Source organism: Variovorax sp. CF313, from assembly GCF_000282635.1.
Taxonomy (GTDB): Bacteria; Pseudomonadota; Gammaproteobacteria; order Burkholderiales; family Burkholderiaceae_C; genus Variovorax.
Window position 1 is genome coordinate 1 of sequence record NZ_AKIW01000079.1, and the last position, 55,007, is coordinate 55,007.

The window sequence follows — 55,007 nt, forward strand, 5'->3', positions numbered from 1 at the left end:
GACAGCGGCTCGTCGAACAGGAACACCCGGGGCTCGCGCACGATCGCGCGGCCGATGGCCACGCGCTGGCGCTGGCCGCCCGACAGCTCCTTGGGCTTGCGCTTGAGCAGGTGCTCGATGTTGAGCACCTTGGCGGCGGCGGCCACCTTGGCATTCACCTCCGACGCAGGACGGCCGGCGAGGCTCAAGGCGAAGCTCATGTTCTGCGCCACGTCCATGTGCGGATAGAGCGCGTAGTTCTGGAACACCATCGCGATGTCGCGCGCCATCGGCGGCAGCGCAGTCACGTCGCGCCCGCCGATGCGGATCTGCCCTTCGCTCACTGTCTCCAGCCCCGCCACCATGCGCAGCGTGGTGCTCTTGCCGCAGCCCGACTCGCCCAGCAGCACGACGAACTCGCCCTCGTGCACCGAGAGATCGAGCTGCTGCACCACGGTGACATTGCCGAAGCGCTTGGCGACGTTGTTCAACTCCAGACCAGCCATGAACGCACTCCCTTTGTTTTCTTGTCTTGCGTGATGTCAGCCGAAGGGGCGCCGTACGCCCCAACCGACAGGTGGTATTCGATTTCCCGGATGCATCGGGTCGGGGCCCCAGATCGCCTGGTAGGTGTCGATGCAGCGCCCGCGCCTTTGCAACGCGGCGAAAGCACCGGCCAGCGCCAGCCACCAGGCGCCCAATGCCAGCGGCATCCAGCGCGGTGCATCCGCCACCACGAAACCCAGCGCGATGACACCGATGGACGCGATCACCGCGAGCCAGCCGATGCCCTTGTGCGCGCGTTCGAAAAACAAGCGCCAGCGCGTCATGTCGTAGTGGTCACCGCGCATCTGCCGATCGGTCGGTCCACCCTTGCTGCCGCGCAGCAGCGCACCGGCCACCTGCGCCCAGCCCGCAAGGCACAACGCCCAGCCGGCCACCGCGTGGAGGCGCGCCAGCCCGGCGGCGCCCTGCGCGCCGCGCCATGCCAGCACCACGCCCACCGTCATCGCCAGCACCCCGCTCCACTGCAGCACGCGGTGCGCGTGCCACCAGAGGGGGTTGTCGAGCCGGCGCGGCCAGCCCTGCGACGGCATGACCTTGCAGAAGCGGGCCATCAATGCGCCCAACGGCAGCAACAGGCCCCAGCCCAGCACCATGAGCCGCGCATGCCAAGAGGCCCAGGGCGTGATCTCGTGGGTGGGCGCGCCGCTCAACGGCGCGAGGAGCCAATCAAGCAGCGGCATGCGTCACTTGCCCCACACGGCCTTGTACTTGTCGCGATACCCGTTGTCCGGATCGAACACATTCTTCGGCCCGCCGTCCTTGCCCACGTTGCCCACGGTCACGAGGTGCACCCTGGGCACGTAGCCCGACCACTTCTCCTTGGCGAAGGCGCGGTTGAGTTCGTCGACAATCTGCCAGCCCTGCATGTTCAGCGGCTCGGGCACGGTGCCGGCCTGGAAGCGCTGCGTGCGGATGCGCTGGTACGCGGCCTCGGAGCCGTCGCCGGCCGACACCGCCTTTGGGTTGCCGTCGCCCTTCTTGCCGGCCGCCGTGAGCGACGGGCCCATGAAGTCGAAATACAGGTCGTTGATGGCCAGTGAGTGCGTCCACTTGTCGCCGAAGCGCTGCAACAGCGAGGTGGTGAGCTGCGGCATGCGAGTGGAGCTTTCGGCGATCGGGCTGTCCTCGAAGCTCAGCACGGTGCAGCCGCCGCACTTCTTGATGACGGCCTCCATGGCGCGCGCCTTGTAGAGCGCAATCGCGTACTGCGAGTCGGTGAAGATCACCACGCCGGCCTTGCCGTTCGAATCGGCCACCACCCACGAGGCGGCGACGTCGGCCACGTCGTCGGTCACCGTGGTCACGTTGGCGAAGAGGCCCGCCTTCTCGTTGGGGCCAGGCTGCTCGCCCGAGTGCCAGCCGACCAGCGGAATGCCCGACTTGGCCGCGCCCGAGAACGCGGCCTTCTGCTCGGTGGTGTCGAAGCCGCCGACCACGATGCCGGCCGGCTTGACGGCCAACGCCTGGTTGAGCGCGGCGGTGCGGCCGCTCACAGTGCCCTGCCCGTCGATGACGCGCACCGTCCAGCCGATGGCGCGTGCCGCTTCTTCCACACCCTTGCTGACACCGACGATGCCGCCGTTCTTCATGTCGCCCGCGACGAAGACGATGGTCTTGCCGGCGGCGGCCTTCGGGCCGGCCGTGGGGCCGTCCCATTTCTCCTTGGTCATGGTCGCGACCTCGACCTTCTGTTTCGCCGCTGCGAGAAAGTCATCGGCCATCGCCTTGTGCGCCAGCGTGGCGGCGCACAGGGCCAGCACGGCGGCGGCCGCGCGTGCGTGAACACTCTTCTTCATGCTTTGTCTCCGGTGGTTGTGATGGGAACGGGCTGCGCGTGGTCGAGCTGGCGCTCGGCGATGCGCCGCTTGATCGAGCGGTTGCGCCGCTGCTGCGCCCAGCCCGCGATGCCGATGGACACCAGCAGCGTCAGGCCGTTGAACAGCGGCTCCACATAGAAGGCGCCGCCGAACTGCTGGATGCCCGAGATGCCGATGGCAAGAATGGCCACGCCGACCAGCGTGCCCCACACGTTCACGCGGCCGGGCCGGATGGTGGTGGAGCCGAGGAAGGCGCCGACCAGCGCCGGCAGCAGGAATTCGAGCCCCACGCTCGCCTGCCCGATCTGCAACCGCGATGCGAGCAGCACGCCCGCGAAGCCCGACAGCAGCCCCGACGCGACGAACGCGCCCATCACATGCCTGCGCACCGAAATGCCGTTGAGCTGCGCCGCCTTCGGGTTCGCGCCGATCACGTACAGCGCGCGGCCCAGCGGCGTGAATTCGGTGACCACCCACAGCGTGAGGCTCACCGCGAGCACGTAGAACGCGCCCACCGGCAGCCCCAGCAGGTTGCCACCCGCGATGCCGACGAAACCATCGGGCAGTTCGCCCACCACCTGCCGACCGCCGCTGTGCCACATGGCCACCGCGTAGATCACGGTGCCGGTGCCCAGCGTGGCGATGAACGAATCGATCTGCGCGAGCTCGACCAAGAGCCCGTTGAGCACGCCGAACAGCGCAGCGCACAGCAGCACGACGAGCACCGCCGCCGGCCACGGCAGGCCGAGCTGCGTCTGCAGGCTGATCGCGAGGATGTGCCACAGCACGATGCCGTAGCCCACCGTGAGATCGATCTTGCCGGTGATCATCGGGATGGTCGCGGCCAGCGCCAGCAGCGCGATCACCGACTTGTCGGCCAGGATCGCGCGCAGGTTGAACAGCGTCGGGAAGGTGTCGGGCAGCAGCAGCGAGAACAGCAGCGCCAGCGCCACCATCAGCACCACCAGCCCGTAGACCGGCATCGCGCGGCCGATGCCCTGCGCGAGGGAGATGGCCTCGCCGTCGAGGGACTTGTCGGGCTCCAGCGCCGTGGACTTGATCGAACTGCTCATGCTGATATTTCCTCGCGCGTTGCCGCGCCTGCTGCCAATGCCAGGAGTCTTTCAACCGTGATCGCCTCGCCCGTGAGTTCGGCGGCGATCAGGCCGTCGCGGAACACGAGCACGCGCGTGCACACGGTCGCGATTTCCTCGAAGTCGGTGGAGACGACGACCAGCGCCGTGCCGGCCTCGGCGCGCTCGCGCAGCACGCCGTAGATCTGCCGCTTGGCGCCGACGTCCACGCCGGCGGTGGGCTCCTCGAGCACCACCAGCGGCTTGTCGAGATGGAACCAGCGCGCCAGCACCACCTTCTGCTGGTTGCCGCCGGAGAGCTGCTGCACTTCGGCCGAAGGCGCGGGTGGGTTGATGTCGAAGCGCTGGATGAGCGAGAGCGCGTGGCCGTTCTCGCGGCGCGGGCGGTCGAAGGCCAGGCCGCGGTCGCCGTGCAGCGCCGCGTTGGGGAAGAGATTCTCGAGCACAGTCATCGAGCCGGCGAGGTTTTCCTCGAGACGTTCACCCGCGACGTAGGCCACGCCCGCTCGAATGGCGTCGGCCGGGCAAGTGAAATCGCATGCATTGCCGAGCAGCTGCATGCGGCCGGCCGACAACGGCTCGCGGCCGAAGATCGCGCGGCTGATCGCCTCGTGGCCCGCACCGCGCAGGCCGACGAGGCCCAGCACCTCGCCGCGGTGCACCGCCAAGCTCAGCGGGCCGGCGTTGCCGCTGGCCGCACCGTCGAGCTGCAGCACGGGCTCGCGCCGCGCCGGGGCCTTCGCCTTCTGCACCGAAGCCGACAGCGCCTTGCCCACGATGAGCCCGACGAGCTCGCCTTCGTTCGTCTGCGTCGTGGTCTTCACGGCCACCAGCTTGCCGTCGCGCATCACGGCCGCGCGGTCTGAAATCGCCATCACCTCGTCGAGCCGGTGCGACACGTACAGCATCGCCATGCCCTGGCGGCGCAGTTCGCGCAGCACGCCGAACATGCGCTCCACGTCGCTCATCGGCAGGCTGGCCGAGGGCTCGTCGAGCACCAGCAGCCGCGCCTTTACTTCGAGCGCGCGCCCGATGGCGAGCAGCGATTTCTCGGCGCGCGTGAGCGAGAACACGCGGCGGCCGGGGTCGATGTCGCAACCCACGCGCGCCATCACGCGGCGCGCGGTGTCGTTCGCGGCCGACCAGTCGATGAGCCCGAAGCGGCGCGGGTAGCCTGTGCCCAGGCCCACGTTCTCGGCGACCGTCATCCATTCAACGAGGCCGAGGTCCTGGTGGATGAAGGCCACGGGCTGCTCGCGCCGGTCGCTGCGCCGCCAGTCGGCCTGCGGCTTGCCGTCGAAAAGAATCTCGCCCTGGTCGGCGGGATGGATGCCGGCGAGCAGCTTGATGAGCGTCGACTTGCCCGCGCCGTTCTCGCCGAGCAGCGCGAGGATTTCTCCGGCGCGCACGTCGAGCGTGACGCTGTCGACGGCCTGCGTGCCGCCGAAGCGCTTGCTGATCGACTGGAACTGCAGCAGTGGAGAAGCGGTGCTCATGCGCCGGCCGCCCCGCGAGTGTTCAGGCGGATGCGGTAGAGCGAGGTCGAGGCGCACACGTAGAGCTCGTTGCCGTCGCTGCCGCCAAAGGTCAGGTTGCCCACCTTCTCCGGCAACGCGATGCGCGCCATGCGCGTGCCGTCGGGGTGGTAGACCTGCACGCTGTCGGCGCTGCTCGTGTAGACGAAGCCGTGCACGTCGACGCGAAAGCCGTCCGCGAGCCCCGGATCCACGACCGCGAACACGCGGGGGTTCGCAAGGTCCTGCCCGCCGATCACGTCGAAGGCGACGATGTGGTGGTGCCCCGAACCGTCGGTGCGCAACGCGGCCGACGTGTCGCTCACGTAGAGCAGGCTTTCGTCGGGCGAGAAGGCCAGGCCATTGGGCTCCTCGATGAAGTCGCTCACCGAGCGCAGCGCGCCGCTCGCGGGATCGAAGCGGAACACGTGGTTGCGGCCCAACTCGCTTTGTGCCTTGTGCCCTTCATGGTCGGACACGATGCCGTACGGCGGATCGGTGAACCAGATGCTGCCGTCGCGCTTCACGACGATGTCGTTGGGCGAGTTGAGGCGGCGGCCCTGGTAGCGGTCGACCACGACCTCGTCGTCCAGAGGCAGCAGCCCCGAGCCGAAGCGCGTGCGCACGATGGCACGCCGGCCGTGCGAGCAGTGCAGCAGGGAGCCATCGGCTTCGCGCGTGTGGCCGTTGGTGAACTCCACGCCCTCGCGCCACACGCTCATGCCGGCCTCGGCATGCCAGCGCAGCATGCGGTTGTTGGGGATGTCGCTCCACAGCACCGCACTGTCTTCGCGCATCCACACCGGGCCTTCGCTCCAGGCAGCGCCGGTGCACAGGCATTCGAGCGGGCCGGCATCGCGGGCGACGGAGGCAAAACGGGAGTCGAAGACTTCGATGGTCATGGCCACAGCGCTGGTCCCTGAAGTTGGGGTTCGCAGTGTGCACTCGAAAAGATACCGGTAACCTAGGTCTTTCCCGTACACCTATTGCGCCATCTTTCATTCTTATGGAATCGCAATTCGCTGTATTCTTTATGCATCGAACTCGGCGAATCAAAGGTTATCGGTATCAGATACCGTGTCGCATATCCTCGAACCCGCATTTCCGAGAGAGAGAAAGAAGAAGCCCTTGCCCTCAAACAAAGCCGCCACCGCCCCCCTCGCCCGTCCTGCGACGATGGCCGACGTGGCCGCGCGCGTCGGCGTATCGAAGATGACGGTGTCGCGCGCGCTCAACCGGGGCGCGAGCAGCGACCGCGTGACCTCCGAGGCGCTGCGCCAGCGCATCCTGCAGGCCTGCGAGGAAATGGGCTACGTCATCGACCAGACGGCGCGCACCTTCTCCAGCAAGCGCTCGGGCTTCATCGCGGTGCTGATCCCCTCGCTCAACAACTCCAACTTTTCGGAAACCGCGCAGGGCATCACCGCGGCCGTCGAAGCGCGCGGCATCCAGGTGCTGCTGGGCTACACCGACTACCGCGTGGAAACCGAAGAGCGCCTGCTGCGCGCCATGCTCGCGCGCCGGCCAGAGGGCGTGATCCTCACGGGCGGCTCGCACACGCCCGCCGCACGCGCGATGCTGCAGGCCGCCGGTGTGCCAGTGGTCGAGACCTGGGACCTGCCCGCCACGCCCATCGAGCACACGGTCGGCTTCTCGAACGCAGAGGCCGCGGCCTCGATGGTGCGGCATCTGCACGGCAAAGGCTACCGGCGCATCGCCTTCATCGGCGGCACCTCGAACCGCGACACGCGCGGCGCCGACCGCCAGCGCGGCTATGCGCAGGCGATCCGCGAACTGGGTCTGCCCGACGGCCACGTCATCAGCTTCGGCCAGCCGCCCATTTCGATGGCGCAAGGCGGCGAGGCGGTGGCGCAGCTGATCCGGCAATGGCCCGACGTGGATGCGGTGATCTGCGTGTCCGACCTCTCGGCCTTCGGCGCACTCATGGAATGCCAGCGCCGCGGCTGGGACGTGCCGGGCCGCATCGCGATCGCGGGCTTCGGCGACTTCGAGGTGGCACGCGCCTGCCACCCGCGCATCACCACCGTGGCAGTGGATTGCGTGGGTATCGGCAAGGCGGCCGGAGAGCTGCTGCTGCGCGTGATCGACGGCACGCGCGAAGGGCATCGGCCGCCTGCGGAGACGGTGCTGATTCCGTTCCACATCGAGCAGCGGGAGAGTTCGTAGGTCCATGCCGGATTGGCTTTCGCTTCAACATGCCTACGGCGATGCGGCCGATGTGCCGGCCCTGCTCACGCCACGGCTTCCACTTGCGCCCGCCCGCGTAGCGTTGAGTTTGGAAGAATGAGCGCCTGATCGGGGCAGCTCGGGCGCGGGCTGGCTGCCCCCGCTTTCCTGCGGGCGCACGGCGGAGCACGGTGAGGCAGCTACCATCGCCGAAAAATCAGGAGACGCTGCTGATCTGCATCGACCTGCTGGCCGCCATGGATGCCTGGGTCGAGAGGGGCACGGCGCCCGACCAGCTGGTCGCCACCCAGTCGGCGGCAGACGGCACCACCGCCATCGCCAGGCGCCCGGTCTGCGAGTTTCCGAAGTTCCCGCGCTACAACGGCACGGGCGACCCGAACAAGGCCGAGAGCTTTACCTGCTCTGCAACCTGAGGCCGGTCTTCTAGCCGTTCAGTACGAGAGACCCCTCCGGATACTGCCCGCACATGAATTCGACAAACGCGCGAACCTTCGGCGCGGGAAGTCGTCGCGATGTATGCAGGACCCAGAGCGCGACCTCCACGCCCGAAATCGAGAGCCTCGACATTCCGGCGACCATCCTTCGCCCCGCCTACTTCATGCAGAACGAGCGCATGGTCCAGCAGGTGATCCAGGGTTACGGCGTCTACCCGGTGCCGATCGGCTCGGCGGGCGTCGCGATGATCGATGCGCGAGACATCGCGGACGTCGCTGTCGCCGAACTGCTGCGCCGCGACCGCGCACCCGTGCCGCTGCCACGTGCGACGCTGGAGCTGGTCGGGCCCGAGCGGCTGACCGGAGCGTCGGTGGTCAGGATCTGGAGTGCCGCGCTCGGTCGCGAGGTGACTTACGGCGGAGACGACGTGGCGGCCTTCGAAGGACAGATGGCCTCGATGGCGCCGTCCTGGCTTGCCTACGACATGCGCTTGATGATGGCGGGGATTCAGAAGTTCGGCATGCATGGCGCGGACGGCGCAGCGGATCGCCTGCAGGCCATGCTCGGTCGTCCTCTGCGCAAATACACCGACTTCGTCAAGCAGGCCATTGCCGCGTCGTAGCCCGGCTTCGACCCGGTCGGAAACCTGTGGGGCATCGAAGAAGGCCAGACGAAAAGAACAGGAAGGTGGCGAACATGTTTCATGGTGGATGAGGCTCCGCAAGCGACTCTCAAGAAACGATCAAGCCTTGCATCATGGTCCGGCCATGAGGCGACGTTCGATGCCTCCCGTCAGTTCGCCAGGAAGCGGACCTTACAGATCACACTCAGCTGGGCTTTGACCGACTCTTTCCGCCTGACGCGCCGAGCAATGCGTGCTCCGTCCCTGCAGCGATCTGGTCCGCGAAGGCGCCGTTCCCAACGGCACGCGCGAGCGTGACAGCGCCCGCCAGCGAAGAGAGCGCGGCGCATGCGGCTCCAATATCCCGTGGCGCACTGGGTGAGGCGGGGCCATCGACGATCGCCTGTGCAACGTCGCGCAAAGCCTTCTCAAACGTCGTACGGGAGGCTTCGTCCGATCGTGCCACTTCCGCCGGCATCGTCTGCAGCGTGCAGCTCTCTGACAGGTCACAGGTGCGCTTCGCGCTGAGGTAGAAGCGCACAAACTCCGCCCACCAAGCGCGTCCGTGCTTTTCTTGAAAGTACAGCACGCCACCTCGCAATTCGGCCATGCCTTGTGCGACCGACTCTCGGAATGCGTCAGCCTTTGAGTCGAAATGAACGTAGAAGGCACCCGATGTCAGGCCTGCTTCCTTCGCCAGGCCGTCCACCCCGATCCCGCCGAATCCAGCTTTGCGAAACCCGCGACCTGCGCCCTCCAGGATGCGCTGCCGCGTCTGCACCTTCTGTTCGGACCTTGACACGAGGAGCTCCTTCGACATGTGAAGTCGACGATTGTAGTTGTTCAAAACACGATCGTTATGTATTATCGAATAACGGTCGTTACTTGAAATGCCCTGCAGATCGCAGCGTGTGAGTCGACACCGTTCCTTCCACTTGGAGTACCCATGCCACTTACGCTCACCCTCACCGAAGGCGTTCTCCCCAAAGGCCAGGAGAAAGTCGCGTTCAGCCGCCTGTCCGATGCCATGCTCAAGTGGCACGGCCTGACAGGAAACAAGGCGTTGACGCCCAACATCGTTGGCTCGATTCACGTCTTGCCGAAGGAGCACACGTACTCCGGATCAAAGGAGGCCTCCGTGGCCTTCGTCGAATGGAAGGTTCCATCCTTCGCGTTCGCCAGTCGGGATGTGCAAGTCGGCTACATCGAAGAAGCCACGAGCATCATTCATGAGCTGTCTGGCGCACACCACCCGAAGGAGCGCATATGGGTCAACGTGGTGCACGCCGTGGACGGGGCCTGGGGCATTGCCGGGACGGCCCTCACCAATGCGCAGCTCGGCGAAGGGGCCGCTTCGGCCTGACACATCCGCGGGGCAGCAACACGGTCTCCCGGAGCGGTGCGGACCTTGTCGTAGCCCCGTGCACATCCAACTACGCCATCATGCAACTCTCGAACTATCTGTTCTTCACCACAACCTGCGATCAGGCTCTGTCTTTCTACACGCAATGCGGTCTTGGCTGTGTCGTCGAGGTACTTCGCTACGGAGTCGATGGCATGCCCGTGAAGAACGAAGCCATGCGCGGCAAGGTCATGCACGCGAAGTTTGAGGGGCCAGGCCTGCTCTTCTATGCCTCAGACAACGAAGACGCTGAGCCGATGCGGGGCTCCGCGCACTTGCTCGCGATGGACGACCGAGATTCCACGGACAAGCTCTTCCTGGCTCTGGGTGCCGGCGGGACAATCACGACCCCCTTGGGCATCCAGTCCTGGGGCGACTACTACGGCAAATTGACCGATCGTTTCGGTGTTCAGTGGATGTTGAATTGCGCTGAGTGAGATCGTTGGCAGCGCACCTGTCGAGCACGGCCTTCTTGGTCAAGGTCTCCTTCGGAGCAAGCCGACGGTCGGCAACGGCCCCAGTCGCCGGCAACCCTTCGGCTGCAGCCGGCGCAATGTGATCCGAACCCGTCACTCACTGTGGGAGGACTGGCGGCACATTTCGCTCCAAAGTAATTGCCGCGTTCGGCCAGGAGCGGGCGTTCGGCAGATGACGTGACAAGATCCTGTCGACATTTAAGCCGCGGCTCCCACATCAAGGCGCGCTGCGGCGCAGGAACACATGCGTGGCTCGCTCGCCTGCCACCTGCCGTTCGCAGCGGTAGCCCAGCGCCGGCAGGTCCAGGCCTGCGAACAGCGCCTCGCCCTTACCCAGCAGCACTGGCCGTACGGCCAGGTGCAGTTCGTCGATCAGCCCGGCCTTCAAGTATTCGCGCACGGTGGCCACGCCGCCGCCCACGCGCACGTCGCGCGCACCCGCGGCGGCTTGCGCCAGCGCCAGCGCCTCATGGATGCCGCCAGTGACGAAGTGGAAGATGGTTCCGCCCTGCAGCGTCAATGGTGCGCGGGCATGGTGGGTCAGCACGAAGACCGGCACGTGGTATGGGGGCTCGTCGCCCCACCAGCCTTTCCAGCTCTCGTCGGGCCAAGGACCGCGCACCGGCCCGAACATGTTGCGCCCGAGGATCCATGCACCTATTTCGGCGAAGCCTTGTTCGGCGATCTCGTTGTCGATGCCGATCTCGCCGTTGGCCTCGCCCGTCTTGTGCATCTGCTGCCAGACGCGCGTAGGAAAGAACCAGTCCATGAGTTCGGGACCGCGAACGCCAAGCGGGTTCTCCAGGCTCTGGTCCGGGCCGGCCGCGAAGCCGTCGAGCGAAACGCCGAAGCTGCGCACGAGCAATCGGGTCATGGAGCGTCTCCCAAAAAAACAGCCGCAGTTTAGCGCCGGCGGCGCCCAACGGGGGCAACAAGGCTGGCGGCAAAGTTCGCGAAGGAGAACGCGGCAGTGGAGATGACTGCAACGCTCGCTCCTCATCTTCGGCTGAGTCGCAGGAACGTTCTACCGGAACAGCCGCCCTTGAGCGCGCGCCCCGCAGAACTCCCTCAGCGCCCCACCGCTCCGCGCGCCAGAGTCTCCGACGGCCGCTCCCCAAAGCGTGCACGGTACTGCGCAGCGAAATGGCCCAGGTGCAGAAAGCCGTATTTCTCCGCGGCTTCACGTACGCCGCCGCCATTGCTTGCCGCCGACACGAGCAGCTCGGCCCGCACCCTGTCGAGCCTGAGCTCCCGCAGGAATTCCATCGGCCCCTGGTCCGCGTGCTGGCGAAACGCCAGCTGCAGCGCACGCGCGCTGCAACCGACTTCGCTGCATATGTCGGCCAGCGACAAGGGCTGATCGGCATGCGCCGCCATGAAATCCTGCGCCCTTCGCACGGCGCGCGGCAGCAGGCTGCGTTGCGCATCGCTGGCCAGGGCACGCGAGTGATTGTGGCCGGCCGACATCAGCAGGCTGGACATCAGGTATTCCTCGGCGTTCTCTGCAAGGCGGCTGCCGGCCTGTAGCGCATTGCCGCTGGCTTCGAGCGTGAGCCGCAGGTAGTCGATAAAGTGCACCAGCGGCGCGAGCGCCGGGTTGTCGAGCGGCACGCCGAGGTCGAACACCAGCGCCTGCCGCACGGGCGCCTGCAGCATCGACTCGAGCCGCGACAGCAGCGCCGCCCGGGCCAGCCGCACGATCAGGTGCGGGCTGTCGTCGGCCCAGCGCATGGAGAGCGGCTCGGTCGGCGACGGCAGCGAGGCAAGGCTGGGCGTGGCGTCGATCCGCTGCGCACCGCAGCGGATTTCGGCGCCGCCGCGCAACGGAATCTGCAACAGGAAGAAATCCTGCAGATAGCCCGGCTCGATCTGCACGCCCGGGCCGTACTGCACGTAGTTGAGGCTCACGTCACGGTGCAGGCGCGCGCTGTGGTGGCAGGCGTCGAGCTCGGTGCGGGGCCGCAGCATGGTCAGGCCGTGCGGGCAGAACACGCGGGCCACGCTTTCGCGCGCCTCGTCCATGTCGTGGCTCTCGAACAATCGATAACGCTGCAGCGGCAGCCGGGGGGTCATGGCAGCGGTTTCCATGGGGCCAGGCCACCCTAGCAAAAAGCATCCCAGCCCACAATTCGGATCGCCCCTCGGCAAAAACATGCGCGCCAGGGACAGGGCCTGCGCTTGCGGGATGCGCCGGCGCCCCCTCGCCTCCTAAGGTACGACCCACGGGCCAACCCGGCCCGGTCGATCCACCAAGGAGAGCAAGCGTCATGTTCAAGGGACTCGAAGGCAGGAGCGCCATCGTTACCGGCGGCGCCACATTGATAGGGGCCGGCGTGGTGCGTGCACTGCACGCGGCCGGCGTGAAGGTCGTGATCGCGGACATCGACGCCGGTAACGGGCAGGCGCTGGCCGATTCGCTCGGCACCGGCGCGCGCTTCGTGCACACCGACATCACCGACGACACCCAGGTGGCGGCGTGCGTGGCACAGGCGGCGGAGCGGCACGGCGGCGTGCACTTCCTGATCAATCTCGCGTGCTCGTACTTGGACGACGGCTTCAAGTCGCCGCGCGCCGACTGGCTCACATCGTTCAACGTGAATGTGGCGAGCGCGGTGGCGATGCTGCAGGCGGTGCATCCGCACATGGCCGCGGCAGGCGGCGGCGCGGTGGTCAATTTCACGAGCATCTCGTCGCGCGTGGCGCAGACGGGGCGATGGCTCTACCCGGTCAGCAAGGCCGCGATGGCGCAGCTCACGCGCAACATGGCGATGGACCTTGCGCCCGACCGCATTCGCGTGAACAGCGTGTCGCCGGGCTGGACGTGGTCGGCCGTGATGGACCGGCTCAGCGGTGGCGACCGGGCCAAGACCGATCGCGTGGCCGCGCCCTATCACCTGCTGGGGCGCGTCGGCGATCCGGACGAGGTGGCGCAGGTGGTGCTGTTCCTGTGCTCGGACCACGCGAGCTTCGTGACCGGCGCCGACTACGCGGTGGACGGCGGCTACGCCGCCATGGGCCCGGAGCAGGCCGTGCCCGCCATTCCCAGGTTGATGGACTGACCGGCAAGCAAGCAAACAGACAAGGAGCAAGGCAATGAAGCGAATCGCAATCGTCGGCGCGGGCCAGTCGGGCCTGCAACTGGGGCTCGGCCTGCTGGGCGCGGGCTACGAGGTCACGATGTTCAGCAACCGCACGGGCGACGACATACGCAGCGGCAAGGTGATGTCGAGCCAGTGCATGTTCCACACCTCGCTGCAGATCGAGCGCGACCTGGGGCTGGACCATTGGGCGAAGGAATGCCCCACGGTGGACGGCATCGGCCTGGCCGTGCCGCATCCGGAGCAGAAGGGAGCCAAGGCCATTGACTGGGCGGCCCGGCTGAATTCGAGCGCGCAGTCGGTCGACCAGCGCGTGAAGATCCCGGCGTGGATGGCAGAGTTCCAGCGCAAGGGCGGCGAACTGGTCTTCAAGGACGCGGGCATCGACGAGCTCGAGACCTGCGCGCAAAGCCACGACCTCACGCTGGTGGCGAGCGGCAAGGGCGACATCTCGAAGCTGTTCGAGCGCGACGCCCACAAGTCGCCCTACGACAAGCCGCAGCGCGCGCTGGCGCTGACCTACGTGAAGGGCATGGCGCCGCGCGAGCCATTCTCGGCCGTCTGCTTCAACCTGATTCCCGGCGTCGGCGAGTACTTCGTGTTCCCTGCGCTGACCACCACGGGGCCCTGCGAGATCATGGTGTTCGAGGGCGTGCCCGGCGGGCCGATGGACTGCTGGGCGGACGTGAAGACGCCGCAGGAGCACCTCGCGCGCAGCAAGTGGATCGTCGACACCTTCACGCCGTGGGAGGCCGCGCGCTGCAGTGACATCGAGCTGACCGACGACAACGGCATCCTCGCAGGCCGCTTCGCGCCCACCGTGCGCAAGCCGGTGGCCACCCTGCCGTCGGGGCGCAAGGTACTGGGCCTGGCCGACGTGGTGGTGCTCAACGACCCGATCACCGGCCAGGGCTCGAACAACGCGGCCAAGTGCGCCGACTCTTACCTGAAGAGCATCCTCGCGCGCGGCGACGGTCCCGGCGATGCGGCGTGGATGCAGCAGACCTTCGACCGCTACTGGTTCGGCTACTCGCAATGGGTCACGCAGTGGACCAACATGCTGCTTGCGCCGCCACCGCCCCACGTGCTCAAGCTGCTCGGCAGCGCCGGTGCGATGCCGCCGCTGGCCAGCGCGATCGCCAACGGCTTCGACGATCCACGCACCTTCTTCCCGTGGTTCGCGGACCCGGTGGAGGCGGACCGCTACATCGAGACCTGGGCGGCCGCCGCCTGACGCGGGTACAGCGTATGACAAGACGCGTGGCCATCGTCGGCGCCGGGCAGTCCGGCATGCAACTCGCGCTGGGCCTGCAACGGGCCGGGCACGAGGTGACGGTTTTCTCGAACCGCACGGCGCGGGAGATCTTCGAAGGGCCGGTCATGTCCAGCCAGTGCATGTTCGAGACCGCGCTGCAGACCGAGCGCGAGCTCGGTCTGGACTTCTGGGCCGGTGAATGCCCGTGCGTGGAAGGCATCGGCATGACGGTGCGCAACCCGCAGGGTGGCAAGGCCATCGAATGGAGCGCAAGGCTCGACGGACCGGCGCAGTCGGTCGACCAGCGCATCAAGATCCCCGGATGGATGAATGCGTTCGAGCAGCGAGGCGGCCGCCTCGTGCTGCAGGACGTGGGGCTCGGCGAGCTGGATGCATGTGCGCAAACGCACGACCTCGTGGTCGTGGCCAGCGGCAAGGGCGAGATCTCGAAGCTGTTCGAGCGCGATGCCGAGCGCTCCCCGTTCGACGCACCGCAGCGCGTGCTGGCCCTCACCTACGTGAAGGGCATGCTGCCGGCGCAGCCGTATGCGCGGGTGTGCTTCAACCTGATTCCCGGCGTCGGCGAGTACTTCGTGTTCCCTGCACTGACCACCACCGGCCCGTGCGAGATCATGGTGTTCGAGGGCGTGCCCGGCGGGCCGATGGACTGCTGGGCGGACGTGAAGACACCGAAGGAGCACCTCGCGCGCAGCAAGTGGATCCTCGACACCTTCCTGCCCTGGGAAGCCGAGCGCTGCCGGCACATGGAACTGGCCGACGACAACGGCGTGCTCGTCGGCAGCTTCGCACCGACGGTGCGCAAGCCGGTGGCCACGCTGCCTTCCGGGCGCAAGGTGCTGGGCCTGGCCGACGTGGTGGTGCTCAACGACCCGATCACCGGGCAGGGCTCGAACAACGCGGCCAAGAGCGCCGACATCTGTCTCAAGCGCATCCTCGAGCACGGCGACGCGCCATTCGATGCCGAGTGGATGCAGCAGACCTTCGACCGCTACTGGGAAGGCTATGCACGCTGGGCCACCGCATGGACCCACAGCCTGCTCGCGCCGCCCCTGCCCCACGTGCACAAGCTGCTGCAGAGCGCCACGCACATGCCCCCGGTGGCGAGCACGCTGGTCAACGGCTTCGACGATCCGCGCACCTTCGCGCCCTGGTGGTTCGATGCCGCGGAGGCCGACCGCTTCCTGGAAGCCAGGGCCCGCGAGGCGGCAGTCGACCGGTTCGACCGCCGCGACTTCCGCAAGGCGCTGGGCCAGTTCTCGACCGGCGTGACCGTCATCACCACGCGCGCCATCGACGGGCGCCGCGTGGGCATGACGGCCAATTCGTTCTCATCGGTGTCGCTCGACCCGCCGCTCGTGCTGTGGAGCCTGGCCCGCAATGCACCGAGCGTGGCGGATTTCACCGGCGCCAGCCATTTCGCGATCAACGTGCTGGCGGCGCACCAGCATCACCTGTCGCGCCAGTTCTCGACGCCGCAGGCCGACAAGTTCGGCGGCGTGGATTGCTGCGAGGGCACGGCAGGCGTGCCGCTGCTCAACGACGTCATCGCACGATTCGTCTGCCGCAACGTGCGGCAGTACGATGGGGGCGACCACCTCATCTTCATCGGCGAAGTGGAGCGGTACGACCGCTTCGATGGCGAGCCGCTGGTCTTTCACTCAGGCTACTACCAGGTGACGACGCGGCACCCGGAATGTTTGCAATAGAACGCACACGGAGAACCACATGCAAGAGAAAGCTCAGGCTTCAGGCCACTACATCGAAATGAAAGCCGCCGACGGCAGCGGCACCTTCCGCGGCTACCTCGCGCTGCCTGCGGCGGGCACGGGCCCCGGCCTGGTGATCGCCCAGGAAATCTTCGGCATCAACCACACCATGCGCGAGGTGGCCGATTACTATGCCGAAGAAGGCTACGTGGCGCTGGTGCCCGACCTGTTCTGGCGGCAGGAGCCGGACGTGGAGCTCGGCTACAGCGAGGCCGACTGGCAGCGCGCCTTCGCGCTCTACGGCGGCTTCGACGAAGCCAAGGGCATGGAAGACATGCAGACCGCCATCGATGCGCTGCGCGCGCGCGCCGAGGTGCCCGGCAGGAAGGTCGGCGTGCTCGGCTTCTGCCTCGGCGGCAAGCTCGCATACCTGGCCGCATGCCGCACCGACGCGGACGCGGCGGTCGGCTACTACGGCGTGGGCATCGACGCCGCGCTCGGCGAGGCCGACCGGATCAAGCGGCCGCTCACGCTGCACATCGCCGAGCTCGACAAGTTCTGTCCGCCCGAGGCGCGCGACCGCATCGTCGCCACGCTCAAGGGCCGCCCCGGCGTTTCCCTGTACGTGTATCCGGGCATGGACCACGCCTTCGCGCGCGCCGGCGGCGAGCACTTCCACAAGCCTTCGGCGCTGATGGCGCACGAGCGCAGCATCGCCACGCTGAAGGACGCCATCGGCCCGCACTACGACCTCTCGGCGCTGTGGGACAAGCACTGCGAATACGAGTTCGCCACGCGCAACGTCGACGACACGATGAGCACCATGGTGGCCGAGCCGTACGTCAACCACATTCCCACGATGACCGGCGGCGTGGGCTACAAGGCGCTGCATGCGTTCTATACGAACCACTTCGTCAACAGCAATCCGCCCGACACCTCCCTGGTGCCCATCTCGCGCACAGTGGGCGCTACGCAGGTGGTCGACGAGATGCTGTTCTGCTTCACGCACACCACCGAGATCCCGTGGATGCTGCCGGGGGTTAAACCGACCGGAAAGCGCGTGGAGATACCGCTGCTCGCGGTCATCAAGTTCCGCGGCAACAAGCTCTATCACGAGCACATCTATTGGGACCAGGCCAGTGTGCTGGTGCAGGTCGGCCTGCTCGACGCCAAGCTGCTGCCGATGGCGGGCATCGAGACGGCGCGCAAGCTGCTGGACGAGACGCTGCCGTCGAATACGTTGATGACGCGTCAGGGGGCGACCGGGGCTTGAAGGGACGCCGCGGCACTTCACGCCTCACTGTGCAATGTCGGCCGCGATTTTCTCCAGCACCTCGCGCGGCCGTTCGGTGATCACGTCGCCATGACTCACCACGATACGCGCCAGCGCCGGTTCGGCGGCCCAGGCACGCAGTGCAGCCGCCAGCGCCGCATGGTCCTTGACGAACATCTTTTCGCCCACCCAGGGCATCTGCGGTTCCTTGACGCCAAAGCCCATGAGACGCGCCATCACCTTGGCGCCCAGGCCGTCTGGATGGTGCACGTTGGCAATGATGTCGTTGACGACCAGCGAGGTGCCGTCCGCGCGCCGGATGACCAGGGCGGCCTCCTTGTCGCCGACGCCCGGCACGGTCTGGAACGCCACGGTCGGGTCGTCGAGCACGTCCTTGGTCGCATCCACCGGCGCGGCCTCGGCCACGGCTTCGCGCGCGCCGGGCGGGCAGACAACCTTCGCGGTCGGATAGCGCCGCTTCCAGGCCTTGAGATCGAGGCGGTGCGATGCGCCGGGCACGATCAGAAAGTCGATCGACCCCAGCGCTTCGAGCTGCGCCATCTGCGGCTCGCTCAGCGCAATGGCACTCCACACGGCGAGTCGCCGGCCCCGCAATGTGAGCACGGTCATCCGGCGTGGAAAATGGCCGAGCGGCATGACGATTTCGCCCGCCACGGTGCGCAAGCCTTCGCCGAGCATTTCAAGCGGGCCGTGCTTCTCGACCTTCCATTCCTCGTTGAGTCTGGACATCTGGATACCTCCGTTTTGTTGAACGTCGATATGCAGCAACCTGAGCCTGTGGCTCGCGCCGCGCCGCCGGCTTCTTGCGCCAGTTCACGTAGGAATAGCGATGCCCGAAACAACTTCCTCCAGGATTTCAGCGGAAGACCCCGTCAGGCCGCGGCAGCCTCGGCGCCCGCATCCGCGAAATCGATCAGCACCTTCATCGCCTTCTGCCGGTCGCTCGCCAGCTCGAAGGCCTGGCGCGCCTGCAGCATCGGGAAGGTGTGCGTCACCACCGGCGACAGGTCGACGCGCCCTTCGTTGATGAGCCGCACCGCGAGCGCGAATTCCGCATGGAAGCGGAACGAGCCGCAGATGCTGAGTTCCTTGGCCACCACCATGTTCTGCGGAATGCTCACGTCGCCGCCCAGCCCCAGCTGCACGACCACGCCGCGCGGGCGCATCACCTCGAGCCCGTCGCGCAGCGCGCGCTCGTTGCCCGAGCATTCGAGCATCACGTCGAAGGTGCCTTTGTCGGCCGAATGGCGTGAAACCCAGGCCTTGTCCTGCGCGACGTTGATGACGTTGTCGGCGCCCATGGCGCGAGCGATGACCAGCGGCTCGTCGACCACGTCGGTAGCGGTGATCTCGGCCGCCCCGTGTGCGCGCGCTGCCGCGATGGCCAGCACGCCGATGGGCCCGCAACCCGACACCAACACCCGCTTGCCCAGCAGCGGGCCGGCGCGCGACACGCCGTGCAGCCCCACCGAGAACGGCTCGGCCAGCGCGGCCAGGCGCAGCGGCACGTGCTCGGCCACCTTCACGCACTGCGTGGCCTCGCACAGCAGCATGTTGCGGAACGCGCCCTGCACGTGCGGCGTGCGCATCGCGCTGCCATAGAAGCGCATGTCGAGGCACTGGTTGGGCAGGCCCTCGAGGCAGAACTTGCAGGCGCCACACGGACGGCTCGGGTTGACGGCCACCTTGTCGCCGATGCGCACGCTCTCCACGCCGGGCGCCACCGCCACCACGGTGCCGGCCACTTCATGGCCCAGCACCATCGGCTCCTTGATGCGCACGGTGCCAAAGCCGCCGTTGTGAAAGTAGTGCAGGTCGGAGCCGCAGATGCCGCCCATGCCGACCTTCACCAGCACCTGGCCCGGGCCGATCTCGCCGGCGTCCTGTTCGTCCAGGCGCAGATCGTCGGGGGCGTGGATCACGAGGCACATACAACGCAAACGCATGATGTTTCTTCCTTCAGGCAACGGGAGTGACCAGGGGCTGGCCCGCGAAGTGGGCCTCGATGTTGCGGCGCACGAGTTCGCCCATGGCGCGGCGCGTCTCTTCGGTGCCGCTGCCATGGTGCGGGTGCAACACCACGTTGTCGAGCGCGGCAAAGCGCGGGTCGATGCGCGGTTCGTTGAGGAACACGTCGAGCGCGGCGCCTGCAATGGCGCGCGCCTCCAGCGCCTGCAGCAGCGCGCCTTCGTCGACGGTGGTGCCGCGCGACACGTTCACCAGCCAGCCCTTCGGGCCCAGCGCCTGCAGCACTTCGGCATTGACGATGCCGCGCGTTGCTTCGCCGCCGGGCAGGATGACGATGAGCACGTCGCACCAGTCGGCCATGGCGGACAAGCTTGCGAAGTGACGGTGCGGACTGTCTTGCTTCGGCGTGCGGCTGAAGTAGCCCAGCTCCACGTCGAAGCCCGAGAGCCGGCGCGCGATGGTGCTGCCGATGCGGCCGAAGCCCGCGATGCCGATGCGCTGGCCGAAGACGCGCGTGGTCAGCGGCATGCCGCCGTTGGCCCATGCGCCGCTGCGCACGAACCGGTCGCCCGCCGGAATGCGGCGCTGCAGCGCGAGCGTGAGCCCCACGGCGAGATCGGCCACGTCGCCGTTGAGCACGTCGGGCGTGTTGCTCACGCGGATGCCGCGCGCACGGCAGGCGGCGAGGTCGATGCCGTCGGTGCCCACGCCGTAGCAGGCGATCAGCTCCAGCTTCGGCAGCGCGGCGATCAGCTCGGCATTCGCGCCCAGTTCGCCACGCGTGGCGACCGCGCGGATGTGCGGCGCGTGCTCCGCAATGAAGGCCTGCCGGTCGGGCGCTTCCCACAGGCGGTGCAGCGTGTAGGCGGCCTGCATCGGCGCCATGTCCCATTCCGGGTAGGCGCCGGGCATCAGCACGTGCGGGGATGTAGCGGTAGCGGTCAAGCGGGTCTCTCCTGCGGATGTCGATTCAATCAGATACCGGTAACTTTAATCGCCAACATGAAATAACGCCAGCGCAGGTTTTACCCATTGACGACTACAAAAGATACCGGTAACTTATCCGGCTGTCATGGACCAGGAGCCTCCCTTGAAACTGTTCGACCTTTCCGGGCGCACCGCCCTCATCACCGGCTCCAGCAAGGGCATCGGCTTCGCGCTGGCCGCGGCGCTGGGCAACGCCGGGGCGCGCGTGGTGCTCAATGCACGCGACGCCGCGGCGCTCACCGCCGCCCGTGACGCCCTGCGCGCCAAGGGCATCGCGGCCGAGGCCATGGCCTTCGACGTGACCGACGCCGCCGCGGTGGAAGCGGGCGTGGCCGCCATCGAAGCCGACATCGGCGCCATCGACATCCTCGTCAACAACGCCGGCATGCAGCACCGCGGCGCGTTCGCCGAATTCCCGGTCGATGCCTGGCACAAGATAGTCACCACGAACATCGACAGCGTGTTCCTGGTCGGCCGCTTCGTGGCCCAGCGCATGATCGAGCGCAAGCGCGGCAAGATCATCAACGTGTGCTCGGTGCAGAGCGAGCTGGGCCGCCCGGGCATTGCGCCCTACGCCGCCACCAAGGGCGCGGTGAAGATGCTCACCAAGGGCATGGCGATCGACCTCGGCAAGCACGGCATCCAGGTCAATGGCCTCGGGCCGGGCTACTTCAAGACCGAACTCACGCAGGCGCTGGTGGCCGACGAGGCCTTCACGGCGTGGCTCTCGGGCCGCACACCCGCCGGCCGCTGGGGCGACGTGGAAGAGCTGGGCGGTGCGGCCATCTTCCTGGCCTCGGACGCGTCGAGCTTCGTCAACGGCCACATCCTGTATGTGGATGGCGGCATCACCGCGAGCCTGTAGCACCGTGCACTGCATGCTGAAAGCCCCCGCATGACGACCGCAACCGTCCCCAGCCAGCGCGTGGCCGTGATCGGCGTGGGCATCATGGGCACGGCCATCGCTCGCCGGCTGCTCGAATGCGGCCACCGGGTGAGCGTGTTCGATCCCGACACGGCCAAGGTCGCGGCGCTGCAGGCGCATGGCGCGCAGGCCGCCGGCACCGCGCAGGCGGCAGCGGCGGCCTGCGACTTCGTGATCACCAGCCTCAACTCGGCAGCGGTGGTGGAGCGCGCGATCTTCGGCGAGGCCGGCATCGCCGCCGCGCCGGCCGATGCGAAGCGGCTGCTGATCGACATGTCGTCCATCGACCCGCCGTCCACGCGCCGGCTCGCGCAATCGCTGCGCGAGCGCACGGGCATGGGCTTCGTCGACGCGCCGCTCTCGGGCGGCGCGCCCAAGGCCCTGCTCGGGCAGCTCACGGTGATGGCCGGCGGCAGCGCCGAAGACGTGCAGCGCGCACGCGCCGTGATGGACAGCCTGTGCGCCAACTACACCCGCATGGGCGACAGCGGCGCGGGCCAGACCACCAAGCTCGTCAACCAGCTGCTCTGCGCCATCGGCTTCCAGGCCGTGGCCGAGGCCGTGCGGCTGGCCGAGGCCGGCGGCGTCGATGCCTCGAAGCTGCCCGCCGCGCTGGCCGGCGGCCGCGCCGACAGCCAGATCCTGCGCGAGTTCGGCCCCAAGATGGCCGCGCGCGACTACACGCCCACGGGGCGCATCGACAACATGCTGAAGGACCTCGAGGCGGTGCAGGCCTTCTCGCAGGGCCAACGCCTGCCGATGCCGCTGGCGGGCGCCGTCTCGGAGCTGCACCGCAGCTTCGTCGCGGCCGGGCTCGGTGCCGAAGACACGGCGGCCATGATGCGGCAGTTCGACGGCTACGCTCGCGGCTGAAGCGGCCGCGCCCACGGATTTCAACCAGGAAAGAAGAACACCCATGTTCATCCGCTGCGCGTTTTTCAGGGGCCGGGTCAAGGCCGGCATGGAAGAAGCATTCGACCGCCACGTGCACGAAAAGCTCGTGCCGCTGTGGACCCGCTTCCCCGGTGCGCTCGAGGTGCGCGTGCTGCGCCAGCTCGAAAGCGACGTGAGCGATCCCGAACTGGCAATGGTGCTGTCGATCCGCTATGCGAGCCGCGAGGACATCGCCATCGCGCTCGATTCGCCCGTGCGCTACGAAAGCCGCGAGGTCTCGAAGACGCTCTTCGAGATGTTCGACGGCACGGTCTTCCACACCGTGTTCAGCGCCGAGGAGTTCGCGCTCGCGGCCGCCTGAGCGGCGTCCTCTTCCTTGCCGTCTTGTTTGCCTTCTGCGGCTGCGCCTTGCCGTCGAGGTCCGCCAGTTCCCACACGCCGCCGGCCGCCGACACCAGCGCATGCGCGCTGTTGATCAGCCCGATGTGCGAGAACGCCTGCGGAAAATTGCCGAGCTGCCGCTGCGCGACCGGGTCGTACTCCTCGGCGAACAGGCCCAGGTCGTTGCCCAGTGCCAGCAGGCGCTTGAACAGCGCCCGCGCCTTGCGCAGCCTGCCCATGGCCACGTACACGTTCGACAGCCAGAAGCTGCACGCGAGGAATGCGCCCTCCCCGCCTTCGAGGCCGTCCACGCCTTTCTCGGTGCGGTAGCGGTACACCAGCCCGTTGAAGATCAGCTCCTTCTCGATGCGCGCGATGGTGCCCTGCACGCGTGCGTCGTGAATGGGCAGGAAGCCGATCAGCGGCATCCACAGCAGCGCCGCGTCCACCGTGTCGGCGCCGTAGAACTGAACGAAGGAATTGCGCCCGGCGTCGTAGCCGCGTGCGCAGACTTCGGCATGGATCTCGTCGCGCACCTCGCGCCAGCGCTCCACGGGCCCTTCGAGTCCGTATTCCGTCGCGCTCGCGATCATCCGGTCGAAGGCCAGCCAGCACATGATCTTGGAGTGCACGAAGTGGCGCGGCTCGCCGCGCACTTCCCAGAGGCCGCAGTCGGGTTCCTTCCACAGCGCCGTCAGTTGCTTCGCGATGGCGCGCTCCAGTGGCCACACCTTGTCCATGTCCGCCAGCCCGGCCTTGCGCGCCGCATGGAAGGCTGCGATGACCGAGCCGTACACATCGAGTTGCCGCTGCCCGTGCGCGCCGTTGCCGATGCGCACCGGCCGGCTGTTCTCGTAGCCCGGCAGCCAATCGAGCTCGAGTTCGGTGAGCGAGCGTTCGCCGTGCAGGCCGTACATCACCTGCAGCTCCTCGGGCGAGCCGCCCACCGCGCGCATCAGCCACCAGCGCCAGGCGCTGGCCTCCTCCACGTAGCCCGAGCCGATCAGCGCGTAGAGCGTGAGCGCCGCGTCGCGCAGCCAGCAGAAGCGGTAGTCCCAGTTGCGCTCGCCGCCGGGCCGCTCGGGCAGCGAAGTGCTCGGCGCGGCAACGATGCCGCCGGTGGGCTCGTAGGTGAGCGCCTTGAGCGTGAGCAGCGAGCGCATCACCGGCTCGTGGAACTCGCCGCCGTAGCCGCAGCGCCCGGTCCATGCGCTCCACTCGATCACGGTGCGCGCCAGCAGCGCGCTGGCGTCGCGCGTCACCGGCGGCTTCAGGTGCGACGGAAACCAGTCGAGGCTGAACGCGATCGACTGCCCCGCCGACACGGAGAAGTCGGCAAAGCTCGCGAAGTTCTCGTTGGTCAGCGGCACGCCGGAGCTGATGCGCACCGAGTCGGGCCCGGCCGTTGCGAACACCGCGCCGTCGCGCCGCTCCATCCACGGGCACCACTCGCCGTAGTTGAAGCGGATGCGGAACTCGGTGTGCATGGCGACGACGCCGCGCGCGCCCCGCACGATGCGCACCACCTCGTGCGTGCCGTCGATGGCGGGGCGGGGCATGAAGTCGGTGACGATGGCCACGCCCTTGGCCGTGCGGATCGTGGTCTCGAGCACCACCGTGCCGGGCAGGTAGCGCCGGGCGATGCGCGCATTGCGGTCCTTGGCACGCATCGTCCAGTGCCCGTTGCGCTCGTCGCCGAGCAGGCTGGCGAACATGGCCGCGGAATCGAAGCGCGGCAGGCACAGCCATTCGATGTCGCCGCCGCGGTGCACCAGCGCCGCGCTGTGGGTCGAGCCGATGAGCGCGTAGTCGCCGATGGGGCGGTCGGCATGGAGCCGTCCGGAGGGGTGCTTGGGGTTCTTTGACAAGAGCCCGAGTCTTTTCGCGCGCGCGGGCGAGGCACGCCAGCGGCGGGCGCGGATTGCTGACGGACAACGCCTTTTCGCGGGCGCGTCAGGCCTGAGGATCACGCCCCCCAGGCCGGGTCATCCATTCGTCCACGAAAAACCGCGCACGGAACCTGACCCGTTCGAGCGCGGCTTCGCGCGAAGGCTGCTGCGCCAGCACGAACACACAGCGCTGCACCCGCCCCTGGCGGAGTTCGGCCTTGCCGGCGTAGGTGCCTTCCGGGGCCTTCTTGAGGTCCACTTGGCAAGTCCAGCCTTCGGGGAGATCGAAGTCGGAGAATTCGTGGGTCATGGCAGATCGAAGAATAGTTCTCCGGGAGCCGCGGCTCGATCTTCCAGCCAGCGGTGCCAAGGGCCTTTTCCTGAAAATGTGACGATCGCCGGCCTCGAGGAACCACCACCAATGGGCGGGTGCCTGAGCGACCTCTACCAACGCCAGCAGACCGTCGACACCAGTATGGGCGGGCCACCTTAAGCCCAGCTGAAGAACCCGCCGGACGAGTTGAAAATTCAAGCAAGAATTGCGAATGCAACTGCAGATCGACTCGCGCCAGGTCCACCTGTGGCACCTGTACGTTCCCGACCAGGACGCCCCCGCCCACGAAGAAGCCATGGCCCTGCTGACGCCCGAGGAGCGCGAAAAGCACGGGCGCTTCCGCTTCGCCCGCGACAGGCGCCGGTACCTCATGACGCGGTGGCTGATCCGCTCGCTGCTCTCCCGCTACGCGCCCATCGCGCCGCGCGACTGGCGGTTCGAAACCAACGCCTATGGGCGCCCGCGGATCGCCAATGCGCTGCTGCAGGCGAAGCGTCTTCGCTTCAACATTTCGCACAGCGCCTCGCTCATCGTGGTGGCGCTGACGGTCGAGCGCGAGGTGGGCGTGGACGTCGAACACACGGCCAGGGCCGCCCCGCTGGAGATTGCGCAGCAGTTCTTTTCCGCCGACGAGGCGCAGGCGCTGCGGCAGCTTCCGGCCGAGCTTCAGCCCTCCCGGTTCTGGGATCTCTGGACGCTCAAGGAAAGCTACATCAAGGCGCGCGGCATGGGGTTGTCGCTTCCGCTGGACCGGTTCTCCTTCAGTTTCGAAGGCGCGCATGAGGTGGCAGTCGGCTTCGAGGACGGCCTCGACGACTCAGCTGCGCGCTGGCGGTTCTGGCAGCTCCAGCCGGACAACGCGCATGCCGTGGCCCTCTGCCTGGAGTGCGTGCAACCGGAAGGCGTGCAACTCGTGTGCTGGAAGGCATCGCCGCTGCTTGCCTCGGTCGAAGAGTTCCAGAGCGCGGTGACGCGCCGGTCACCGGGCGGTTGATTCCCGGGGCGGAACGGTCTTCCAAATTTCGCGCGAGGCTGATCGCGGGCTTTGTCAAGCGGCATGCCCGCCATGGAACATCGTTTCCATAAATATCTCGCAAGTAAATCGATGCACTAAAAAGAGCTATCGATTGCTTTCCTTCTGTGAGAAACAGATGTCCATTACCACCAAAATCTACGATTGACAAAGTAATTTTCCATGGTAAACATTCAATTCATTAGTAACTTGTTATTACTATTAATAAATAATCCGCGTTTGAAAATTTAAATCAATTCGACAAACTGCCTCCTAAAAGCGACAAGGCAGATTGCAATCGCCCACCCCCAAATTAACATTTGTTTGCAACAACTAACAAATAGTGCGCAGGGACAAGGTCCTAGGACCGATCACTGATTTTTTAATTGGATGGATGGGGTCATGAATAAAACTTATCGCTCACTCTGGAATGAGTCCCTTGGCGCCTGGGTCGCCGCGTCGGAAAACACACGGGCCTGCGGCAAGCGCGGCGGGAGTTCCGTGGCGGCCGCCGGCGCGACCGACGCGCTGACATTGCCCGCATCGGGACACTTGAGGGCCGGGATCGTGAGCGCGCTGCTGGCGCTAGGCGGGATCGGATGGTCTTCGCTGGCGCAGGCGCAGGCAGTGAACTGCGGTGCGGCGCCTTACAACGCATACAACGGCACGGCTTCGTGCATGGGCCTTAGCTCCGCAGCGTCGGGAATCGGGGCCACCGCGCTGGGCTCTCTCGCGCAAGCCCAACTGCTCGGCGGACTCGCCGTGGGATATGCCTCCCTCAGCGCCGGGCAGAATTCCATTTCGCTGGGCTTCCAGGCTTATTCCTCCGCCATCAATTCCATCTATCTGGGTGCTCGTACTGGGCCGACGACAGGGGCACTTGCCGGCGGCGCCATCGGAATTGGTACGGACGTGACCGCCAGCGGCGGCAATGCCTTTGCAGCGGGCTCGTTCGCCAGCGCCAGCGGGGACAACGCCGTCTCCCTGGGCGCAGGCTCAAGTGCGGCCGGATTGCGCAGCGTCGCCCTGGGGTACCAGGTGAACGCGGCCGCATTGGATACCGTCGCCCAAGGCACTTCTGCCACCGCGACAGCCCAGAATGCCATTGCCATCGGCTTCCAGTCGATCGCGACCCAGCTGAATTCGCTCTACCTCGGATCGCGCACGGCTCCGGGCACGGGGGCCACAGGGGTCGGTGCCGTTGCCATCGGCACCGACGTGACAGCATCCCAGACCAACACTACCGCCCTCGGCTTCCAGAGCAAAGCAACCGCGGCGAATTCGGCAGCTCTCGGCCCGAACGCCGCGGCTTCGGGCACTGCAGCAGTGGCGCTGGGCTCCGGCGCAGTCGCGAGCAACACCAACGCGGTCGCACTTGGCGCCGCCGCCCAGGCTACTGCTGCCGGCGCCAGCGCCCTGGGCACCTTCGCCAATGCCGCGGGCGGGAACTCCACCGCGGTCGGCGTCAGTTCGACGGCCACCGGTGCGCGTGCGTTCGCCGGCGGCTGGGGAGTTCAGGCGGGAGGTACCGATTCCGCGGCCATCGGCACACGGGCCAACGCGGCAGGCATCAGTTCAGCAGCGCTCGGCAACCTTGCCAATGCCTCGGCCGACTTCTCGCTGGCCATGGGCAATCAGGCTGTCTCGAGCGGCGTCGGCTCGGTCGCGTCGGGGTCGGGGGCCAACGCCGCGGCCGACGGCACCGTGGCGATGGGCAACAACGCCACGGCGACTATCGCACGCGCAACCGCGTTGGGGTTCGGCACACTGGCGTCCGACCAGAACGCCACCGCACTGGGCGCGCTCGCCAGTGCGACCGCAGCGCAGGCGATCGCGATCGGCAGCAGCGCCAAGGCCTCGGCGCTCAATGCGATCGCCATGGGCAACGGCGCCGTCGCCAATTCCGGCGATGCAGTCTCGATCGGCACCGGCTCCACGGCCACCGGCGGCAGAGCAGTGGCCATCGGCGCCGGAAACGTCGCCAACGGCAATGGTGCCGTGGCGATCGGCGACCCGAACACCGCCACCGGCAACGGTGCGATCGCGAATGGCCTGGACAACACAGCCACGGGCGACGGCTCCGTGGCCATGGGCAACACCAACATGGTCGGCGGTGGCGGCCAGGCGGTCAGCACCGCCGGCACGGCGGCGCGTGGCGCGGTGGGTATCGGCTTCCAGAACACCGTGGTCGGCCAGGGCAGCGTCGCGCTCGGCAGCACCAGCAAGGCACTGGCGGCGGGCGCCGTCGCCCTCGGCGATACGGCCATTGCCAACAATGCAAGGGACGTGGCGCTGGGTTCCGGCAGCGTGACGGACACGGCCGTCGGCACGGCCAGCGCGGTGATCGGCGGTACCACCTACAACTTCGCCGGCACCACGCCAACCAGCACGATCAGCGTGGGCAGCGGGGGCAACGAGCGGACCATCACCAACGTGGCGGCGGGGCGGATCTCTTCGAGTTCGACCGATGCCATCAACGGTTCGCAGCTCTACGCCACCAACCAGGCGGTGCAGGCCATCGCGGCCAGCACGCCCACCCACTACTACAGCGTAAACGACGGCGGTACGCAGCAGGCGAACTACACGAACAACGGCGCGACCGGCGCGAATTCGTTGGCGGCCGGCGTCGCCGCGTCGGCTTCGGGCGATCAGTCCGTGGCGCAGGGCTTCCAGTCGAGCGCATCGGCCGGCGACGCCATTGCGATCGGCACCGGCACCAAGGCGTCGGCGGTCAGCAGCACCGCGATCGGCGTCAACGCCGTGGCATCGGGCGTCAGCGGCTCCACGGCGGTGGGCGCCTTCTCCAACGCCAGTGCCACCAACAGCCTGGCGGTCGGCGAATTTGCCAGCGCATCCGGCGTGAACGCCTCGGCCGTCGGCCCCGGCGCGAACGCCGCGGCAGCGCGTGCCACGGCGCTCGGCAATGCCTCGTCCGTCGCGGCTGCGGGCGGCGTCGCCGTGGGCGACACGGCCAGCGCCAAGGCGGCGGACAGCGTGGCGGTGGGCGCGAATTCGGTTGCCAACAACGCCGGTGACGTGGCACTTGGTTCTGGCTCGACCACCGCCACGGCCGTCGGCACGGCCAGCGCCGTGATCAACGGCAAGACGTACAACTTCCAGGGCACCACGCCGGCTTCGACGGTGAGCGTGGGCACGGTGGGTGCCGAGCGCACGATCACCAACGTTGCAGCCGGCCGGATCTCCGGCACCAGCACCGACGCGATCAACGGCAGCCAGCTGTTCGCCACCAACGCCGCGATCGATGATGTAGCCACCACGGCCAACAAAGGTTGGAACGTGACCACAGGCCAGACAGGCACCGGCACGGTCACAGGCACCAGCGTGCAGAACATCGCCCCGGGCGGCACCGCCACCTACACGGCGGGCAACAACATCGCCATCACGCAGAACGGTGCAGAGGTGCAGATCGCCACCAGCGCCACGCCCAACTTCACCAGCGTGACCACGGGCGGCACAGTGCTGAACAACAACGGCCTGACGATCACGGGCGGACCGAGCGTGACCAACACCGGCATCAACGCCGGCAACACGGTCATCACCAACGTGGCACCCGGCGTGGCGCCCACCGATGCGGTGAACGTGACCCAGCTGGGCGACACGGTGGCGGCCAACAAGACCAAGTACTACAGCGTGAACGACAACGGGGTGGCGGGAGCCAACGTCAACAACGACGGCGCGCAGGGCATCAACTCCATCGCCGCGGGCGTGGGTGCGAGCACCACCAAGGCGGCCACCGGCAGCGTGGCCATGGGCAACAACGCCGCGGCCAGCGTCGTCAACGGGCTGGCGCTGGGCTCCGGCGCGGCGGCGGGTACCAACGCGGGCGACGTGGCACTGGGCTCCGGCTCGGTCACGGCGGCCGTGGTCAACACCCCCGGCGTGACCATCAACGGCACGCCCCACACCTTCCAGGGCACCACTGCGACGAGCACCGTGAGCGTGGGCGCGGTGGGCGCCGAGCGCACGATCACCAACGTCGCAGCCGGCCGGATTTCCAACACCTCGACCGACGCGATCAACGGCTCGCAGCTGTTCGCCACCAATGCCGAGCTGGCCAACATCGGCTCCACGGCCAGCAAGGGCTGGAACATGACCACGGCCCGGACAGGCACGGGCACGGCGACGGGCACCAGCGTGCAGAACATCGCCCCGGGCGGCACCGCCACCTACACGGCGGGCGACAACATCGCCATCACGCAGAACGGTGCAGAAGTGCAGATCGCCACCAGCGCCACGCCCAACTTCACCAGCGTGACCACGGGCGGCACCGTGCTGAACAACAACGGCCTCACGATCACGGGCGGACCGAGCGTGACGAACACCGGGATCAATGCCGGCAACACGGTCATCACCAACGTGGCGCCCGGCGTGGCGCCCACCGATGCGGTGAACGTGAGCCAGCTGACCACGCAGGTGAATGCGTCCAAGATCCACTACTACAGCGTGAACGACAACGGCACGCAGCAGGGGAACTATGCGAACGATGGGGCCACGGGCATCAATGCCCTGGCTGCCGGCGTGAACGCCCTGGCCGCGGGTGCAAGCGGCATTGCCATGGGCAACGGCGCGCGCGCCAGCGCCGCTGACACCATCGCCATCGGCAGCACTGCGACGGCCGATTCGGCGGAGGCGGTGGCCATCGGCAAGAACGCGAAGGCCACAGGCGGCAAGGCGATCTCGATCGGCTCGGGCAACACGGCCTACGGCGACGGGGCTGTTGCCATCGGCGATCCGAGCTATGCCAGCGGTACCGGTGCCTTTACCGGCGGTGCCAACAACATCGCCAACAGCGACGGCACGGCCTCGGCCACTGCGGCCAACCAGGCCAATGGTGCAGTCGCCATCGGCAATGGCAACAAGGCGATCGGCCAGGGCTCGGTGGCACTGGGCAACGGCTCCACGGCCGGTGCGGCCGGCAAGGCCGGCAGCGTGGCCATCGGCGATGCAGCGACGGCGACTGCCAATGCGGGCGATGTGGCGCTGGGCTCCGGCTCGATCACCACGGCGGCCGTCGGCACGGCCAGCGCGACCATCAACGGCAAGACCTACAACTTCCAGGGCACCACGCCGGCGAGCACGGTGAGCGTCGGCGCGCCGGGGGCGGAGCGCACGATCACCAACGTGGCCGCCGGCCGGATCTCCAACACCAGCACCGATGCGATCAACGGCTCGCAGCTGTTCGCCACCAACCAGTCGATCGAGGACCTCAGCACGACGGTCACGACCAACAAGACCAAGTACTACAGCGTCAACTCCACCGGCGGCACCAACGAAGACAACCTCGGCGCCACCGGCGCCAACGCCATCGCGTCGGGCAAGAACGCGGCGGCGGCCGGCGCTTCGGCGGTGGCCATCGGCCTGGGGGCCACGGCCGCGGACGCCAACAGCGTGGCGCTGGGCGCAGGTTCGGCCACGGCCGCTGCAGTGGGGACTGCGAGCACGACGATCAACGGCACGACCTACAACTTCCAGGGCACCACCCCGGTGGGCACGGTCAGCGTGGGCACGGTCGGAGCCGAACGCACCATCACCAACGTGGCCGCCGGCCGGATCTCCAACACCAGCACCGATGCGATCAACGGCTCGCAGCTGTTCGCCACCAACCAGTCGATCGAGAATCTCAGCACCACGGTCACGGCCAACAAGATCAGGTACTACAGCGTCAACTCCACCGGCGGCGGCAACGAAGACAACCTCGGTGCGACGGGTGCCGATGCCATCGCGTCGGGCAAGGATGCGAGCGCAACGGTTGCCGGTGCGGTGGCCATCGGTTCGGGTGCCGTCTCCGACCGGGCGGTCGCGCCTTCCACCGGCAGCATTCCGGCCGGCAGTTCGCTGATCTCCTACAACACCACCGACCGCACCCTGCTGGGCGCACTGTCGGTCGGCAGTGCGACCACCTACCGCCAGATCACCAACGTGGCCGACGGCACGCAAGCGCAGGACGCGGTCACGGTGCGGCAGCTGTCTGGCGCGTTGACGTCCTTCGCGGTGACGCCGACGCTGTACTTCCATGCCAACTCCGCCGCGGCGGACTCGCTGGCCATTGGCGCGGAGTCGGTGGCCGTGGGGCCGCAGACCGTGGTCAACGGCAACAACGGCGTGGGCATCGGCAACGGCGCGGTGGTGCAGCAAAGCGCGCCGGGCGGCATTGCGATCGGCCAGGGCGCGACCTCGCACATGGCCGACTCCATCGCGCTGGGCACGCAGTCGTCGGCCGCCGCCGTGCAAGGCGTGGCGCTGGGCGCGGGCACCAGCGTGACGCAGGCCGGCGGCGTGGCGCTGGGCGCGGGCTCGGTGGCCTCCACCGCCGCGGGCGTGGCCGGCTACATCCCGCCCACCGCCACTGCCGCGCAGCGCATTGCCATCGGCGCGACCACCAGCACGCTGGCGGCGGTATCGGTGGGCAATGCAGCCAGCGGCCAGTTCCGGCAGATCACCGGCGTGGCCGCGGGCACGGCCGACAGCGATGCGGTCAACGTTTCACAGCTGCGGGGTGTACAGGGCACGGTCGCTGCGATCGACCAGTCGGCGGTCAAGTACGACAGCAATGCGGACGGCACGATCAACCACAACAGCGTGACGATGGGCGGCAGCAACGCCACCGGCCCGGTCACGGTGCACAACGTGGCGCCGGGCGTGGCGGGCACCGACGCCGTCAACGTGAACCAGTTGAACGCGGTCAGCGGCGGCCTGAACAACCGCATCGATGCGACCAACAGCCGCATCGACAACGTCGAGAAGAACGCGTATGCCGGCGTTGCCGCGGCCATGGCCCTGCAGATGCCTGCGAGCTACGTTCCGGGCAAGACGGTCATGCGCATCGGCGCGGGCTCCTTCAAGGGCCAGGGCGCGGTGGGCATCAGTTTCCGGCGCACCTCCGAGAACAACGCCTGGAGCATCACCGGCGGCGTGGCCACCAGCCGTGCCGGGGTGGGCGCCACCGTTGGCGCGGAATGGGTCTTCAACTGATCGCCATACGGATGAACTGGACGAACTCCATCATGAACAAGCCTCTTCAAACCAAGACTTTCTTCACGGTCCGTACCGCACCGCTCGCCGCGCTCTGCCTCGCGGCACTCGTGGCCGGCGGCTGCGCCAACCCGAGCTACACCATCACGCCGGAGATGCAGGCCAGGGCCGCTTCGGAGAACCCGGCACCGCCGAAGGACGAGGACTTCCCCGCGCTCGACTCGGCCAAATGGCAGCAAGGCGCCTTTCCGAGCCTCGAGGCCCTGCGCGCCATGCGTGCCGGCATGGGCAAGGACCAGGTGCGCGAGCTGCTGGGCTTTCCGCACTTTCGCGAAGGCCTGGGCGGCGTGCGCGAGTGGAACTACATCTTCCACTTTCGCACCAGCGCCGGTCCGGAATACATCACCTGCCAGTACATGGTCCGCTTCAATGCAGACGTGCTGACCAACGGCATGTACTGGAAGGGACCGGGCTGCGCGGACCTGCTCAAGCCGATGGCCGCGACGAAGCCCGCCGCTACCGTCCAGCCGGTGGTTCTGCCTGCAAAGACGACGCTCGGCGCCGACGGCCTGTTCCGCTTCGACGGCCGCTCGCTGGCCGACCTGCTGCCCGAAGGCCGGCGCAAACTGGACGCACTGGCAAGCGACCTCGGGAGCAGCGCCAGACCGGTGGACTCGATCAGGGTGACCGGGCATACCGACCGGCTCGGCAGCAACAGCTACAACCAGGCGCTCTCGCTGGCGCGCGCCAGCACCGTGCGCGACTACCTGGTGCAGGCCGGCGTGCCGGCGCAGGCTGTGCAGGTGCAGGGCAAGGGCGAATCGGAGCCGAAGGTGCAGTGCACACAGACGAGGCGCGCGGACCTGATCGACTGCCTCGCCCCGAACCGCCGCGTGGAGATCGAGGTGTCTGCGCAGCGGTGAACTCCGCGGCGGGCCATGCCGAACGCACGGTCCGCCGGCGGTTTCGACCGTAAGATGGCGCCGCGCCGCCGCAGAGCGGTGTCTGGAGACACGATGCCCCGTTTCGCCCTCCGTGCCTTCGCTCAAGCCGCCCTCACCGCGGCCGGGCTCTCGCTGACGGCTTGCGGCACCGTGCCACCGACCGCCGAGCAGCCAGCAACTTCCTGTGCGTCTCTGGCACGCCATGTCATCGAACCGGGAGCCATCGGCTTGCCCAGCGGAAGGGCCTCGGTCACCTCCGCCGTGCTGACGCCCGCCGCGGCAGGAACGGCCAACGCCGGTGCATTTGTGCCGGCCCTTCCCCGGTTCTGCAAGGTCACGGGCACGATCGCATCGCGTGACCCTGCCGCGCAAGTCATCAACTTCCAGCTGAACCTTCCGACCGAATGGAACGGAAAGGCCCTGCAGTACGGTGGCGGCGGCTTCAACGGCGTGTTGATCACCGGCCTCGCGCCCTTGCGCGACGCCGCGCCGGGCGACCCGCTGCCCATCGCGCGGGGCTATGCGACCTTTGGCCAGGACTCGGGCCACCAGGCGAGCGCCTTCCCTCCCGGCGAGCCAGGCGCCTTCGCGCTGAACGACGAGATGCTCGAGAACTTCGCGTTCGCTTCATACAAGAAGGTGAAGGACGCGGCCGTGGACCTCATGCGCGCCTACTACGCACGACCGCCGCAGCGCACGTACTACTTCGGCGGCTCGGAAGGCGGGCGCGAGGGAATGATGATGGCGCAGCGCTTCCCGGCCGACTACGACGGCATCGTCAGCGTGGTGCCCGTCATCAACTGGACCGGCCTGTTCCATGCATTCGTACGCAACCAGGTGCCACAGCACGACGACTGGCTCCAGGCCGGCAAGATCCCGCTGATCGCGAAAGCCACCTCCGATGCCTGCGACGCGCTCGACGGGCTGGCCGACGGCGTCGTCAACAACTACATGGCTTGCCAGGCCCGCGTCGACCTGCAGCCGCTGCGCTGCCCCGGTGGCGGCGATGCAGGCTTGCAATGCCTGTCGGACGCGCAGCTGCGACTGGTGCGCGGCATCCACTCGCCGTATGTTTTTCCCTTTCCCATCGCCAACGGGCTCACCACCTACCCGCAGTGGCTGTACGGCCATGAGGACAGCCTCGACGGTCCCTCCGCCCTGAACATGGTGCGCTGGGTCTCCGGCACGGCGGCGCCCGTTGCCCCTCTGGATGCGGCGCGCCATTCGACGCAGTGGATCTACGGCAGCAACTGGATCCGCTACGCCGTCGCCCGCGACAAGGACTACGACGTGCGCCGCTATCGTCCCCAGGAGTTCCGGGCGCAGGTCCAGAAGACCTCCGCGATGATCGACGCCACCGACCCGGACCTTTCGGCGTTCTTCGCTCGCGGCGGCAAGCTGATCGTGCGCGAGAACGCCGCCGACCGCGCACAGAGCCCCCTCATGGGAATCCAGTACCACGGTGCGCTCGTGGCGCGCATGGGAGCACCGGCCGTGGAAAGATCCGTGCGGCTGTATGTTTCACCGGGCTCGACACACAGTGGCAATTCCCGGGCGGTCGGAGGCGGCGCGCCGGTGCCGACGATGGTGGACCTCCTGGATCCGCTGGACCGATGGGTGAGCACGGGCGCTGCGCCCGCAGACGCGCTGGTGCAAACGGTCAACGCGCCGCTGCCGCCGTTTGTCGTCCAGGCGTCCCGACCGATGTGCCGCTACCCCGCGTACCCGCACTACACAGGCGGCGACCGCATGCAGGCGTCCAGCTACCAGTGCCGCGCTGCGACACCTTGAGCAGGCTCCATCAAAGGAACCCGATGGAGAGCCACGGCACCGCGGCGACCAGGACGGTGCCGACCAGCAGCGCGAGCATGTAGCCGACGATGGGCCGGATGCCCTTGTCCGGATGCACCCGCCCGATCGCGCACGCCGCGTAGTAGCCCACGCCCAGCGGCGGCGCGAACAGCCCCAGTCCCATCGACAGCACGACGACCATGGCGTAGTGCACCTCGTGGATGCCGAGCTGGCGGGCGATCGGGAACAGCAGCGGGCCGAACAGCACGATGGCCGGGATGCCCTCGAGCACCGAGCCGAGCACCACGAAGGTGACCAGCGAAACGGCCAGGAACATCGGCGCGCCGCCCGGCAGCCCGGTCATGGCCTGCGCCAGCGAATTGGAGAAGCCCGACTGCGTCAGCCCCCAGGCCATTCCCGTCGCGGTGCCGATGATCAGCAGGATCGCGCCCGACAGCGACGCCGTCGCCACCAGCATCGGCCCGACGCGCTTCCAGTCGAACTGGCGGTACACCAGCAGGCCCGACAGCACGGCATAGACGATGCCGATGGTCGAGACCTCGGTGGCCGTGGCCACGCCTTCGACGACAGCCGCGCGGATGATGAAAGGCAACGCCAGCGCCGGCACTGCAATCGCCGCCAGCTTGGCCACCTGCCGCCGCGAGGGGCGCTCGACATGGCTGAGATCCTCGCCCCGCGCCCGCAGCCAGACGACGACGCACAGCGTGAGACCCAGCACCACGGCCGGCAGGAGGCCGCCGGTGAACAGCGCCGCAATCGAGACGCCCGTGACCGATCCGATGGTGATCAGCACCAGGCTCGGCGGCACGGTCTCGGTCTGCGCGCCGGTTGCCGAGAGCAGCGCCACCAAGTCGCCCTCGCTGGCGCCGCGCTTCTTCATTTCCGGAAAGAGCGCGGGCGCCACCGCGGCCATGTCGGCGGCCTTCGACCCCGAGATGCCGGAGACGAGGTACATCGCCCCGACCAGCACGAACTGCAGGCCGCCGCGCACGTGGCCCAGCAGGCCCGCGAGGAAGGCGATCATGGCCTTGGCCATGCCGGTCATTTCGATGAGCAGCCCCAGGAACACGAACAGGGGCACGGCCAGCAGGATCAGGTGCGACATGCCCTCGTCCATGCGGCCGATGATCACCGGCAGCGCGGTGTCCGTTCCCAGCGCCAGGTAGCCGATGGTCCCCAGGCCGAACGCAAAGGCGATGGGAATGCCGCTGAACACGCCCGCCCCGACCACACCTACGAAGAAGATCAGCAGGTTGTAGCGCCCCAGGTCTTCGAAGACGCCGCGGCCCAGCGCGAAGGCGCCGATCACGACGGCCACTGCGGCGAAGGCCTTGGTGCCCGTGCGCCAGTCGGCATCCTTGAACAGCCGCAGCACCGAGAACAGCATCATCAAGGCGATGCCGCAAGGCAGCGCCGCAGCGCGCCATGCGTTCGAGATCTCGAGGGCCGGCGTGGTGATGAAGCGCTCCTCCGAGGCGTATTCCCACGCTGGCCAGGCCACCATCGCGAGGAAGGCCAGCGACGCGCACACGCTGATGGCCTCCAGCAACTGCTGGCGCGCGGGCGCCTGGCGCGAGACCAGCGCCGTCATGCGCATGTGCTCGCCGCGCCGCAGGGCGACCACGGCACCGAGCATCGCCAGCCAGATGAAGAGCATCGAGGCGAGTTCGTCGGACCAGACCAGCGGCCTGTGGAACGCGAAGCGCGCCACGACGCCGGCCAGCAGCACGGCGATGTCCGCCAGCACGAGCGCACCAGCGGCCGCTTCGACGATGAACCCGAGAACGCGGTCGATGCGCGCCGCCCGCGAAGCGGGGCCCACCGCCGGAGACGCCTGCACGCTGTGGCCGGCGGGGCTCATCGCGCTCATGCCAGCTTGCCGACGGAGCGTTCCAGGAGGGCCCATGCCTCGTCGCCGTACTTGCTCTTCCATTCGCCATAGAAGCCGGCCTTGCGAAGCTGGTCGCGGAAGGCGGCGGCGTCCGGCTGGTTGAAGGCCAGGCCCTTGCCGGCCAGTTCCGTCTGCAGCCCGGCGTTGAGCTGCGCCACGTCGTCGCGCTCCTTCAGGCCGGCCGCGTCGATGTGCTTGGCAACGATGGCGCGCAGATCGGCCGGCAGCTTCTCCCAGGCGCGGCGGTTGGCCAGGAACCAGAAGCCGTCCCACATGTGGTTGGACAGCGAGCAGTACTTCTGCACCTCGAAGAGCTTGGCCGTCGAGATGATGGCCAGCGGGTTCTCCTGGCCGTCGACGATCTTCGTCTGCAGCGCGGAATAGACCTCGGCGAAGTTGATCGACGCCGGCGCGGCATCGAGGGCCTTGAACATCGAAGTCCACAGCGGCGACACCGGCACGCGGATCTTGAAGCCCTTCAGGTCGGCGGGCGTCGCGATGGGCCTGGACGATGAAGTGATCTGGCGAAAGCCGTTGTCCCAGATCTTTTCCATCGGCACGATGCCGGCCTTGGCGATCTGCGCGCGGATGTAGGCACCCAGTTCGCCATCCATCGCCTTCCACACGCTCGGGTAGTCCTTGAACGCAAAGCCGACGCCGCTGATCGATGCCGCCGGCACCAGCGTCGAGAGGATCAGGCCCGAGAGGGTGAAGAACTCGACGCCGCCCGAGCGCAGCTGGCTGAGCACATCCGTGTCGGAGCCGAGCTGGTTGTTCGGGAAGATCTGGATGAGGACGCGGCCGTTGGTCTCGGTGCGGATCGCATCGGCCATCTCCTTGGCGCGCAGGTTCATCGGATGCGTCACCGGCAGGTTGTTCGCGTACTTGTAGGTGAACTCGGCCTTGGTTTGCGCGAAGGCGCTGCCCGCGGGGGCGGCGACAACGGCGGCCGCGGCGGCGCTGCGAAGAATGGTGCGACGGGAAATGTTCATGGTTTGTCTCCTTGGTGGTTCGTCATTGTGATCGGTGGCTCAGCCGTGCATGGCCGGCTGCGATTCTCCACGCTCGACGAGGCGCGTTCGGATGTCGTTCTTGGTGAACTTGCCGTAACCCGGCTTCGGCAGCGAATCCCAGAAGAAGAAGCGGCGCGGCCAGCGGTACCTGGCGCAGCGCCTCGGCCGTAAGGCCCGGCCGGCTCGCGACGACGATCTCGCCCCATCGAGCTTGCCGAAGCGCGTGTGGCCTCAGCCGATGAGTTACGGCAGTTTCGTCATGCCTTGGCTCCTTGCAGTTCGGCCCCGGCTTCGGCCTTGCGGCGGCGAAGGGTTGGCAGGCCGACACCTGCCGCATCGAAGCCGCCGTCGACGGCCACGACCTGGCCGTTGATGAAGCTCGCTTCGGGGCTGCACAGGAAGCCGATGACATTCGCCATCTCCTCGGTGGTGCCGTAGCGGTTCAGCGGAATCGCGTCGTAGTAGTCGGAGCGGATCGCCACGCTGTGCACGAGCTTGGCCATTTCGGTTTCTACCGGGCCGGGGGCAATGACGTTCACGCGCACGCCTGCATCGCCGAGCTCGACCGCATGCTGCTTCGTCATGTGGATGAGCGCGGCCTTGCTGGTGCCATAGGCCACGCGCAGCGTGCTGGCCCGCAGCCCGGAGATCGAGGCGACGTTGACGATGGCGCCGCCGCCGTTGCCGGCCATCACCGCGCCGAAGGCCTGCGTGCAGAGGAAGGCGCCATCGAGGTTGGTGGCCATCACCGTGCGCCATTCCTTGAAGGAGGTTTCCAGCACCGGCTTGAAGATGGCCACGCCGGCATTGTTGACCAGCGCGTCCACGCGGCCGAACTTTGCAACGACGGCCGCCACGGCGCGGTCGACCTGCGCCGGATCGGACACGTCGCAATGGACGCCGAGCAGATCGCCGGGGCGCGCGATCTCCGATATCGTGCTGTCGAGCGTTGCGCTGTCGCAGTCGAGCAAGACGACCTTGCAGCCATGACCAAGAAACCATTCGCCGACGGCGCGGCCGATGCCGCGGGCGCCTCCGGTGACGACTGCGATGCGGGCTGGTGATGTGGTGCTCATGATGTGGTGGGTTGGGTTGAAGGGAAAAAGGAACTCGGGATCCGGAAGCCGGCGGCCATTACTCGGGCGTGACAGGCAGGAGCCCAGGGCATTGGGGCCGCCGTCGATCAGCGTCATCGCATCGACGACGCGATCGAACATCGGTGTTGTGTCTCCTGCTGCCACTTGTGGGAGCGCCCCCCGTTCACGTGCTTGGCGCGCGGGATGCGATGCAGTCTAGGGATGCGCTTCGATCCAGAGAAATTTAAAATCTGGATCAGTCGATACAGAAGGCAAATCAATGGACATGCGCCACCTGCGCTGCTTCGTCGCTGTTTCCGAGGAGCTGCACTTCGGCCGCGCCGCCGAACGGCTGCACCTCACCCAGCCGCCCGTGAGCCTGGCGATCAAGGAGCTGGAAGAAGAACTGGGCGTCACCCTGCTCGAGCGAACCTCGCGCCGCATCGCGCTCACACGGGCCGGCGAGGACGCATTGCGCGACGCACGCGCCGTGCTGGCCGCGGCCGACACCCTGCGCAAGCGCGCCCTGGAGGCCGCTCAGGGCTTGATGGGCTCGCTGTCGCTCGGCTTCATCAGCCTGCCGGCCTATTCATTCCTGCCGCCGATGCTGCGCGCCTTCACGGAGGACTACCAGCGCGTGAACGTGTCGCTGCTGGAAGGCACCACCGACCAGATCATTCACGACGTAGAGAGTGGCAGGCTCGATGTCGGCCTGGTGTTCCGGACGCCCGACCCGCCCGCGGCACTGAACTCGAGGCTGGTCCATACGGAACCGCTGCTCGTGGCGCTGCCCGTGTCGCACCCCCTGGCCGGCGCCACGCGCATCGCGCTCGAAAAGTTGTCGAACGAACGCTTCCTCGGATTCGAGCGCCATCAGGGTCCGATGATGTTCGACGCCATCGTCGCCACCTGCATGCGGCATGGCTTCAGCCCCAAGCTGTTTCCGGCGCGGCAAATGCACACCATCGTGAGCCTCGTGTCCGGCGGCATCGGCGTGGCGCTGGTGCCCGGCAGCGTGCAGGCATTGCATCGCGAGGGGGTCGTCTATCGAAGCATGAAGGGCGAGAAGACCATCGTCGAGACCGTCGCCATCTGGCGCAAGTCCGACGATTCGCCGCAGGTGAAGGCGCTGCTGTCATGCTTGCCGAAGATCCGGCAGCGGGGCGGCTGAGTGAATGCCTCGATCTACGACGCATCGAAGATGGGCCTTGCCGAAAGGCGTCAGCTGCAGGCCTCAAAATCGCATGCAGCGGCTTGTTCGTCCGCGAAGCCAGCCGCCCCCTCCTCTTTCAGCGATACATGTTCACTCTGACCCGCCTGACGATCCACCGCGCCAGGAAAGAACGCTTGCCCCAGGTCGCCGGAAGCCTGACATTCACGACCTTGCTGTCCATCGTGCCCTTGCTGGCGACGAGCTTCGCGCTGTTCACGCGATTCCCGATCTTCAAGCGATTCAAGGATGCGATTCATGAGTTCCTGCTGAGCAGGCTGCTGCCGCCAGACATCGCGCGCACGGTCCTCAAGTATCTGGACCAGTTCGCCGCGAATGCCAGCAGCCTGACCTGGGTCGGCTCGCTCTTCCTGCTGGGGACCGCAGTCGCGATGTTGCTGACCGTCGAGAACGCTTTGAACCAGATGTGGGAGGTGAGGAGGAATCGGCCTTTCTTCAGAAGGGTCGGCCTGTACTTGCTGATGTTGGCCGTGGGGCCACCCGTGATGGGTCTGAGTCTGTGGGCAACGTCGTACGTGCTGGGCGTTTCCCTGGGTCTGATCGGCGCCTTGCCACCATCGCTCGCCTTCGTGCTCGACCTCGGGCCGCTCGTGCTCGGCGTGACCGCGCTGACGAGCATGTTCTATTTCGTTCCGAACACGAAGGTGCGGCTACGCGACGCCGTCGCGGGCGCCCTGATCGCCAGCGTGGCCTTCGAGCTGGGCAAACGGGGCTTCGCCACCTACCTCGTCAAGGTGCCAACCTACAAGGCGCTGTACGGGGCGTTCGCGGCCTTTCCGATCTTCTTGCTGTGGGTGTACTTCTCGTGGCTGATCACGCTGGTCGCGGCCATGATCACGGCCAACCTGGCTCTTGCGCGACGGCGACAGCCGGGGAAGGCAGCTCGAGCCTGGCAGTTCGGCCGGGGCTGATGCAGGCGCCGCTCATTCGAAACCGGCCCTCCTCGCAGGCAGCAGCGAGAAGCCCACTCGCTTTTTGGCCCTGCCTGTGACGCTCACATTGCGCGTCATGCCGAGTGGCTTGCACGACAAGCACTGCTATGGAGCCGCCGGCAAGAGCTCGCCGGCCGACAGTACGTCAACAACTCCGGTGTACCTCATGCGTCAGGCCGGCTTGCGCAGGAAGCCCTGCTGGGCACCGTTGCGATTGGGCGCGAAGCCATTGGCCTGCAGCGTCTCCTCGATGGTTTCGTAAAACACGCCGATCTTCATGATCTCGCGCGCCTGCTGCGCGGTCGCAATGGGGCGACCGAATTCAGTCGAGATGCGCACCAGTTGCCGGATCTGTTCGACCGAGCTCATCTTGCCGGTGCGGGTCTGGTTCCACAGCACGTCCTCAATGCCGCAGCGCACGTGCAGGCCTAGGGCGATGCCGATCATGTTCACGGGCAGCACGTTGAGCACCGAGCTTTCCACCGTGACCACCGAGCCATCGGGTGCGGCGCGCAGGAAGTTGGCCAGGTTGTAGATGTTCGCCTGGTCCATGCCGCCGCTGATGGCCACCCAGTTCATCACCAGCGGGCCCTTGTAGACGCCGCGGCGGATCATCCGCTCGATGGTCTCGAAGCTGTTGATGTTGTAGCACTGGAACTCGCTCTGGATGCCCGCGGCCGTGAGGCGGCGGATGTGCTCCTCGACCCAGCTGGGGTTAGAGGGCACGATCATGTCCTTGTACGTCGAATAGAGCCTCGGGTCGCCGCGCGACAGTCCCTTGAAGTCGTCCAGGCCGGCGTGCTCGGTCACGTTCATCTGCGTGGTGTTGACGGTCACGGTCACCTGGTCGGGGCGGGGCGTGAGTTCGGCCAGCATGTGGCGCGTGTCGTCGCTCAGCCACTTGGCCGCGGCACCGTCGTCCTCAGGCGCGAAGCTGATCGAGCCGCCCACCTGGATGATCATTTCCGGCACGGCCTTGCGCACGCCGGCGATCAGTTCGTTGAACATCGACAGCCGCTTGCTGCCCCTGCCGTCGGCCTCGCGCACATGCAGGTGCAGCACGGTGGCGCCGGCTTCGTAGCAATCGACCGCCTTCTGGATCTGGTCTTCCATCGTGACCGGGATGTCTTCGGGAAAGTCGGCGGGAATCCACCCCGGCGCATAGGGCGCGGCCGTGATGATCAGGGGCTGCTGGTTCTCGGGATACAGGTGGCCGTCGAGGAAGTTCATGGGGTTTGTCTCCGGTGGGAAAGTTGCTCTGGCGCCAAAAGTGTCTGGCGCACCCCGGAAAACTTCTTGCTCATCCGGGACTGCGACTTGTCTTTGCGGGACATTGAAACGGTCCTTGCGAAGACCGGTTTCGCAGTCTCCATCTGCACCAGACACTGAACGCCATGGCCGATCACAATCGGGCCATCATCAAGACACAGCAATCCAGGATCAGCCCCCGGGCGAACACGGGGCTCCTGAAGAATCCACCATGAAGCACCTCGGCCGACTGATGCGTAGTGCGAGCCTCAGCGGCTACGTGGACCTGGTGCGCTCGCTCGGCCGGGACCCGCATGCCTTCCTGCGCACCGTGGGGCTGAAGGCCCAGTTGCTCGAGCACCCCGAGATGCTGATTCCAGGTGACGCCGTGCGCGAGCTGCTCGAGATCACCGCGCGCGCCACGCGCACCGAAGATTTCGCGCTGCGGCTCGCGGCGCAGCGCAAACTCTCGGCGCTCGGGCCGATCGGCGTCGTGCTGAGGGAAGAGCCCACGCCCCGCGACGCGCTCGACACGCTGGGCCGCTACCTGAAGCTGGTGAACGCCTCATTGAGCTTTCGCCTGGAGGATACGGGCGACATGGTCATCCTGCGCGAAGACCTGCTGCCCAGCCCCGGGCTGCCGATGCGCCAGTCGATGGAACTGGCCGTGGGCATCATGTTCCGCGTGCTCACCGAGCTGATCGATCCGCAATGGCGGCCGCAGCAGGTCTGCTTCACGCACCGCCCGCCGGCGGACGTGTCGGCGCACCGCGCCTTCTTCGGGCGCCACGTCAAGTTCAACCAGGATTTCAATGGGCTCGTGTGCCTGGCGGCCGATCTGCGCAAGCCGCGCGAATCAGGCGACCAGGGCGCGGCGCGTTTTGCGCGAGAGTACCTGGAGGCGGCCCTGAAAGACCGCGGCGAGAGCACGCGCGAAGCCTGCCGCGAACTCATCCTCGCGCTCATGCCCGGCGGCGGCTGCACGGCGCAGGAAGTGGCGCGGCACCTGCGCGTGGACCGCCGCACGCTGCACCGCCGGCTCGAGGCTGAAGGCTTCACCTTCAGCAGCCTGCTCGACCATGTGCGCTCCGACCTCGTCAAGCGCCACCTGCGCGACAGTGACCTGCCGCTGAGCGAAGTGGCCGAGCTGCTGGGCTTCTCGGGGCCAAGCAGCTTCAGCCACTGGTTCCGCCACCACTTCGGCTGCAGCGCCTCGCAGTGGAGCAAGCAGACGGCCAGCGCGGTGGCTCAGGGGACGGTGCGCGCGTTCTGAGCCAGGCCTTCAAAGCGGAGGGCATGCGAAAGGCCTTCGAGCAGGCGCCAAAAGGCGCGCGTGACAGACCTCGTCATCACCACGCTCACTCTCAAGCCGCCTTGCGCAGGAAGCCCTGATTGGCGCCATTGCGATTGGGTGCGAAGCCGTTGGCCGCCAGCGACTCTTCCGCTGTGTCGTAGAAAACGCCGATCTTCGAGATCTCGCGCGCCTGCCGCGCCGTGGCAATCGGACGGCCGAACTGGCGCGAGATTTCCACCAGTTGTTCGATCTGCGCCACCGTACCGATCTTGGCCGAGCGCGTCTGGTTCCACAGCACGTCTTCGGTGCCGCATCGCACGTGCAGGCCCATGGCGATACCTATCATGTTCACGGGCAGCACGTTGCGCACCGAGCTCTCCACGGTGAGCACCGCGCCATCGGGCACCGCACGCACGAAGTTGGCCAGGTTGTAGATGTTCGGCGCGTCCATGCCGCCGCTGATCGCCACCCAGTTCATCACCAGCGGACCTTTGTAGACACCGCGGCGCATCAAGCGTTCGACCGACTCGAAGCTGTTGATGTTGTAGCACTGGAAGGCGCTCTGGATGCCGGCCTTCGTGAGGCGACGGATGTGCTCCTCGACCCAGCCCGGCTGCGCCGGCACCGTCATCTCCTTGTAGGCTTCGTAGATGGCGGGGATCTCGCGCGAGGTGCCCTTGAAGTCCGCCAGCTCGGCGTGCTCCGTGACGTTCATCTGCGAGGTGTTGACGGTCACCGTCACCTGGTCCGGCGTGGGCTCCAGCTCGGCCAGCATGTGGCGCGTGTCGTCGCTCAGCCACTTGGCCGCGGCGCCTTCGCTCTCGGGTGCGAAGCTGATCGAGCCGCCCACCTGAATGATCATTTCCGGCACGGCCTTGCGCACGCCGGCGATCAGCTCGTTGAACTTCGACAGCCGCTTGCTGCCCTTGCCGTCCAGTTCGCGCACATGCAGGTGCAGCACCGTCGCGCCGGCGTTGTAGCAATCGACCGCCTTCTGGATCTGCTCTTCCATCGTGACCGGGATCTCGCCCGGGAAGTCGGAAGGAAGCCAGCCCGGTGCGTAGGGCGCGGCGGTGATGATCAGCGGCTGCTGGTTTTCGGGAAAGAGGTGGCCGTCGAGGAAGTTCATGGCGTGGTTTCTGTCGGGTTGCGATGTAGGAAACGGAATCGATGGACAACTCAGTACGGCACGTCGCCGACGATGCCGGCGCGTTCCATCTTGCGCGGCGCGGGCCAGTAGTCGTTCAGCGCGTAGTGCTGCGTGCTGCGGTTGTCCCAGACGACCACGTCGCCGGCCTGCCACGACCAGCGCACCTGGTACTCGGGAATGGTGGCGCGGCTGAGCAGGTAGTTCAGCAGCAGCGCCGCGCCGGGCGTCTTGTCGATGCCGTGCCGCACGTTCTCGGGGGTGCTGTAGTTCACGAAGTGCGTGGTGAAGCTGCCCACGTAGAGCACCTTCTCGCCGGTCTCGGGGTGCGTGCGCACCACGGGGTGCTCCACGGGCGGATGGTCCTGGCCCAGCTTGAGGCGGGCTTCCATCGGCATGACGGCACCGAACGAATGCTCGATAGCAGCCTTGGCGCGCAGCTTGCCGATCTTCTGCTTGATCTCTTCGGGCAGCTCGTCGTGCGCCTGCACCATGTTCACCCAGATGGTGTCGCCGCCGATCTCGGGACACTCGATGCAGCGCAGCACTGCCCCCATCGCCGGCGCTTGGCGCCACAGGCCGTCGCAGTGATAGGTGTTCTCGTAGCTGTGCTTGTTGTCGCTGCGGTAGATGCGCACGAGGCCCGGGTGCTCTGGGTCGCTGCCGACCACGGGGTGGTCTTCGAGCGCGCCGAAGCAGCGTGCAAAGGCCGCATGCTCGGCGCGCGTGATGTCCTGTCCGCGGAAGAACAGCACCTTGTGCTGGAGCAGTGCGGCGCGGATCGGCGCAAAGCGCCCGGGGTCGCGCGAGGCCTCGCCCAGGTGGACGTCCGAGATTTCCGCGCCGATGGAGGGCGTGATGGGTCTGATCTTCATGAAGGGTCTCCGATGAAATGGCGAGCGAAGCTCAGTTCGCCTGGATGCGGTACTTCCTGACGATGGCGGCGTTGCGCTCCGACAGCGCCTTCGTCTCGACGATGAGCGCGGGCGTGTCGACGCTGAGTTCGGGCTCCAGGCCCACGTCGAGCAGCTTCTGCTGCACGGCGGGCGACTGGCCGGCCTTGCCGATCACGGCGTGCAGCTTCGCCAGCACGTCGGCCGGCAGCTTGGCGGAGCCAATGAAGCCGACCCAGCCGCGGAACTGCAGGTCGGGATAGCCGAGCTCGGTGGTGGTGGGCAGGTCGGGCAGGAAGCGCGAGCGGGTCTTGCCGGTGAACGCGTAAGGGCGCAGCTTGCCGGCCTTGATGAGCGGCATCGAGGTGAGCATGCCGTCGAACATCAGGTCAACCTGGCCGCCCAGCAGGTCCTGCAGCGCGGGCGGCGAGCCGGGGTAACCGATGTGCTGCAGGTCGAGCCCCGCGCGGTCGCTGAGGATCAGGCCCGCGTACTGCGACACGGTGCCGGGGCTGTAGCTGGCGAAGCTGGCCTTGCCCTTGCGCGTCTTCAGCTCGGCGACCAGGCCCTGGAAGTCCTTGGCCGGAAAGTTCGCGGCCGTGACGAGCACCACGCCCGAGCGCGCCACCGAGGCAATGGGCACCACGTCCTTCAGCGGATCGAAGGGCATCTTCACGATCTGCGGCGTTTCAGCCAACACGTTGCTCGCCGCCATCACGATCGTGTTGCCGTCGGCCGGCGCCTGCAGCATGGCCTGAAGGCCGATCGAGCCGCCGGCACCGGGACGGTTCTCGACGATCACGGGACGGCCGATGTCCAGCGCCATCTGCTGCCCGACGACGCGGGCGACGATGTCCATCGTGCCGCCCGGCGGCGCGGGGACGATGAGCTTGACGGGCTTGTCGCCCAGCGCCCAGGCCCCGAGGGCCATCGAGCATCCGACCAGCGCCACGGCGGCGCGTGCAAAGTGCAGCAGTTTCATGGGTTGTCTCCGGTTTTTTCATGCGGGCCTCGGTGGGCCAACGCCGCCAGTATCCGGCGCACTCCACTCGCAGTTCTTGCTTTATTGGGGCATCAATTTGCCGATTTGGGACATCGCCGAGACCACACTTCCCGACGTTGAAACGCGCCGCAAGAATCCGTTCCATCCCAGCCCCCACACGCATCAGGAGACGCACCATGAACCAGGCCATCCGCTTCCACGAGACCGGCGGCGCCGACGTGCTCAAGCTCGAACACGTCGAGGTCGGCGAACCCGGCCCGGGCCAGGCGCGCGTGCGCCACAGCCTCATCGCCGTCAACTTCATCGACATCTATTTCCGCACGGGGCGCTATCCGCTCGCACTGCCCAACGGCCTGGGCTCCGACGCCGTGGGCGTGGTCGAGGCCGTGGGCCCCGGCGTGACCGACATCCGCGTGGGTGATCGCGTGGGCTACCTCATCGGGCCGCAAGGGGCGTACTCGCAAGTGCGTGTGATGCCCGCTGACGTTCTGATTCCGCTGCCCGATGGCATCTCGGACAGCACCGCCGCCACGCTGATGATGAAGGGCATGACGGCGCAATACCTGTTCCGCCAGGTCTATCCATTGAAGGGTGGCGAGACGATCCTGTACCACGCAGCGGCCGGCGGCGTCGGTCTCATCGCTTGCCAGTGGGCGCGGGCGATGGGCGTGACGATGATCGGCACCGTGAGCACCGACGAGAAGGCCGCCGTCGCCAAGGCCAACGGCTGCACCCACACCATCGTGACCTCGCGCGAGAACATCGCCCAACGCGTGCGCGAGATCACCGACGGCAAGGGCGTGCCGGTGGTCTACGACTCGGTGGGCAAGGACACGCTGGAAGCCTCGCTCGACTGCCTGCAGCCGCGCGGCACGCTGGTAAGCAACGGCACCTCTTCTGGCGCCGTGGTCCTCGACACCAAGCTGCTGGCGGCGAAGGGCTCGATCTGGCTCACGCGGCCGGCGATGGTGCACTACATCCATCCGCGCCCGCACATGCTCAGCATGGCCGACGAACTGTTCGGCCACGTGCTGGCCGGCCGCATCGTGAGCGAGCCGCAGCAGAGCTTCGCGCTGGCCGACGCGGCCGAGGCGCACCGCGCACTCGAAGGCCGAAAGACCACCGGCGCCACCGTGCTCGTACCCTGAGGTTTTCATGATCGCCTTGTCTGTCGCCGCATGGCCGGCGCGCGGCCGCCTGCTCTTTCCGGGCGTGCTCGCCTGCGCGGTGGTCGCCGCCGCGTCCACCTTTTTGTCGCAGCACTACGGTGCGCCGGTGATGCTGTTTGCGCTCATCCTCGGCATGGCGATGAACTTCCTTTCCGCCGAGGGCCCGTGCAAGCCCGGTATCGAGTTCACCGCGCGCCACGTGCTGCGCTGGGGCGTGGCGCTGCTCGGGCTGCGCATCACGGCCGCGCAGGTAGTGGCGCTGGGCTGGCACCCGGTGCTGCTGGTGGCGGTGTCGCTGGTGCTGACCATCGGCGTGTCGATGGTCGTGGCGCGGCTGATGGGCTTCAACGTGCTGTTCGGCCTGCTCAGCGGCGGCGCCACCGCGATCTGCGGCGCTTCGGCCGCGCTGGCGCTGGCCGCGGCGCTGCCGCCGCATCCGCTGAAGGAACGCGCCACGCTGTTCACGGTGGTGAGCGTGTCGGCGCTGTCGACGCTCACGATGATCGCCTACCCCCTGATCGCACGCGCCCTGGGCATGGACACGCACACGGCCGGCGTGTTCCTGGGCGCCACCATCCACGACGTGGCGCAGGTGGTGGGCGCGGGCTACGGCATGTCGCAGGCCACGGGCGACACGGCCACGCTGGTCAAGCTGATGCGCGTGGCGGCGCTGCTGCCGGTCATCCTGTTCGCCGTGATGTTCACGCGTGCCACCGGCAAGGCCGTGGGCGGCCAGCGCCCGCCGCTGCTGCCGTGGTTCGCGGTGGCGTTCGCTGCGCTGGTGGCGCTCAACAGCACGGGCTGGCTGGCGCCGGCCCTCGCCACCGCGGGCAGCGACCTGTCGCGCTGGTTCCTGGTGGCGGCCATGGCCGGCATCGGCATGAAGACGCAGCTGCGCGAGCTGGTCGACGTGGGCCTCAAGCCGGTGGTGCTGATGGTCGGCGAGACCGTCTTCATCGCCGCGCTGGTGCTCGCGCTGCTGCGCTGGGCGCCCTGACGCACGACGACAGAGACGACAACACACACAACAACCAGGAGACAAGACCATGAAGAAGAAGAAGACCCTCGTCGCCGCCGCAGCCGCGACCCTCGCTGCCGGCGCTTCCCTCGCCCAGTCCTCGCTCACGCTGTTCGGCGTGATGGACGCAGGCGTGAGCCACTACCGCACCACCAGCAGTTCGCACAACCCGCTGCGCTCGGCCGAGCTGCGCCAGAGCCAGACCGTGCTGTCGCCCTCGGGCAATGCGTCCAGCCGCATCGGCTTTCGCGGCACCGAAGACCTCGGCGGCGGACTGGCCGCGAGCTTCTGGCTCGAGGCGCCGCTGAACAACGATACAGGCGGCGGCATCACGAACTTCGGACGCCGCTCCACGCTCAGCCTCAGCGGCCCCTTCGGCGAACTGCGCCTGGGTCGCGACTACACGGCCTCGTTCTGGAATGACGCGGTGTTCGACCCCTTCAGCGTCAACGGCGTGGGCACCAACCTGATCGCCGTGGTCAACAGCAACATCGCGGCCTCGCGCGCGCTGGCCACGGGCAGCCTGCTGAACGGCGGCCTCTCCGCAGGCACCGACAGCTACCTGCGCACCAGCAACGCCGTCAGCTACTTCCTGCCACCAAACCTGGGCGGCTTCTACGGCCAGGTGCAGTACGCGCTGCACGAGAACACCAAGATCAGCAACACGCCCGACAGCCCCTCCAAACGCGGGCGCTACGCGGGCGGGCGCATCGGCTGGGCCAGTGGCCCCGCCGACGTGGCGCTAGGCTACGGCGAGAGCACGCTGGCCAGCACCACCGTACAGAGCGAGAAGATCAAGAGCCTGAACCTCGGTGCTTCGTACGACTTCGGCGTGGTGAAGGTGTTCGGCGAATGGTCGCGCGTGCGCGACGTGCGCAACAGTGCCGCCCCGTTCGCCAACGGTTCGTTGCGCCTGACCGACCGCTACGACGGCCTCATGGCCGGCGTGAACGTGCCACTGGGTGCGGGCATGCTGCGCGCCTCGTATGCACGCGTGCGCTTCGTCAACGGGCTGCATCTGCCAGACGGCAATTCGTCGGTGAACAAGCTCGCACTCGGCTACGTGCACAACCTCTCCAAGCGCACGGCGCTGTATGCCTCGGTGGCGCGCATCCACATCGCCAACGGCCGCAACAACCCGACCGTGATGGGCGTGACGCCGCTGGTGCTGAGCCTGCCGGCGATCTTCCCTCAGCCGGGCTACGCGACCACCGACGGCATGCAGCCGCACCGTGCGCTGGGCTACGACGTGGGCATTCGGATGGCGTTCTGAGCGCCTGAAAAGCGACGGCGGCGCCCTCCGCATTCCTCCTAGCCATTGCCGCAGACGCTGGTACGGCTGGTAGGGAGCAGGTCACTCTCGGCCTACTTTGACGTAGTCCACTATTGCGGATACCGGGTAATTTTCTGCCGTCATGACGAAGGTCTGGTATTGCAGACGAGGCCAATCGCCAATTCTTGCGCCGTGACATCGGCGTTCTGCCGACGCCATGTCGAAGACTACCGTCGCCGGCGGCAGCCGCACGCCGAGCTACTTGGGTGCCATGGTGGTGAGCACGGCCACGCTCATGGCCTCCACACTCGTCTTGATCGATGGCTCGGGCACCGGCGCGAAGAAGGGCGAGTGATTGAAGGCCAAGGGCTTGCCGCCGGGCTTGAGCGACGCCATCACCTCTTCGGGAGAGAGCACGCCCACGAAGAACATCATCGATGGCACGCCCGCATTGCCGAACTCGGAAAAATCCTCGCTCGCGGTGATGGGCCGAACCTGCACCACCTTCGGGTCGCCGAACGCCGTCTTGAGTGCCGCCGCCGTCCGGTTGACCACCGCTTCGTCGTTGACCACCGCAGCCCCACCGGGCACCAGCTCGACCGTCGGCTCGGGCGCACCGCCCATCATCGCGGCCGCGTTGGCCGTGCGGCGAACGCCGGCCAGCAGCTTCTCGCGCACCTCCGGCTGGTAGCTGCGGATGGTGCCGCGCAGCACCGCCGTGTCGGGAATGATGTTCCCAACTGTGCCGGCTTGGACCGCACCGATGGTGACCACGCCGAACTCGGCCGGGTCCTTCTCACGGCTCACCACGGTCTGCACGTCAGTGATGAAACGGGCGGCAATCGCAATCGGGTCGATCGTCTTGTCCGGCGCCGATCCATGGCCGCCGCGGCCTTTGAAGGTGATCTCGAGCGAGTCAGAGTTAGAACTGATCGCACCGACCTTGTAACCGACGAAGCCATAGGGCGACGGCGAGGTGTGCAGAGCGAACGCGAAGTCGGGCTTGGGAAAGCGCTTGAACAGGCCGTCGGCAAGCATGGCCTTGGCACCTGACACGGTTTCCTCAGCGGGCTGCGCGACAAACATCAGCGTGCCCTTCCACTGATCTTTCATCGTGAGCAGCGTGCGCGCGGTGCCGACCCAGCTCGCCATGTGGATGTCGTGGCCGCAGCTGTGCGCCACGAAGGTCTCGCGGCCGTTCGATTGGGTCTTGGCCTTGCTCGCGTACGGCAAGCCGGTCTTCTCTTCCATGGGCAGCGCGTCGAGTTCGGTGCGCACGAGCACGGTCGGGCCTGCGCCGTTCTTGTAGATCGCGACGAGGCCCGTGCCGCCGACCTTCTCGGTGACATCGAAACCGAGCTTGCGCATTTCGCCGGCCAGCTTCGCAGCCGTTCGCACTTCCTGGAAGGCGATCTCCGGATTGGCGTGCAGGTCTTTGTAGAGCGTGTCGAGCGAGGGGTACATACCGTTGACGACAGGCCCGATCTGCTGATGCAGCGACGTCTGTGCGCTGGCGCCCAGCGCCAGGGTCAGCAAGGCAACGGCGGACAAGGTGCCATGACGAAATGAACGGGAAGACATGGAGGAAGAAGCCCTATGTGGAAAGAAGATAGACACCAGCCATGCCAGTGTGGCCTTCTTCACGCAAGCTTCGAGCCCGGGATTGCCCTAGACATCAAAGCCGATCCGCAGTTCCCTTTTTTGCGACAGCAGGTCGCGTTCAAAAAATTCGCCACTCACACAGGACAGCAAGGCACTTCGCGTACGTGGCGTGCATGTCAGGCATGCCATCGCGCGCCTCCCCCCAAGCGCCAGCTTCCAGTCGACCTCAACAAGGCAGGCGCCGTCCATATTTTTTGCGTGCCTCGGCCCCCCAGGGCAGCCGACTCGCGGAAGCTGGCGATCGCCGCTGCACGATGGCCTTGGCGACGTCTGCCTGATCGACTGCACCAATGGAACGCTGGACGTGGCCCTCGCCCATGGTCAGCGCAACGTAGCCGACAACATCTGCTTGGCGAGGGGAAAGCAGCAGGGACAAGACCCATCCTTGCGAAGGTCGAGGCGATGCACTTTGTACCCAAGTTCGACCGTCAATCGAATTGGTAGGAACAATGGTGTAAGAAATAAAAAAGCGCCCCGAAAGGCGCTTGTTTATTGACTTCTTGGAGGAGAGGGAGGGATTCGAACCCTCGGTACTATCGCTAGTACGCCTGATTTCGAGTCAGGTACATTCGACCACTCTGCCACCTCTCCGGTGCTGTCGAGCCTACGATTATAGCAGAGGAAATTGCACTTTTTGAAGCCCTGGGCTCAGCCGCGCAAAACTTCGAGCCCACCGAGGTACGGACGCAACGCCGCGGGCACGTTGATGGAACCGTCTTCGTTCTGGTGGTTTTCCAGCACGGCCACCAGCGCGCGGCCCACCGCCAGGCCGGAACCATTGAGGGTGTGCACGAGTTCGTTCTTGCCCTGCGCGTTCTTGAAACGGGCCTGCAAACGACGCGCCTGGAAGGCTTCGCAGTTCGAGACCGAGCTGATCTCGCGGTAGGTGTCCTGCGCCGGCAGCCACACCTCGAGGTCGTAGGTCTTGGCGGCGCCGAAGCCCATGTCGCCGGTGCACAGCAGCACCACGCGGTATGGCAGCTCCAGCGCCTGCAGCACAGCTTCGGCGTGGCCGGTCATCTGCTCGAGTGCGTCGTAGCTCTTCTCAGGATGCACGATCTGCACCATCTCGACCTTGTCGAACTGGTGCTGGCGGATCATGCCGCGCGTGTCGCGCCCGGCACTGCCAGCCTCGGAACGGAAGCACGGCGTATGGGCCGTGAGCTTGATGGGCAGCTGCACCTCGGGCACGACCTCGTCGCGCACGAAGTTGGTCAGCGGCACTTCACTGGTCGGAATGAGGTACAGCGCCGAATGATCGGGCGCAGGCTCGCCGTCCTGGCCGCCCTTCTTCGCGGCGAACAGGTCACCCTCGAACTTGGGCAGCTGGCCGGTGCCGCTGAGCGTGGCGGCGTTGACCACGTAGGGCACGTAGCACTCGGTGTAGCCGTGCTGTTCGGTCTGCAGGTCGACCATGAACTGTGCGAGCGCGCGATGCAGACGGGCGATCGGGCCCTTCATGACGGAGAAGCGCGAGCCCGAGAGCTTGGCGCCCATCTCGAAGTCGAGGCCCAGCGGCGCACCGAGGTCGACGTGGTCCTTGGGTGCGAAGGCCAGCGGCGTGGCATTTGCGCCGGCGCCGCCCTTCGGGGCCCAGCGGCGCATCTCGACGTTGCCGGCCTCGTCTTCGCCCAGCGGCACGCTGGCGTGCGGCAGGTTGGGCACGGCGAGCAGCAGCGCGTGCAGCGCGGGCTGGATCTCTTCGAGGCGCCTGGATTGCGATTCCTGCTCGGCCTTGAGCGCGTTGACCTCGGCCATGAGCGCATCGACCGATTCACCCTTGGCCTTGAGCGGGCCGATCTGCTTGTTCAGCGTGTTGCGGCGCGCCTGGATTTCCTCGGTGCGGGTTTGCAGCGTCTTGCGCTCGGCCTCGAGCGCGGTGAACGCCGACACGTCGAGGTACGGCTGGTTCTTCTTGCGTTTTTCGAGGCCGGCCACGGCGGAGGCCAGGTCTTTGCGGAGCAGGGTGATGTCAAGCATGGGGGGATTTTAGGTGGGCGTAGCATCGCGATCCCACTCACCCACCTCGAAGGGAAAAACGATGGAAGCCTATCTGACATTCAACGGCAATGCCGCCGAAGCGCTCGCCTTCTATGCCAAGGCGCTGGACGGCAAGGTCGCCTTCAGCATGACCTTCGGCGAGAGCCCGATGGGCGCTCAGACGCCGGCCAGCCACAAGGACAAGATCATGCACGCCACGCTCGAGGCCCGCGGCCACAAGCTGATGGCCTCGGACGCCCCGCCGGAGTGGCCCTTCGAGGGCTACAAGGGCTTCTCGCTCTCGGTGCAGGCGAACAGCGTGGACGAAGGCAAGAAGCTGTTCGACGCACTGGCCGAAGGCGGCAAGGTGACGATGCCCTACGGCCCGCAGTTCTGGGCCAAGGGCTTCGGCATGCTCACCGACAAGTTCGGCGTGGCGTGGATGGTGAACTGCGAGAAGTGAAGGCCCCCCGGCTTTTCACTGCGCTTCGCTCCGTGTAATTCGCCACCCCCCCGAGGGGGAGGCGCGGCTCGCCTTGGGGCGGCCCGG

General features: G+C 67.1%; 47 protein-coding genes, 1 tRNA gene and 2 pseudogenes. 24 read left to right on the top strand and 26 right to left on the bottom strand.

The window, feature by feature from the left end:
- The 6 genes from PMI12_RS19785 to PMI12_RS19810 all read right to left on the bottom strand — a co-directional run.
- On the bottom strand, positions 1-485 hold a 485-nt coding region (locus PMI12_RS19785), incomplete at its 3' end, for an ABC transporter ATP-binding protein (protein WP_007836010.1).
- 36 nt (positions 486-521) lie between these two features.
- Positions 522-1,226 carry a hypothetical protein gene (locus tag PMI12_RS19790; protein ID WP_007836013.1) on the bottom strand — a complete coding sequence of 235 codons (705 nt, stop codon included), beginning with the start codon at positions 1,224-1,226 and terminating at the stop codon, positions 522-524.
- 3 nt (positions 1,227-1,229) lie between these two features.
- Positions 1,230-2,342: an ABC transporter substrate-binding protein gene (locus tag PMI12_RS19795; protein WP_007836015.1), complete on the bottom strand. Its 1,113-nt coding sequence runs from the start codon at positions 2,340-2,342 to the stop codon at positions 1,230-1,232.
- The gene (locus tag PMI12_RS19800; RefSeq protein ID WP_007836016.1) at positions 2,339-3,436 is read right to left on the bottom strand and encodes an ABC transporter permease; all 1,098 of its coding nucleotides are present in this window, start codon (positions 3,434-3,436) and stop codon (positions 2,339-2,341) included. The genes PMI12_RS19795 and PMI12_RS19800 overlap by 4 nt, the downstream gene beginning before the upstream one ends.
- Complete coding sequence (locus PMI12_RS19805) at positions 3,433-4,953, bottom strand: sugar ABC transporter ATP-binding protein (protein WP_007836017.1); 1,521 nt, start codon at positions 4,951-4,953, stop codon at positions 3,433-3,435. Before PMI12_RS19805 ends, PMI12_RS19800 begins: the two co-directional genes overlap by 4 nt.
- Entirely contained in the window at positions 4,950-5,873 is a 924-nt protein-coding gene (locus PMI12_RS19810) for an SMP-30/gluconolactonase/LRE family protein (RefSeq protein ID WP_007836018.1), read from the bottom strand. Before PMI12_RS19810 ends, PMI12_RS19805 begins: the two co-directional genes overlap by 4 nt.
- Positions 5,874-6,147: 274 nt before the next feature.
- Between PMI12_RS19810 and PMI12_RS19815 the strand changes: the two genes are divergently transcribed.
- Both PMI12_RS19815 and PMI12_RS19820 read left to right on the top strand, forming a co-directional pair.
- Entirely contained in the window at positions 6,148-7,158 is a 1,011-nt protein-coding gene (locus PMI12_RS19815; RefSeq protein ID WP_007836019.1) for a LacI family DNA-binding transcriptional regulator, read from the top strand.
- 191 nt (positions 7,159-7,349) lie between these two features.
- Positions 7,350-7,592 carry a tannase/feruloyl esterase family alpha/beta hydrolase gene (locus PMI12_RS19820; RefSeq protein ID WP_007836020.1) on the top strand — a complete coding sequence of 81 codons (243 nt, stop codon included), beginning with the start codon at positions 7,350-7,352 and terminating at the stop codon, positions 7,590-7,592.
- 10 nt (positions 7,593-7,602) lie between these two features.
- On the opposite strand, the pseudogene PMI12_RS29485 reads toward PMI12_RS19820, so the two are convergent.
- Positions 7,603-7,731 (bottom strand): annotated as a pseudogene (locus PMI12_RS29485) (LysR family transcriptional regulator); the annotation flags it as partial.
- A gap of 46 nt (positions 7,732-7,777) precedes the next feature.
- Between PMI12_RS29485 and PMI12_RS19825 the strand changes: the two are divergent.
- Positions 7,778-8,236 (top strand): hypothetical protein, encoded by a 459-nt coding sequence (locus PMI12_RS19825; RefSeq protein ID WP_237726129.1) that lies wholly within the window; start codon positions 7,778-7,780, stop codon positions 8,234-8,236.
- A 205-nt stretch (positions 8,237-8,441) separates the two neighbouring features.
- On the opposite strand, the gene PMI12_RS19830 is transcribed toward PMI12_RS19825, so the two are convergent.
- Positions 8,442-9,083: a TetR/AcrR family transcriptional regulator gene (locus tag PMI12_RS19830; RefSeq protein WP_237726130.1), complete on the bottom strand. Its 642-nt coding sequence runs from the start codon at positions 9,081-9,083 to the stop codon at positions 8,442-8,444.
- 99 nt (positions 9,084-9,182) lie between these two features.
- Between PMI12_RS19830 and PMI12_RS19835 the strand changes: the two genes are divergently transcribed.
- The gene (locus tag PMI12_RS19835) at positions 9,183-9,599 is read left to right on the top strand and encodes a hypothetical protein (protein ID WP_007836023.1); all 417 of its coding nucleotides are present in this window, start codon (positions 9,183-9,185) and stop codon (positions 9,597-9,599) included.
- An 80-nt stretch (positions 9,600-9,679) separates the two neighbouring features.
- On the top strand, positions 9,680-10,075 hold the full coding sequence (locus PMI12_RS19840; protein ID WP_042673837.1) for a VOC family protein: 396 nt from the start codon (positions 9,680-9,682) through the stop codon (positions 10,073-10,075).
- Positions 10,076-10,331: 256 nt separating this feature from the next.
- Here PMI12_RS19840 and PMI12_RS19845 read toward each other — a convergent pair whose 3' ends face one another.
- Both PMI12_RS19845 and PMI12_RS19850 read right to left on the bottom strand, forming a co-directional pair.
- The gene (locus PMI12_RS19845; protein WP_007836027.1) at positions 10,332-10,988 is read right to left on the bottom strand and encodes a dihydrofolate reductase family protein; all 657 of its coding nucleotides are present in this window, start codon (positions 10,986-10,988) and stop codon (positions 10,332-10,334) included.
- Positions 10,989-11,182: 194 nt separating this feature from the next.
- Positions 11,183-12,187: an AraC family transcriptional regulator gene (locus tag PMI12_RS19850; RefSeq protein WP_007836030.1), complete on the bottom strand. Its 1,005-nt coding sequence runs from the start codon at positions 12,185-12,187 to the stop codon at positions 11,183-11,185.
- Between the two features lie 194 nt (positions 12,188-12,381).
- Here PMI12_RS19850 and PMI12_RS19855 point away from each other — a divergent pair, with 194 nt between their 5' ends.
- The 5 genes and pseudogenes from PMI12_RS19855 (at position 12,382) to PMI12_RS19870 (ending at position 17,467) form a co-directional block, all read left to right on the top strand.
- Positions 12,382-13,173 carry an SDR family oxidoreductase gene (locus tag PMI12_RS19855; RefSeq protein ID WP_007836032.1) on the top strand — a complete coding sequence of 264 codons (792 nt, stop codon included), beginning with the start codon at positions 12,382-12,384 and terminating at the stop codon, positions 13,171-13,173.
- Positions 13,174-13,207: 34 nt separating this feature from the next.
- Positions 13,208-14,446 carry a styrene monooxygenase/indole monooxygenase family protein gene (locus PMI12_RS19860; protein WP_007836034.1) on the top strand — a complete coding sequence of 413 codons (1,239 nt, stop codon included), beginning with the start codon at positions 13,208-13,210 and terminating at the stop codon, positions 14,444-14,446.
- A gap of 14 nt (positions 14,447-14,460) precedes the next feature.
- Positions 14,461-15,699, top strand: a pseudogene (locus tag PMI12_RS19865) (styrene monooxygenase/indole monooxygenase family protein); the annotation flags it as partial.
- A gap of 33 nt (positions 15,700-15,732) precedes the next feature.
- On the top strand, positions 15,733-16,194 hold the full coding sequence (locus PMI12_RS29490; protein WP_256220245.1) for a flavin reductase family protein: 462 nt from the start codon (positions 15,733-15,735) through the stop codon (positions 16,192-16,194).
- Positions 16,195-16,213: 19 nt separating this feature from the next.
- A complete protein-coding gene (locus PMI12_RS19870) occupies positions 16,214-17,467 on the top strand; it encodes a dienelactone hydrolase family protein (protein ID WP_007836036.1) in 1,254 nt (417 codons plus the stop codon).
- A gap of 24 nt (positions 17,468-17,491) precedes the next feature.
- On the opposite strand, the gene PMI12_RS19875 is transcribed toward PMI12_RS19870, so the two are convergent.
- The 3 genes from PMI12_RS19875 to PMI12_RS19885 all read right to left on the bottom strand — a co-directional run bounded on the left by PMI12_RS19875 (position 17,492) and on the right by PMI12_RS19885 (position 20,401).
- Positions 17,492-18,217, bottom strand: a complete 726-nt coding sequence (locus tag PMI12_RS19875) for a hypothetical protein (protein ID WP_007836037.1) — start codon at positions 18,215-18,217, stop codon at positions 17,492-17,494.
- Between the two features lie 143 nt (positions 18,218-18,360).
- A complete protein-coding gene (locus tag PMI12_RS19880) occupies positions 18,361-19,434 on the bottom strand; it encodes an L-idonate 5-dehydrogenase (protein WP_007836038.1) in 1,074 nt (357 codons plus the stop codon).
- A 13-nt stretch (positions 19,435-19,447) separates the two neighbouring features.
- The gene (locus tag PMI12_RS19885) at positions 19,448-20,401 is read right to left on the bottom strand and encodes a 2-hydroxyacid dehydrogenase (RefSeq protein WP_007836039.1); all 954 of its coding nucleotides are present in this window, start codon (positions 20,399-20,401) and stop codon (positions 19,448-19,450) included.
- 127 nt (positions 20,402-20,528) lie between these two features.
- Here PMI12_RS19885 and PMI12_RS19890 point away from each other — a divergent pair, with 127 nt between their 5' ends.
- From PMI12_RS19890 to PMI12_RS19900, 3 genes are read left to right on the top strand one after another with little or no spacing between them, the layout of a single operon-like run.
- A complete protein-coding gene (locus PMI12_RS19890) occupies positions 20,529-21,308 on the top strand; it encodes a glucose 1-dehydrogenase (protein ID WP_007836040.1) in 780 nt (259 codons plus the stop codon).
- 30 nt (positions 21,309-21,338) lie between these two features.
- Positions 21,339-22,241 carry an NAD(P)-dependent oxidoreductase gene (locus tag PMI12_RS19895; RefSeq protein WP_007836041.1) on the top strand — a complete coding sequence of 301 codons (903 nt, stop codon included), beginning with the start codon at positions 21,339-21,341 and terminating at the stop codon, positions 22,239-22,241.
- 43 nt (positions 22,242-22,284) lie between these two features.
- Positions 22,285-22,623 (top strand): hypothetical protein, encoded by a 339-nt coding sequence (locus PMI12_RS19900; RefSeq protein ID WP_007836048.1) that lies wholly within the window; start codon positions 22,285-22,287, stop codon positions 22,621-22,623.
- Here PMI12_RS19900 and PMI12_RS19905 read toward each other — a convergent pair.
- A complete protein-coding gene (locus PMI12_RS19905) occupies positions 22,589-24,511 on the bottom strand; it encodes a glycoside hydrolase family 15 protein (RefSeq protein WP_007836051.1) in 1,923 nt (640 codons plus the stop codon). The genes PMI12_RS19900 and PMI12_RS19905 overlap by 35 nt on opposite strands.
- Before the next feature lie 85 nt (positions 24,512-24,596).
- The gene (locus PMI12_RS19910) at positions 24,597-24,842 is read right to left on the bottom strand and encodes a hypothetical protein (RefSeq protein WP_007836053.1); all 246 of its coding nucleotides are present in this window, start codon (positions 24,840-24,842) and stop codon (positions 24,597-24,599) included.
- Positions 24,843-25,077: 235 nt separating this feature from the next.
- On the opposite strand from PMI12_RS19910, the gene PMI12_RS19915 reads away from it, so the two are divergent.
- The 4 genes from PMI12_RS19915 to PMI12_RS19930 all read left to right on the top strand — a co-directional run bounded on the left by PMI12_RS19915 (position 25,078) and on the right by PMI12_RS19930 (position 35,606).
- On the top strand, positions 25,078-25,860 hold the full coding sequence (locus PMI12_RS19915) for a 4'-phosphopantetheinyl transferase family protein (RefSeq protein ID WP_007836057.1): 783 nt from the start codon (positions 25,078-25,080) through the stop codon (positions 25,858-25,860).
- 420 nt (positions 25,861-26,280) lie between these two features.
- Entirely contained in the window at positions 26,281-32,871 is a 6,591-nt protein-coding gene (locus PMI12_RS19920) for an ESPR-type extended signal peptide-containing protein (RefSeq protein ID WP_007836059.1), read from the top strand.
- A 32-nt stretch (positions 32,872-32,903) separates the two neighbouring features.
- Entirely contained in the window at positions 32,904-33,794 is an 891-nt protein-coding gene (locus tag PMI12_RS19925; protein ID WP_237726132.1) for an OmpA family protein, read from the top strand.
- 93 nt (positions 33,795-33,887) lie between these two features.
- The gene (locus tag PMI12_RS19930; protein ID WP_007836062.1) at positions 33,888-35,606 is read left to right on the top strand and encodes a tannase/feruloyl esterase family alpha/beta hydrolase; all 1,719 of its coding nucleotides are present in this window, start codon (positions 33,888-33,890) and stop codon (positions 35,604-35,606) included.
- A 10-nt stretch (positions 35,607-35,616) separates the two neighbouring features.
- Here PMI12_RS19930 and PMI12_RS19935 read toward each other — a convergent pair whose 3' ends face one another.
- From PMI12_RS19935 to PMI12_RS19945, 3 genes are all read right to left on the bottom strand, one after another.
- Positions 35,617-37,497 (bottom strand): TRAP transporter large permease, encoded by a 1,881-nt coding sequence (locus tag PMI12_RS19935; protein ID WP_007836064.1) that lies wholly within the window; start codon positions 37,495-37,497, stop codon positions 35,617-35,619.
- Positions 37,494-38,510 (bottom strand): TRAP transporter substrate-binding protein, encoded by a 1,017-nt coding sequence (locus tag PMI12_RS19940; protein WP_007836067.1) that lies wholly within the window; start codon positions 38,508-38,510, stop codon positions 37,494-37,496. Before PMI12_RS19940 ends, PMI12_RS19935 begins: the two co-directional genes overlap by 4 nt.
- A gap of 278 nt (positions 38,511-38,788) precedes the next feature.
- The gene (locus PMI12_RS19945; protein WP_042673845.1) at positions 38,789-39,607 is read right to left on the bottom strand and encodes an SDR family NAD(P)-dependent oxidoreductase; all 819 of its coding nucleotides are present in this window, start codon (positions 39,605-39,607) and stop codon (positions 38,789-38,791) included.
- A gap of 280 nt (positions 39,608-39,887) precedes the next feature.
- Between PMI12_RS19945 and PMI12_RS19950 the strand changes: the two genes are divergently transcribed.
- A complete protein-coding gene (locus PMI12_RS19950) occupies positions 39,888-40,778 on the top strand; it encodes a LysR family transcriptional regulator (protein ID WP_007836069.1) in 891 nt (296 codons plus the stop codon).
- Positions 40,745-41,749, top strand: coding sequence for a YihY family inner membrane protein (locus PMI12_RS19955; protein WP_237726133.1), 1,005 nt, complete (start codon positions 40,745-40,747; stop codon positions 41,747-41,749). Before PMI12_RS19950 ends, PMI12_RS19955 begins: the two co-directional genes overlap by 34 nt.
- Before the next feature lie 192 nt (positions 41,750-41,941).
- Here PMI12_RS19955 and PMI12_RS19960 read toward each other — a convergent pair whose 3' ends face one another.
- A complete protein-coding gene (locus PMI12_RS19960; protein ID WP_007836071.1) occupies positions 41,942-43,000 on the bottom strand; it encodes a 3-keto-5-aminohexanoate cleavage protein in 1,059 nt (352 codons plus the stop codon).
- Positions 43,001-43,250: 250 nt separating this feature from the next.
- On the opposite strand from PMI12_RS19960, the gene PMI12_RS19965 reads away from it, so the two are divergent.
- Positions 43,251-44,291, top strand: a complete 1,041-nt coding sequence (locus PMI12_RS19965; protein WP_007836072.1) for an AraC family transcriptional regulator — start codon at positions 43,251-43,253, stop codon at positions 44,289-44,291.
- Between the two features lie 91 nt (positions 44,292-44,382).
- Here PMI12_RS19965 and PMI12_RS19970 read toward each other — a convergent pair whose 3' ends face one another.
- Genes PMI12_RS19970 through PMI12_RS19980 form a run of 3 tightly spaced genes read right to left on the bottom strand, consistent with a single transcriptional unit; the run spans position 44,383 to position 47,334 of the window.
- Entirely contained in the window at positions 44,383-45,441 is a 1,059-nt protein-coding gene (locus PMI12_RS19970) for a 3-keto-5-aminohexanoate cleavage protein (protein ID WP_007836073.1), read from the bottom strand.
- 50 nt (positions 45,442-45,491) lie between these two features.
- A complete protein-coding gene (locus PMI12_RS19975; protein ID WP_007836074.1) occupies positions 45,492-46,334 on the bottom strand; it encodes a TauD/TfdA dioxygenase family protein in 843 nt (280 codons plus the stop codon).
- Positions 46,335-46,365: 31 nt separating this feature from the next.
- Positions 46,366-47,334, bottom strand: coding sequence for a Bug family tripartite tricarboxylate transporter substrate binding protein (locus PMI12_RS19980; protein ID WP_007836075.1), 969 nt, complete (start codon positions 47,332-47,334; stop codon positions 46,366-46,368).
- Between the two features lie 197 nt (positions 47,335-47,531).
- Between PMI12_RS19980 and PMI12_RS19985 the strand changes: the two genes are divergently transcribed.
- Genes PMI12_RS19985 through PMI12_RS19995 form a run of 3 tightly spaced genes read left to right on the top strand, consistent with a single transcriptional unit; the run spans position 47,532 to position 50,815 of the window.
- Entirely contained in the window at positions 47,532-48,503 is a 972-nt protein-coding gene (locus PMI12_RS19985) for a quinone oxidoreductase family protein (protein WP_007836076.1), read from the top strand.
- Positions 48,504-48,510: 7 nt separating this feature from the next.
- The gene (locus PMI12_RS19990) at positions 48,511-49,521 is read left to right on the top strand and encodes a YeiH family protein (protein WP_007836077.1); all 1,011 of its coding nucleotides are present in this window, start codon (positions 48,511-48,513) and stop codon (positions 49,519-49,521) included.
- A gap of 49 nt (positions 49,522-49,570) precedes the next feature.
- Complete coding sequence (locus PMI12_RS19995) at positions 49,571-50,815, top strand: porin (protein WP_007836078.1); 1,245 nt, start codon at positions 49,571-49,573, stop codon at positions 50,813-50,815.
- A 258-nt stretch (positions 50,816-51,073) separates the two neighbouring features.
- Here PMI12_RS19995 and PMI12_RS20000 read toward each other — a convergent pair whose 3' ends face one another.
- The 4 genes from PMI12_RS20000 to serS all read right to left on the bottom strand — a co-directional run bounded on the left by PMI12_RS20000 (position 51,074) and on the right by serS (position 54,457).
- Positions 51,074-52,396, bottom strand: coding sequence for an amidohydrolase (locus PMI12_RS20000; protein ID WP_007836079.1), 1,323 nt, complete (start codon positions 52,394-52,396; stop codon positions 51,074-51,076).
- Positions 52,397-52,643: 247 nt separating this feature from the next.
- Positions 52,644-52,853, bottom strand: coding sequence for a hypothetical protein (locus tag PMI12_RS29120; RefSeq protein ID WP_162130824.1), 210 nt, complete (start codon positions 52,851-52,853; stop codon positions 52,644-52,646).
- A gap of 125 nt (positions 52,854-52,978) precedes the next feature.
- Positions 52,979-53,068 (bottom strand) — tRNA-Ser (locus PMI12_RS20005).
- A 57-nt stretch (positions 53,069-53,125) separates the two neighbouring features.
- Entirely contained in the window at positions 53,126-54,457 is a 1,332-nt protein-coding gene (gene serS, locus PMI12_RS20010) for a serine--tRNA ligase (protein WP_007836080.1), read from the bottom strand.
- A gap of 61 nt (positions 54,458-54,518) precedes the next feature.
- Here serS and PMI12_RS20015 point away from each other — a divergent pair, with 61 nt between their 5' ends.
- On the top strand, positions 54,519-54,920 hold the full coding sequence (locus tag PMI12_RS20015; protein ID WP_007836081.1) for a VOC family protein: 402 nt from the start codon (positions 54,519-54,521) through the stop codon (positions 54,918-54,920).
- Positions 54,921-55,007: the final 87 nt, after the last annotated feature.

What these genes read in the sequence shown, in the direction of transcription:
- PMI12_RS19790 (WP_007836013.1), bottom strand. Translation starts at nt 1,226, where the DNA reads ATGCCGCTGCTTGATTGGCTCCTCGCGCCGTTGAGCGGCGCGCCCACC.
- PMI12_RS19795 (WP_007836015.1), bottom strand. Translation starts at nt 2,342, where the DNA reads ATGAAGAAGAGTGTTCACGCACGCGCGGCCGCCGCCGTGCTGGCCCTG.
- PMI12_RS19800 (WP_007836016.1), bottom strand. Translation starts at nt 3,436, where the DNA reads ATGAGCAGTTCGATCAAGTCCACGGCGCTGGAGCCCGACAAGTCCCTC.
- PMI12_RS19805 (WP_007836017.1), bottom strand. Translation starts at nt 4,953, where the DNA reads ATGAGCACCGCTTCTCCACTGCTGCAGTTCCAGTCGATCAGCAAGCGC.
- PMI12_RS19810 (WP_007836018.1), bottom strand. Translation starts at nt 5,873, where the DNA reads ATGACCATCGAAGTCTTCGACTCCCGTTTTGCCTCCGTCGCCCGCGAT.
- PMI12_RS19815 (WP_007836019.1), top strand. Translation starts at nt 6,148, where the DNA reads ATGGCCGACGTGGCCGCGCGCGTCGGCGTATCGAAGATGACGGTGTCG.
- PMI12_RS19825 (WP_237726129.1), top strand. Translation starts at nt 7,778, where the DNA reads ATGCAGAACGAGCGCATGGTCCAGCAGGTGATCCAGGGTTACGGCGTC.
- PMI12_RS19835 (WP_007836023.1), top strand. Translation starts at nt 9,183, where the DNA reads ATGCCACTTACGCTCACCCTCACCGAAGGCGTTCTCCCCAAAGGCCAG.
- PMI12_RS19840 (WP_042673837.1), top strand. Translation starts at nt 9,680, where the DNA reads ATGCAACTCTCGAACTATCTGTTCTTCACCACAACCTGCGATCAGGCT.
- PMI12_RS19845 (WP_007836027.1), bottom strand. Translation starts at nt 10,988, where the DNA reads ATGACCCGATTGCTCGTGCGCAGCTTCGGCGTTTCGCTCGACGGCTTC.
- PMI12_RS19850 (WP_007836030.1), bottom strand. Translation starts at nt 12,187, where the DNA reads ATGACCCCCCGGCTGCCGCTGCAGCGTTATCGATTGTTCGAGAGCCAC.
- PMI12_RS19855 (WP_007836032.1), top strand. Translation starts at nt 12,382, where the DNA reads ATGTTCAAGGGACTCGAAGGCAGGAGCGCCATCGTTACCGGCGGCGCC.
- PMI12_RS19860 (WP_007836034.1), top strand. Translation starts at nt 13,208, where the DNA reads ATGAAGCGAATCGCAATCGTCGGCGCGGGCCAGTCGGGCCTGCAACTG.
- PMI12_RS19870 (WP_007836036.1), top strand. Translation starts at nt 16,214, where the DNA reads ATGCAAGAGAAAGCTCAGGCTTCAGGCCACTACATCGAAATGAAAGCC.
- PMI12_RS19875 (WP_007836037.1), bottom strand. Translation starts at nt 18,217, where the DNA reads ATGTCCAGACTCAACGAGGAATGGAAGGTCGAGAAGCACGGCCCGCTT.
- PMI12_RS19880 (WP_007836038.1), bottom strand. Translation starts at nt 19,434, where the DNA reads ATGCGTTTGCGTTGTATGTGCCTCGTGATCCACGCCCCCGACGATCTG.
- PMI12_RS19890 (WP_007836040.1), top strand. Translation starts at nt 20,529, where the DNA reads ATGGACCAGGAGCCTCCCTTGAAACTGTTCGACCTTTCCGGGCGCACC.
- PMI12_RS19895 (WP_007836041.1), top strand. Translation starts at nt 21,339, where the DNA reads ATGACGACCGCAACCGTCCCCAGCCAGCGCGTGGCCGTGATCGGCGTG.
- PMI12_RS19900 (WP_007836048.1), top strand. Translation starts at nt 22,285, where the DNA reads ATGTTCATCCGCTGCGCGTTTTTCAGGGGCCGGGTCAAGGCCGGCATG.
- PMI12_RS19910 (WP_007836053.1), bottom strand. Translation starts at nt 24,842, where the DNA reads ATGACCCACGAATTCTCCGACTTCGATCTCCCCGAAGGCTGGACTTGC.
- PMI12_RS19915 (WP_007836057.1), top strand. Translation starts at nt 25,078, where the DNA reads ATGCAACTGCAGATCGACTCGCGCCAGGTCCACCTGTGGCACCTGTAC.
- PMI12_RS19920 (WP_007836059.1), top strand. Translation starts at nt 26,281, where the DNA reads ATGAATAAAACTTATCGCTCACTCTGGAATGAGTCCCTTGGCGCCTGG.
- PMI12_RS19925 (WP_237726132.1), top strand. Translation starts at nt 32,904, where the DNA reads ATGAACAAGCCTCTTCAAACCAAGACTTTCTTCACGGTCCGTACCGCA.
- PMI12_RS19930 (WP_007836062.1), top strand. Translation starts at nt 33,888, where the DNA reads ATGCCCCGTTTCGCCCTCCGTGCCTTCGCTCAAGCCGCCCTCACCGCG.
- PMI12_RS19935 (WP_007836064.1), bottom strand. Translation starts at nt 37,497, where the DNA reads ATGAGCGCGATGAGCCCCGCCGGCCACAGCGTGCAGGCGTCTCCGGCG.
- PMI12_RS19940 (WP_007836067.1), bottom strand. Translation starts at nt 38,510, where the DNA reads ATGAACATTTCCCGTCGCACCATTCTTCGCAGCGCCGCCGCGGCCGCC.
- PMI12_RS19945 (WP_042673845.1), bottom strand. Translation starts at nt 39,607, where the DNA reads ATGAGCACCACATCACCAGCCCGCATCGCAGTCGTCACCGGAGGCGCC.
- PMI12_RS19950 (WP_007836069.1), top strand. Translation starts at nt 39,888, where the DNA reads ATGGACATGCGCCACCTGCGCTGCTTCGTCGCTGTTTCCGAGGAGCTG.
- PMI12_RS19955 (WP_237726133.1), top strand. Translation starts at nt 40,745, where the DNA reads ATGCTTGCCGAAGATCCGGCAGCGGGGCGGCTGAGTGAATGCCTCGAT.
- PMI12_RS19960 (WP_007836071.1), bottom strand. Translation starts at nt 43,000, where the DNA reads ATGAACTTCCTCGACGGCCACCTGTATCCCGAGAACCAGCAGCCCCTG.
- PMI12_RS19965 (WP_007836072.1), top strand. Translation starts at nt 43,251, where the DNA reads ATGAAGCACCTCGGCCGACTGATGCGTAGTGCGAGCCTCAGCGGCTAC.
- PMI12_RS19970 (WP_007836073.1), bottom strand. Translation starts at nt 45,441, where the DNA reads ATGAACTTCCTCGACGGCCACCTCTTTCCCGAAAACCAGCAGCCGCTG.
- PMI12_RS19975 (WP_007836074.1), bottom strand. Translation starts at nt 46,334, where the DNA reads ATGAAGATCAGACCCATCACGCCCTCCATCGGCGCGGAAATCTCGGAC.
- PMI12_RS19980 (WP_007836075.1), bottom strand. Translation starts at nt 47,334, where the DNA reads ATGAAACTGCTGCACTTTGCACGCGCCGCCGTGGCGCTGGTCGGATGC.
- PMI12_RS19985 (WP_007836076.1), top strand. Translation starts at nt 47,532, where the DNA reads ATGAACCAGGCCATCCGCTTCCACGAGACCGGCGGCGCCGACGTGCTC.
- PMI12_RS19990 (WP_007836077.1), top strand. Translation starts at nt 48,511, where the DNA reads ATGATCGCCTTGTCTGTCGCCGCATGGCCGGCGCGCGGCCGCCTGCTC.
- PMI12_RS19995 (WP_007836078.1), top strand. Translation starts at nt 49,571, where the DNA reads ATGAAGAAGAAGAAGACCCTCGTCGCCGCCGCAGCCGCGACCCTCGCT.
- PMI12_RS20000 (WP_007836079.1), bottom strand. Translation starts at nt 52,396, where the DNA reads ATGTCTTCCCGTTCATTTCGTCATGGCACCTTGTCCGCCGTTGCCTTG.
- serS (WP_007836080.1), bottom strand. Translation starts at nt 54,457, where the DNA reads ATGCTTGACATCACCCTGCTCCGCAAAGACCTGGCCTCCGCCGTGGCC.
- PMI12_RS20015 (WP_007836081.1), top strand. Translation starts at nt 54,519, where the DNA reads ATGGAAGCCTATCTGACATTCAACGGCAATGCCGCCGAAGCGCTCGCC.